Below are 55,859 nucleotides of genomic sequence, written 5' to 3'. Positions count from 1 at the left end.
GTGACACAAAGCGTCCAGCAGCTCGGTCCGAGTTACGCCATCTCGATTGTCATGGTGTCGCAAATCTTGTTCGCCTTGCTGTGGGATACGCTCGGCTGGTTCGGACTTGAGGCGATCCCGTTCACGTGGAAGACGGCGCTTGGCATCGTATTGATCGTCGGCGGGGTGCTGTTGTTCCAGTTGAGTGGGAAGAAAATAACCGCGCGCCAGCAGGTAAAACAAGTAGGGTGATCTTCAGAATGATTTATGGCAATTTGTACAAGTTTGCCCGTGTTCCTGCCGTCTCACAACGGTTTGGCAATGCGGGCATTTTGTCGTGTGCGAGGCGTTCGGTTGAATGAGTGAGCGTTCCTCGAACGATGACGGATATAAAGTATAGGAACGAGTCACAATAAAACCGACGACGCCGAGCAAGACGGCTAAAATGAGGATATCCATCGAAATCCCTCCTAATAATTGGTATGCTAGTTGTATATACGCGTCATGGATGGATTTGGTTTCAAAGGGGGAGATTGGATGATTACACGGAAAGAACGGACTGAAGAACTATATGGATTGGCTGAAAAGCAGTCTAGCATGGGCACGGCGCTTCGAATCGGTCTGATTGGTTTAGCCGCAGGACTATGGTTTTATGGGAATTTTTCGCTAACTCATAGTGCGATGTTTCTGTTTGTCACGACTATTGCGGTGCCGTTTAGCTATATGTCCTCGAGAAAGACGCGCACGCAGCTGTCGTTCAATGACAATCGTGCGTATCAAGGATTGATTCGAGTAAAAGGGATTGGGGACATTGCAATGTTATGGGGCATGTTCGGTTTAATGATAGGACATGAATTAAACTTCTTTGAACTATCGACGCTCAGCAGCGTGGCTGTCAGCATATTGGTCGTCCATTTATTGGCTGCGACGTTGATCGACAAACGATTGCTACGCATCGATGACGAGCACGTCGTCGACAGTCTGTTCGGGTTGACGAAGCGGGAGCAGATGAAACGGAAATGGGACGAGAAGTGATGGTTGCGCATACAAATCGCTTGCTTCAATTGATGCGGTTTGAACAAGTATCGATTCGTTTGTTTGGTCTGCTAGTCTCCGTCATCATCTTAAGCTCCTACTATCTTCATAGTCGGTATACGTTGACGAACGTTCAAGTGTTCGTAGCCTTTGTAGTCATTTACGCAGTACTGGTCTTATAGGGCTGGTTACGGATGAAGCTATTGCTCCGCTTTAGTTCGGATAAGCTGTATCGCCAATATGTTCGAATCAACTTTTTATTCATGTTCATGACGGTAATCGGGCTCGCTATATTTGTTTGGGGCACAGTCATTCAAAACTTTCAAAACGTAACGTATTCATTGCTTGGTACGCTAATCGTTTTACCATTCCTATATTTTGAATGGTGGGTGAATGAGCGACTCAAAAAGATTGACCCAGAGCATGTGACGAATCAAGACATTCGCCAATACAGACGAATGAAGAAAGCAGGAGAACAATGATCATTTGGAACGACATACCGGACGACCCGAACCGGTTGCCCGTATTAACGGACGACGTATTGATTGAAGTGGAAGGGCGCCTCGGGGTGAAACTGCCGGACGATTATCTCCAGGCGATTCGTATCCAAAACGGGGGATATGTCGAACAGCGCGATTTGCCGATTGTATGGAATGGACAAGATGACATCGCCCTCGTCGATTCAATTTCTGGGGTGGGGCGTCACAAAGGGTTAATCGAATCGAAAGCCTTGTTGACGGAATGGGGTGTCGAGGATGACCAGTTAATCGCCTTCGCAGGCGATGGACATTTCTTCCTCGTGTTCGATTACCGTGAAGGAGCAACGCCAAAGATTGCCTATATCGATACGGATACGGAAGAGATTGATGTCTTGTTCGACTCGTTCAGTCAATTTAGCGAAGCGCTCACGACGGTCGACATGGGAGTGTATGCAGAAATGATTCCAGAACCGGTCGCTGAAGTGAAGCAGAGGCAGTCACTCTTAGACGATGCACGACGTCTGCTTTACAGCGAGGAACCGAAAGAAAAATTGCACGGTGCGGTAATTTGGTTCAATGGATTGGACTCGCTCGGAGTGGATGAGCTCGTTCGTGAACTGTTGACATGGATGGATCACGAGCTGTTACGAGATACGGCGACAAGCGTCATTCAAGAAGTCATCATTCGACGGAAGCCTTTAAATCAACAACTGTTCGAAGCATTTTTTGAGACGCTCCACAGGCAAGACGACGACTATAGTAAACAACGCTACGACGAAACGATGTACATTCTTGATAACGATATTAAAGTCGAATGAAACCTTTTGCACTATCGATTCGTAAAAGAAGGAAATGATATTTTATTAGGAGGATTTGATGGTTGACCATGACGTAAGACTTGAACAGATGCTTGAGAACGACCAGAAGCGACAAAAGCAGACGCTTTACCCGACGATGGGGTTCATCGCACTGTTCATCATTTATTTTATGACGACAGAGGTTTTGCTCTTGTTGCCAATCATCTTGGTCGGACAATTCCCGATGCTCTATAAAGGCTGGCACCGCATGAAGTTGTTGCTCACGTTCAACGACGATGCCCGTTATCAACAGAAAGTACGGTCCGAGTTTGGTTTGGCCGTCGGGAATCTCGTGTTTCTCCTGATGTTGATCACGAGTTCAATGCTCGGATGGATCACATTGCTTACATTTATCATCGTCATCGTTGTCGGACTCATCACGTTCATGACGCTCGGTTTCCGGATCGACCGTGAGTTGAAAACGATTGACCCAGAGCATGTGACAGGGACCGAACTCAGTAAAGCGCAAATCGAGCGCCGCACACGAAAGACATCGTAATGGGGGAAAAATTATGATTGAAAAGCAGGAACGATTGAAACAAATGGTCGAGAACGACCGAAACGTGAACCGGACGGCGCTTTTGCTCACGTTCGCGATTTTAGGAATCGCCTTTTACTTCATCTTCACGCAAGAAATCAAAGTGGCGACGTTCGCCGTGATCATCATGGCGACCCAGCTACCAAGTTTATATCGGGCTTGGCACCGGATGAACTTACTGCTCACGTTTAACGACGAGGCGCGCTATCAAAAGTTCGTCCGTATCGAGTTCGGCATCGTGCTCGCCAATGTGATCTTGCTTGGTATCTTCATCGCCATCGCTTGGTCGATTGAAGGCTCGCTTGTCGTCTTCGCAATCATGTTGCTCGCACTCTTCATCCCATTCATTTTCTTGTCGGTCTGGGTGAACCGGAAGCTCGAGCTGATTGATCCAGAACATGTGACGAACCATGAGCTTCGGACGGCGCATCGGGATGCGTCTAAAAATCGGTTCAAGTAAACCAAAGGGACGTGCGGATGGATGAGACGAAGACTAGTCTTCTTTTTAATTGTCGGACTTTTATTTTTAAATACACGTAGCGAAGATAATCATGAACTCATCGTTGAGACGTATGTAGGTGAGAGTATGTCCGTCTTTTCGGGTGAACCGTTCACAGACGAAGCGGAGATTGCACGATTCCTGGAACTGATTGAAACGAGTGCCCTGTCTGAAGCGGAAGTCATGGGCATACCAGACTACGTCATCACCGTGAACAATCTGTCTGAATCGACGATGGAAGCGATGGTGAACGTTTGGGTCGGAGAAGACGATGAAATACTTTTCACTCGAGGAATGGAAGGGACCGACGTGTTTGAAGTCGATTCGATGTACACCTACGATGTGAACGAGATTTTGAATCTAAATAACCTTTAAATGGAGAGGATGAATAGGATGGATATGCGAGTGTTTGACATGCTCTGGTCACTTGGTACCTTTGCTGTCGTGTTAGGTGGAGTCATTTTCGTGCTAAAGTTCATAATTGGAAAAATGAACGAGCAGAGCTGAATATAATTAAAAAGTCATAACGGTACAGTTTATCTCGTCGCTTGAGCTTTTTTGGCTAACGTGAGGTATTCAATTTATCGTATGGTGTAATTTCACAAATTAAGATTCGAAGCTGAATCATCACAGCATAGAATGGAGGTCGTTCAACTGAAAAGATTAGTCGTTTTTCTATGCTGCATCCCCCTATTTCTGTTAGTAGCATGTACTGATGAAGAGCAAGCGGTAGAGTCGAAGCGAAAAGAAGTGGACGTCCCAATCGAAACTGTAGAAATCAACGAAGCGAACGAATTGAAGATTGTGCCACTCTATACACAATATCAACAATATTTGAACGCATCGCTTGAGACCGAAGATATGGAAGAAAACAAGCGATTATTTAAGAAATTTGTTCTGGATTACATAGAAGAAATCGGAGAAGACGAGAAGTTTTCTACAGCCGATTTGAAAGGAAACTTCTTGCTGACCTCAACTTCTTACGAGCAACAACTGTTGAAGCAAATTGAGATATTGATTCAGCGACATGATGAAATTACAGAAATCATTAGAACGACTTACTCGGACTCAAGTCAAGTACTCCCGAAAAAGAAAAGTACGGTGTTCCTTGCACCGTTCAACCCTGAATTCTCCTCTGTGAGTGAATCGATGGCCGGCGTAGGCGGCGCAGCTTATAAAGACGTCTTCGTGTTGTATCTCGATGCAGACTTCGACAAAGAAATCCTGGCTTATTCGACGGCTCATGAGTACCATCATCTGATCCTTTATGACCAACCGGGCTTTAATATTAGTTCGGTCCTGAAGTCGGTCATCGTGGAAGGGAAGGCGGATGCATTTGCCGATCGCATTGTCAAAGACGTATCGCCTCCGTGGAACGTACCGATGGATGATGCGACCGCGAGACATATAGCCAGTCTAGTGAATCACTACGAAACAACATTTAGCGATTTCGTAGTCGGAAACAATCAAAAAGAAATTCCGCGATGGAGCAACTACATGCTCGGGAGGGATATGCTCAACCACTATTTGGCGTCACATCCACATCTTTCGATTCCAGAATGGACGTTCAAAGAAGACCATGACATTTTAGAGGGCTACAAATATGAAGCGCTTCTTAAATGATGACAGACATGGGGGACTAATGTTTTTTCTCGGGCGTATGGTAGCAGTTATAAGGTCATGAGGTGCAAGAGTAAGTATAAAACTTGAAGTGTCTCGTACCCACGCAAGCTTCGAGCACCGCTTCTAAAACTCTGTTTTAATTTATTTTGAACGGATCAGATGTTATACAGCAATTTTGTGACGTCTAATTTCTTCAAAATCATGGTAAAGCCAAAAGACGATTAATATGTACCCTATGTAAGGACATTTAAAAAATTTATGCTACTTCAAGTAGATGAATCCTGTACTGTACAGGATTCATCTTTTTCGTATTCCATTGGTAACAATGATTTTACTTATCCTCTAATAATTGGATTTTAAACACATCTGTACCCGAACGGTTAGTTAACAAGGTGATTAAAATCAAATCACCCTTTGATAAGTCTGATAGAGAAATGATTTGATCTTGCTTGTAAATGGATACTTGTTCATCAAAAATTTCATATTCCATAAGCGTTTGATTCGTTTCATCGTTAAATGAATTACCTTTAATCGTTATCCGATTTTCTTCGATTCCTTGAATTTCGGCGTGAAATGTCTGAATATCAGACGGAGCGAGGATCCACGTATCTTCCTCATATGCTTTGTACGCATTGGTGTATCCCGCAAAATAACTAATCAATACACTAATTAATAAAAGAACGATCGACAGGATGACAGTGATTTTGTAAGGTGGGACCATCGGGGAATGTGTTCTTGAGTTTCCGTGTAGCGCTTGATTGATATGTCGCTTGTAAGCCTGAAAATAAAGCGTGACAGTCACAATAAAGATGAATAGAACTATACATGTTGCGATGATGTAAATGGGGATACTCATGGATTCGTCTCCTTCAGATATGAAAATGATCTTTAAAGATATAGTAATAGCTCCTTGTCACATCAACGCGTTTTCCGTTCGTTAGGGTAAGGATAAATTTTGAAGAAAGAGTGGGTTTGATTTGTTTGATTTGATTTGTTGCAATCACAACAGAGTTACTTATCCGTAAAAAAGACGTCGGATCAAGCAAACTAACGAGCCGGTATAATCGATCAGTGGCGAGATAAACTGATTCTTGCGTTTGAATTTCCACAGTACGGCCAAACGATTCGATACAAATAATATCCGCGACTGGCAATACAATCCGTTCATTCGTGTCCTTTTCTTTCACGGTCAAATGCTGAACAAAAGGAGTGGATGTACTCAGTACTAGGTCGGCTGTATCATCTATTTCAATTCCTCTTTCCTCGAGCATAGACTTAATCTCGTCATAGCGCTCGGTACTAATATCGAGCTTGATTTTCATGCACGAACCGCCTTCCTCTATACCAATCCATATATTTGAAATCAGTGTAGCAACTACCTCCCTGGTCATCAACACAAGATGAACACTTTACAGAAATATCCACATAAGTTGCATCACAGACAATTGAGTCATATCTCGTTACGATAAAAATCCTATGGATGAATACAGATTGGTGAATTCATCTGCTTCTCCATAGGGAATTTTAATAAGTTAGAAGTCGACTCCATTAAGCGAGCATGCCGATTTTATAGAACTTGAAGCGGTGTCTTTCCCAAAACGAGTCATTCACGTTGTCACCGCCACATCATCTTGAATGCCTTCGACCATCTTTACGAACGCCTCGTCGGGGTCGGTCGTCCCGGACGCGCGCAACCAGTCTTGGAAATCTCCTTCATACAGGACACGACCTTCATGGAGGAAGATGACATGGGACTCCAGCTGGGATAAGTCATGCAGTTGATGCGTCGAGATGAGGCACGTACGACCGTCTTTTACGAGTCGCTGTAAATGGCGCATGATGTTGATGCGTGACGCCGGATCGACGCCGCTCGTCGGTTCGTCGAACAAGTAGAGCGATCGTTTGACCGAGGAGAGCAATGTCACGAATAGCCACTTGCGTTCTCCGACCGACATTTTGCCGAGCTTCATCTTCCACAGATGCTCGAACAGCTCTTGTTCCCGGGCGGTCGTGAGTCCGTTGACATAAGTCGCTAGTCGCTTGAAGTCAGGCCGCTTTGTAAGTCGTCCTATGAAGTACGTGAGATCTTTTCCCGTTAATTCGTTGTGATACAAAATCTGTTGCGTTAAATACAGCATGTCAGACGATGGTACGAGCTGTAGCGAGGCCCGGTCGACTGGGAGCGTCCTTGTCATACAGTCAAACAACGTCGTCTTCCCGGCCCCGTTCAGGCCAATCAAGACGTTCAGTTTATTCGGATGAAGCGTGAATGAGACGTCGTCGAGCACGGGACGTGTTGCTTTCGGATAAAAGTAGGTCAAGTTTTGAATGTTCATCATTTCCTCCTAGCGTGTGACGGATGAGACGAGGTTGAAGCGATTCATCGCGAACAGGCCGACGATGACGTAACCGACAAGAGAGAGAATTGTCGTAATCAGGTTAAACGAGACGTCGACTTGCGTGACACCATGAACGACGGCGAGCGACAGTTGAAGTAGGGCATAAAACGGATTGGCATAACCGAACCAGACATCTGGCTGTTTGACGGCTAAAAGGAACAGCGGATAGGTGAGAATGTTCGCAAATTTCATCAAGCTCGATACTTTCACCGGCAGAAGCGTCAAGACGACACTTCCGAGCGCGAACGGAAAGCTGCCGAGCAACAGCAGGATTGGGCTCGCGAGCAAACCGAAAGTGAAATGACCGTGGACGAGCGTGACGACAACTGTGAAGAGTAGGAGACTGATTGCGGCAAACAAGAGCTGGGCCAATAAGATGGCCAACATGTATGTGTATTTGTTGCCGGAGATCATGACGTACGTCTTCATGAGACCGTATTCGCGCATTCGTGCGAGTTCGAGCGCAATCCCGTTCAAATAAGTCGCCAAGATGATGTACACCCAAAAGTACGACAAATACGTGGCGTATTCGGCAGACGTCATCGTACCGATATTTGGTGGACTGTACAGGAGGGCGACACCGAGCGGGAGTCCCATCGTTAAAAGAAATGGCACTTTATCCGTAAGGACGATTTTTGCATACAGAAAGAAATAACTCGTGATTTGATGCATATATACCTCCGAGGTTGATGTGGATTAATTCGATATACGCATTTACTAGCATGATAGTTTCAATTATTTGTAAATTTATCCGTTCACACTTTGTTTATAACTTCTGTTTATCCTTGAGGTACAACCAAAAGGAGGAATTGACAGATGAACAAAAAACTGAAGTGGGGATTAGGTGGCGGTGCCCTGGCCATCGCGTTAGGAGCTGGCATTTTCTTGATGCCGCAATCGGTCGAATATAAGTCAGAGCAAGTGGCGACGGAGACGATTGAGAACGTCTACACGTTTGCCGGTCAGGTGACGACTGTCGGAGAAGATGCGACCGGACGACTGTTGATCGACGAGCGGGATTTAGGGAAAGTCGAGGAAGGTGATGCGCTGACGATCTATGCGAACGCATTGGACACTGAACTCGAAGGAACGGTCGAATCGATTGCGGATGAAGCGGAAGCATTGACGACTCCGGGCTCGTCAGCACGTTATGCGATGAACGTCACGTTGCCTGAAACGGACGGATTACGAAACGGGATGACGCTCGAAGGCTCGATTGTCGTCGAACGTGTCGAAGAAGCAGAGACGCTATCACTCGACAGCATCACGTTTGAAGAAGGCGACGCCTACGTGTACGTCGAGGGCACGGATGGTCCGGTGAAACGGCAAGTCGAGCTCGGCATCAGCGACGGCAGCCGCGTTGAGATTAAAGACGGATTAGACGAAGATAGCGTCCTCTTAATGGATGAGGCGACAGCTGGGGGTATCATGCCACCACAGATCGGAGGCGGACAATGAGCGCACTCATTGAAGTCACCGATTTGACGAAAGCGTACGGGTCGGGTGAAAACGAACAGATCGTGTTGAACGGTATCGATTTGACGGTTCACGACGGCGAGTTCGTCGCCATCCTCGGGCCGTCTGGTTCGGGGAAATCAACGCTCATGAACATTCTCGGTTGTCTGGACGGATACACGAGCGGTCGCTACAGCTTTGGCGACCGTGACGTGACCGGATTATCCGAGACCGAATTGTCGGCGTTCCGCAATCAGCAGATCGGGTTCATCTTTCAACAGTTCAACTTACTGCCGCGATTGACGGCAAGCGAAAACGTCGAGTTACCGCTCATCTATCAACGGCTGTCGAAGTCGGAACGAAAAGACCGGACGCACCAGATGTTGACGCGTGTCGGGCTCGGCGATAAACAGAACCATTACCCGAATCAACTGTCGGGTGGGCAACAACAACGTGTCGCCATCGCGCGGGCGCTCGTGACAAATCCGTCTCTACTGCTCGCCGATGAGCCGACCGGGGCGCTCGATCAGACGAACGGACGTCAAATTCTGAACTTGTTTCATGAATTGCATGCGGAAGGGAAGACGATCATCATGATCACCCATGACCTCGACATCGCCAAAGAAGCGACGCGCATCGTCTACGTTCGGGATGGCCGTATCGAGAAGGAGGAACGACGATGATTCGAGAAAATATACGTATGGCCTGGCTGACGGTGATCAGTCATAAGATGCGCTCTTTCTTGACGATTCTTGGAATTGTCATCGGGACGGCGTCCATCATCACACTCATGACGGTCATCTCGGGTGTCACGTCCTCAATCAATGAAGAAGTCGCGACGTTCGGGGCGGACCGGATGAGTGTCCAAATCGAAGATGCGACGAAGAATGGCATCAGCGTCACCGAAGTGGAACGTCTCGAAGCGATTGACGGCGTCGAGTCGTTATCGCCTACGACAAGTCATCAAGCGGACGTCTATTTGGGCGGTCAAACGACCGAACAGAGCGTCCTTGGGAAGAGTGACGCGTTCTTCTCAGATTCGACACTCGCTTCCGGGCGTGGCATCACGCCAGTGGACGTCTCGGAGCGGACACGCGTCGCCGTAATCGGTGATACGATCGTGAAGGAATCGTTCCCGACCACGTCGCCAATCGGTGAGACGATCACGATCGGCGGGATCCGTTACATCGTCGTCGGCACGCTCGCCCCGTCTTCAGAGTTTTCGATGTCGACGGACGAGACGATCGTCATTCCGGTGACGACCGCGCTTCACCAGTTTCATGTGAATACGATTTCGACGTTTGACCTGTACACGGAATCAGGACAATCTGAGACAGTAAGTGAAGAATTGACGCAGCAGTTGACGACCGCATTTAACGGTCGGGACGCGTTTACCGTCACGAGCTTTGAAGACGCCCTCGCGTCAATCGACCAAATCAACGCCTTGCTCAGCATGCTGCTCATCGGCATCGCGTCCATCTCGCTGCTCGTTGGCGGTATCGGCATCATGAACATGATGCTCGTCTCGGTGACGGAGCGGACGAGTGAGATCGGCTTACGAAAAGCGTTAGGCGCGACACCGGCGAAAATTCGCCAACAGTTCTTGTTTGAATCGGTGCTCTTGTCCGTCCTCGGTGGGTTGGTCGGTGTAGTGGTCGGCGCACTCCTTGCCTTCGGTTTGACCGTCGTCATGGGTGTCCCGTTCACGTTGGCTAGTTCGACCGTCGGCTTGGCACTCGGGTTTTCAGTCGTGATCGGTGTCATCTTTGGATATATCCCGGCCCGTAAGGCGTCCGCCTTGCAGCCGATTGAAGCGTTACGAAACGCATAAAGAAAGAAGGAATCTCGTATGGTCACGCTATTGCTTGTCGAAGATGATCCGGCACTCGGAGGTCTTCTGTTTGAATATTTGACGACAGCGGGCTACCGCGTGCTGTGGGCCGTTGACGGAGAGGAGGCGCTCGATCTGCTCGATCAGCAACCGATCGACGTCATCGTGACCGACATTATGATGCCGCGTCTCGATGGTCGAGCGTTGACCGAGCAACTGCGGGACGCCGGTTACACGCTCCCAATCTTAATGTTGACCGCGCTCGAGACGTTGCCTGATAAGAAGAAAGGATTCCGGGCCGGGGCCGACGACTATCTCGTCAAGCCGGTCGATCTAGAAGAACTCGAGCTCCGCATCGAGGCGATGCTACGACGAGCCAATATATATCGAGACCACCAGATTCAACTGCACGATTGCGTGTTAGACGAAACATCACTGACGGTGATCACCCCGGTCGAGACAATCGAGGTGCCGAAGAAAGAGTTTGAGTTGTTGTATCATTTGGCGACGCATCTCAATCAAGTGTTCACGCGACAACAGTTGCTCGATCGCATATGGGGCTATGAAACGGAAAGTGACGTCCGTACAATCGATGTCCATGTTAACCGTCTCCGGAGCCGCTTGAAGCATGTCGACGCATTTCAAATCAGTACCGTCTGGGGACTTGGGTACCGCTTGGAGTTGAAGTCATGAAGTCCTTCTTCAGCTCGATTTACGGACGTTTCCTGACCATCTTCTTCGGGCTGTTGCTCATCCCGATCTTACTGACGCTGACGCTCTTCTTGACGTTCCAAATGAATGCGTTGACGTCGCAAGTCGAGACGATGCTCGTTGAACGGGCCGAGAGCATGCTGACGGCTTCTGAGCGTTATGAATTAGGAGCCGATGAGGTCATCGACTTGTTTTCCGAACGGACGCTTATTGTCGAGACGGACCGCTACGCGGCCGCAAGTTGGTCGGTCGCGGAGCGCGCGCGTCTTGAACGAGGCGACGTGCTGACCGTAAGCGACGAGCGATTGCCTGCCGTCACGCTTTTAATCGATCGGACTGTCGTGACGTTGTCCCCGAACGCGGACGAGAACCCGGTCACGATTTTCCGCGATCTATCGTTTCAGACGTTGTTGCTCACGGCGCTCGTCTCGAGCGTGCTTGTCTTGTTCGCGGTCCGGCTCATGACGAGACGGATCGACCGGGTGACCGAGGCGGCAAGTAAAGTCGCTTCTGGTGATTTGACGGTACGGGTACATGACGGCGGGGACGATGAGATCGGCAAGTTGGCGAGTCAGTTCAATCAGATGACCGAGACGTTGGCGACGAATGAGTCTAAAAACGAGGAATTGACGGCGATCATGGCGCATGAATTCAAGACGCCGGTCGCCTCGATCCTCGGCTACGCGACGCTACTGAAACGGGCTGACGTGCCGACGGAAAAACGAGTCAACTACGCGACGATGATCGAACAGGAAGGCAAGCGGCTGTCACGGTTGTCACGTGACTTGCTGCGCCTTGCCAAGTTGGATCACTCGGTCGTCGGATTAGACGTCAGCCGCTTCTCGCTCAGTGAACAGATGCGGGAAAGTATCTTATCGTTTGAACGAGAATCGAGTCGCAAACGGTTGAACCTGATCGCTGAGCTTGATGAAGTCGAGATGGTCGGCGATGCCGGACTGCTGCACCAAGTGTGGATCAACCTGATCCAAAACGCGATGACCCATTCTTATGACGGCGGCACGATCCGCATCAAGCTCATGCAAACGGCGGAAGCGATTGTCTGCGAGATCACGGATGACGGGGAGGGCATGACTCCGGAACAAGTGAGCCGTATGTACGAGCGATTCTATCAGGCCGACCCTTCGAGACATCAAGGCGGGTCAGGACTCGGTATGGCGATTGTCCAAAAAATCGTCACGTTGCACGGTGGTCATGTAGACGTCACGAGCGAATTGAAGTCAGGGACGACGGTGCGTGTGACGCTTCCTAATCAAAAAGACAGGTAGCTACCTGTCTTTTTGTCTGTCCGGCTTTAACCCACCCGCGACGAGCGGTCCTTCAAACGTGATCGTATAGATGATGCGTGCGATGTCCTCTACCGTTTCAGTTCGGTCATTATACAGCCACTCATAAATGACGCCCATATGGGCCGACGAGATATAGGATACTAAATAATCGGGTGGGACGAGTGACTGCGTCTCGTCGAACAATACGGTCGGGGAACGGTGAAACAGAGCCGTGTACATGTAGGCGCGGAGTCTCGCCTGGAACTGCGGATCGCCGTTCGGACCGAGAAGCGGTTTCATCAAAATCTTATTTTTCTCGATGAACCGGATGAACGGGACGAGCAACTGATGGGGAGCGGAGCCTTGTTGATTGCCAAAGACGTTCGGCAAATTTTTGATGAGTTTTGTTTCGGCCTCATGAAAGATCGTTTCAATCGATTTTTCCATGAGATCGTACTTATCCACATAGTGGCTATAGAACGTACCCCGGTTGATGCCGGCGCGTTCCGTGAGCGCCTTCACCGTGACCGCTTCAAATCCTTGTTCTTCGATCAATTCGAGCAACGCCTGTTTGATCAACTGCTTCGTTCGGACGACCCGTAAGTCTGTCTGTTCCATATTTTTTCTCCTTTATCCAACACATTGTCGCCGTCTGTTGGAAAACCAACACTGTGACCGAGATTGATGGTTGTTGACCGTTCGAGCGCGGACTATACTGAACGTATAAACCAACACGGTGTCTTTTAGTCCAGTGTACACGAGGCAGACATCGGGAGGGAGTCCAATATGAATATTCAACTGAACGACGTCAGTAAATCGTTCGGTGACCAACTGGCCATCGATCATATCGGCTTCACGATCAACTCGGGCGATATCTGTTGTCTGCTCGGTCCTTCAGGGTCGGGGAAGACGACGCTCATCCGTTTGATGATCGGCGCATTGGCGGCAGACAAAGGATCGATTCGAGTCGGCGAGACGGTGATGCCGAACATGAACATGCTTCATAAGATCGGATTCATGCCGCAAAACGATGGGCTGTACGACGATTTGTCGGGTGAGGCGAACCTCGAGTTTTTCGGCTCGATCTATAAGCTCGGCAAGGCAGGGCTCAAACAACGGATTGATGACGTGCTCGCCCTCGTCGATTTGACGGCCGACCGAAAAAAGCTCGTCCGCAACTATTCGGGCGGGATGAAGAAGCGGCTGTCGCTCGCCATCGCCATCCTCCATCAACCGGACGTCTTGTTTTTAGACGAGCCGACGGTAGGGATCGACCCGATTTTGCGCCGCCAGATTTGGGATCAGTTTCAAACGATTCGAGCCGGTGGGACGACGATCATCGTCTCGACCCACGTCATGGACGAGGTGCTCGAGTGTGACCGGGCCGCGCTCATCTACAACGGGCGCTTGATCGCCTATGACACGGTGACGCACTTGCTCGAACAGACCGAGAACGGACGCGTCGAGGAACTGTTCCTCATTGCCGGACGAGAGGAGGCGAAGCACGATGCGTAACTTGGCGAAACGGGTCATCTTTCAGACGTTGAACGACAAGCGGAGCGTCGCCTTGATTTTGATCGCCCCGCTCCTCATCCTCACACTCGTCTACTTCTTGCTCGGCGACTCGGATTACGTGCCGGTCGTCGTGCTTGATGAGGCCGCCCAGCAGCAGCTTATCGACGCGTTTGAAGCCGAGACGCTCGACGTGCGACTCGATACGGTCGAGGAGCCGGTTGCTTATTTGGAAGACAATAAAGACGTCGATGCCGTCTTCGAAGCGGGACAGGCGGGTACCATGATCACGTTGCGCGAACCGTCGACGAAATCGTCGAAAGCGGTGCGTGAGATCCAAGCGGCGTTGTCGGCGCTCAATCCGACGGCCGATATCGAGATGAATTACGTATACGGAGAAGAAGGACAGTCGACGTTTGATTCGTTCGGCTACGTGTTCTTGTCGCTGTTCTCGTTCTTCTTCGTCTTCATCCTGTCGGCGATGGCGCTCGTCAAAGAGCGGAGCGGGGGTACGCTCGAACGGCTGCTCATGACCCCGATCAAACGCGGACAAGTCATTTTAGGGTATACGCTCGGCTATGGCGTCTTCGCGGTCGTACAGTCTGTCCTCATCGTGCTCTATACGATCTACGTGCTCGGGCTGACGTCGCTCGGGAACATCGGTTGGGTATTTCTTGTGATGATTTTAATGGCCGGGACGGCCGTTTTGTTCGGGGCGACGATTTCGGTGTTCGCCCGCTCGGAGCTCCAAGTCGTCCAAATGATCCCGTTCACGATCATCCCGCAAGTGTTCTTCTCAGGATTGATCCCGCTCGACTTGATTCCGTATGGGCTCGGCAATTTGAGCTACGCCATGCCGATCTTCTATGGGGCGACGGCAATCAAGGAAGTGATGGTGTACGGGAGCGATTTCACCGGGATCTGGGGTTATGTGCTCGGTTTAATCGTTTACGCAGGTGTGCTTTATTTATTGAATATGCGGGCGCTCGGGAAGTATCGCGGGCACTAAAAAAGGATTCGAGCGTGGGCTCGAATCCTTTTTATGATCAGTTTTTAACGCCGTCACGCTTCGCGATCTTGTCGCTCACTTGTTGACCGCTCAATGTCACCATCGGCATGCCACCGCCAGGGTTCACGGTGCCGCCGACGAAATACAGATTGTTGTACAGCTCGCTTTGCTTCTTATGCTTGAAGCCGCCGTTCCGTTTTTTATCCGCGACGGTGCCGTAAATCGCGCCCCGGTCCGATCCATACGTGCGTTCGATGTCATGAGGCGTCCAGACGTCGCGCGTCACCGTGTTGTCTCGTAACCCGTCCAAGCCCATGCGTTCGAGCTTATCGAGGACGCGTTCTTCAAACGCCGCATACTCTTCTGGTGTGAACGGTTCGTCTTGGATGTACGGGATGTGCGGCAGAATTTTAATGTTCTCATGTCCTGCCGGCGCCTGTGTCGGGTCGGTCTTATTGACGTTCACCAAATAGATGGTCGGGTCGTCCGGTAGCTCGTGTTTCTCGAAGATCTTATCCATCTGTTCGTGCAAGTTCTCGGAGAAGAAGAAGTTGTGGTGTCCTAAGGCCGGATACTCTTTTTTGACGCCGAGATGAATCACGAAGCCAGAACTCGCCGGTTCATATTTTTTCACGAGCTTGTCGACATAGTCTTCATCCGCATCGACCATCTTTTGATAGAACGGGATGACTTCCATGTTGGAGACGAAGTAATCGGCTGACCGGAGTCGGCCGTCCTCGAGCTCGATGGCGGTGATCTTCTCGTTGATCGTATGGGCACGGACGACACCTTGCCCCGTATGGATTTGGACGCCGATCTCCTCGGCGAGTTTCGTCAATCCTTCGGCCAATTTGTGCGTACCGCCTTCGACGTACCAGCAACCTTGAGCGTACTGCATATAAATCATCATGTTGAGCACGGCCGGGGCGCTGTAAGGAGACGAACCGACGTATTTGACGTAGTAGGAGAGCATCGTCCGTAAATGCGGGTTGTTGATCCGTTTCGAGATCCCGTCGTACATCGTCGACGTCAAGTCAAATCCGAACAACGTCGAAAACAGGCCGGTTTTCGCCACCGCTTCTAGCGGTGATTCAAACCCTTCCTTCAAGTAACTCTTCTCGGTCGTATGGTAGATGCGCTCGGCATAGTCCAATAGTGCCCGATACTCTTCCATGTCTTTATGTGACAGCGTCGGATTGGCGCGCTCCATCACGTCGAGGTCGTGATATAAATCTAATACCGTGCCGTCCGGGAAGAACGAGCGCCACTCGAGATCGAGGCGTTTGATCGGCACGTAGTCCGCCATCCGCTTGCCGCTGCCCGTGAATAACTTTTCAAAAATTTGCGGCATCGTTAAAATCGACGGACCGAGGTCGAAGCCGAACCCGTTTTGCTCGAGTCGATTCACTTTCCCGCCGATATGGCCGTTCTTTTCATATAAGGAAACCTCATACCCTTGTTGAGCGAGAGAAATGGCCGCTGACAAGCCGCCAAGTCCTCCCCCGATCACAATCACAGACTTGTTCACGTTGTTCATATACCGTGTCGCCTTCCTTCCAACATCTATTTTGCATACATTCAGCTTTTAAGTACTTTGCCGTCGGTCGACAGATTCCCTGCCTTGACGAGGAGGGGAAGATGCAATTCTGCACATTCAACATATAAACCGTTGGCATTCGATTCTTCTCCGTATACATACCCGTTTGGATACGTTTGGAATCTGAATGTATGAAGTGAGTAGCGGCCGTTAAAGGGAAAGAATCCAATCTTTCGTTTGATTAAAAATCGGGACGCGTTCAGCTAACTGAATCACGGTGAACCACGCACCGGTATAACCAAGCGCGGATAAGACGTTATAGAACGTATACGTTCGAAACGACAACGAGGTGAATCCGGCGACATAGTGAATCGGGTGGCGCAAACCGGGAATAAAGTAGGAGACAAGAATGACGCGTGCTCCGTATCGTGCATACAGCGCCTCGGCTCGTTTTAAATAACGTGAATCACGTTTTGAAGTTGGGATGAATCGATTCAATCCGCGGCCAATCAAATAAAACCAACTAAAGGAAAACGTGAAGACCATCCAAGTGGATATGAACACGATCCATTCGGGAACTGTCGTCACGGCTGTAATCGTCAAATGGGTGACCATCAAGACGTCATCGGACAACGGGGTAAACATGATACCGATTGCGAGCACCACGTATTGTGTAAGTATTGTTTCCAATCGAGTCACTCCTTCTAACGTCTAGTATGGAGCGATAAGCGTAAGAAGTGTTTAGCAGAGTCTTAAGAAATGTTAAGAAGTTCAACAGAATGCGTTGTGATGCGCTCGGTACACTTCATATAGGTATATAACTAAAACGTGAATCTGCATGTTTTTGCCGTTTCACAGGCGAAAGTGTATGGGAAATGTAAAAGATGCTACGCTAGTTGAACAAGATGAATTCAAAGTTCGTCTGTCAACACGTAGTGCACGAAGTGAGGGGGAAGAGAATGCGTCCACAACCGACAATTCTGATTGCCGATGACGATGAGGCGATCCGCGAGTTGCTCGCCATTTATTTAAAAAATGAAGGATACGCCTTGCGATTTGCAAAGACGGGTCAAGAAGTGCTTGACGTCGTCGCACACGAAGCCATCGATTTACTCATCCTTGATTGGATGATGCCCGTCATGGACGGCATCGAGGCCTGTATTGAAATTCGCAAGACGCAGTTCATGCCAATCCTCATGCTGACGGCAAAGACGAGCGATTTGGATCTGATGCAAGGCATCTCGATTGGTGCGGACGATTACATGAAGAAGCCATTCAATCCGCTTGAGGTGACACTTCGCGTGAAGTCGCTACTTCGACGCTACCGGGACTACGGTGCTGACCAGTCGGCCCAGTCCGGCGTGCTCATTTTTGATGACGTCACACTCGATATTCAAACAAGACAATGCACGAAAGGGGACACCTCGATTCGGCTGACACCGAAAGAGTTTGATATTCTCGCCTACTTCATGCGCCATCCGAACCAAGTGCTGACGGTCGAACAGATTTATGAGGCGGTTTGGGGAGAAGACGCGTTTGAGGTCGACAATACGGTCATGGTCCATATCACGAAAATTCGCGAGAAGATTGAAGAGACGCCGCGGAAACCTTCGTACATTAAAACGGTATGGGGCGTGGGGTACCGCCTATGAAAAAGCGACAGTGGGACCGGTTACTCGTTAAATTAATCGGGATTATCCTAATCAACGCCCTCATCGCCACGATTGCGTTTCTAATTATGGGCTATTTGATTAGCTTGTATTATATTCAGAACGAGACCACGCCTGATCCGTTGATTTATAATCTTGCTTTCTTAAGCGTGACATTTATTACAATTATCATTTTTGTGATTGGCTTTTCATTGATGACGCGAAAGACGCTGCAAAAAATCACGGATTTATCAAACGAGATTGAACAAATCGCAAACGGAGATCTTGGACGAACCGTTGAAGTGACGGGGCGAGATGAACTCGCTACGCTTGCAGAGAGCGTTAACCAAATGTCGAGGCAGTTGCATCAATTGTTCGAGAAAGAACGGTCGCATGAGGAAGAACGAAATCAACTGTTCTCTAACTTGTCCCATGATTTACGTACCCCGTTGACGAGCGTTCGCGGTTATGTCCAATTGCTACAAACAGAACGGGAATGGACAGATCAAGAGCAAAGTCACTTCAACGTATTACATGAAAAAACGGCACAGCTCGAACATCTTCTCGATCAACTGATGGATGTGAATCGGTTGTATTCCGCACAAGTGACGTTATCGAAACATCGCTTGAATATCAGCTTGTTGACGAGCCAATTGGTGCACGAATTACAACCGTTGTTTGCTGAAAAGGGATACCGTTTAACCGTGAACATCCAACCGGACGTCTACGTGGAAGCTGACCAAGAGCAACTCATCCGTGTCTTTCAGAATTTGATGTCGAATGCGTTAAAATATGCGATGGATGAAAGTCCGATTGAACTGACACTGATCCAACAGGGGTCAGTGGTTGAGTGGCGACTCTGTAACGGGACGTCACAACAGACGATCGATGCGATGGATCAATTGTTCGACCGGACATACCGTGTCGATGCATCACGAGGTGAGACACCAGGAGATGGGCTCGGGTTATCGATCGCACGTCAAATCATGTTGCTTCATGAGGGGACGCTTACGGTGTATTCACCGGAAGCAGAGTGTATTTGTTTTCGGGCGCGCTTTGCGCTTCGTATGTAAACAGTTGTCGATAGACACAAACATCGAATCAGCTTTCGCTTGATTCGATGTTTGTGCGTTTTTGACCGATGTATTGGATGATCGCGGATGTCCCTTGATGAAGTATTCCTTCGTGTCGTTCCACAACACCTTCAAACAAGCGGCACGTGTTGAGTGAGCCGGTGAAGGTAGAGAAATCATGCGCTGTGTATAAGAGCGTCTTTTCTTTTGGTCCGCCTGTCCCATAAGCGAGTTGCTCTTCACTATACACTTCTGTCACGAAGTAGCCTCCTGGCTTCAATGCTCGCTCGATCCCGTTAAAGACGGCCGTTTTCACTTCTTTCGGGAAATGACCGTATATACATAAAACGGCGTCGTAAGCCTGTTCAGGCCAGTTCGCTTCAGCCAAATCGACGAGGCGGGTCTGCAGCGTCACGCCGCGACGTTCGGCCAAACGTGCGGCTTTGTCTAACCCGACTTGCGAATAGTCCCACATTTCTACGTGGAGTCCTTGCTCCGCGAGCCAAACGGCGTTTCTGCCTTCTCCCTCGGCGATTGCGAGAACGGTCATTCCTTTTTTGAACAAGTGCACTTGTTGCTTCACGAACTCATTTGGTTCTTCTCCATAGACATACTCATCCGTATCAAAACGTTGATCCCAAGTTGACATGTGATGTTCCTCCTTATCGACGGTCGAGCCGGCATGCGATCTCGTCTCTTCATTTTACTCGATGAACAAAAAAAGCATCCGAGCAGATGCTCTGAATGCTTGTTAGCGTTTAAGTAGCAAGACGACGCCCGTTACGAGAAGCGTGAGTCCGCTGAATAACCGTACTTGATTGCAAGTCACTATCGTTCACCCCTATAAGTCATGATCGTTCGTTCATTTTTTGGCGACCCGGATTTGGGTCCGTCCCATCTCCCGATAGATCGAGAGGATGTCCGTCCCATAATTTCCCGACGGTTGCATCGCCCATTTGCGATGCAAGGCCGGCCAAGTCGTCGCAGAGCCTCGTTTCACATAATGGAAGCGCGGGTCGACGCGGGTCGAATTTAACGCTTCTTTAGAAGCATATGCTTTCAAATGTTGAATCTGTGCCGTCACGCCTTGGTGCGGGGAGCGGAAGTAATGGCCTTTGACCCCTTTGCCGACTGTACCGATCCCTGAGTAATTGTGCTGCTTCGGAAGGACATCCCCGCCGTAGCGGAAGTAACCTGTCTCTTTCAATGCTTGGGCAAAGGCGACGTCCCCGCGGACGCCTTCTTTTGCGCCGATGATGACGAACAGTTTGGCGAGCTCTTCGACTGTCACACCATGAAGGCGGACGGTTCTAGGATTTTTCGCTTTCACGTAGTCTGCCATCTGTTGAGGAGTTAAAGTCGATGCTCCCATAATAGCACGATTCTCTTTCTTTGGCGCGGCTTCGGCCGATGTTTCGAAGGTGAAGCACGAAGTTAAAATCAAGATCATAGCTAAGCCAAAAGCGAGCACTTTTTTCATCAAGACATCCTCCGATTCGATTGAATAAACTATACAGATAATACCATATTATTCAGAGGCACAATCATTAATTTTAGCTAAAAAGGGAACATAATCCAAATTTGCGTCGTAGATTAGAATTGAGGTGAGGGGAATGGATAAACAAGAACGTGCCATAGCGCTAAAACGGCATCAACAGAAACGAAATCGTTCTCAAATTAGTCTCGCTCTATTACTCGTTTTGACGTTTATACTCGCATATCAAATCGGACAGTTTTATATCGGGCTCGGAATTGGGGTTATCTTGTCTATCGTTGTGACGGGATGGCTCCATTATAAGGAGAGTCAGTTCGCGCGGAGTATGGCGCCTGAGGTGAATGTCAAGCGATTGATTAGTCGTCAGTATATGTGGACATTTTTGTTCATGATGTTACCAAGTTTGATTTTATTTGTCATGGTTCTATTAGGTCGCCCACTCCTCGGCTTATTTTTTATAGTTGCAGTTGCAGCTCAATATATGGTGCAGTGGTATTATGAGCAACAAATTCGGTTACTTGACCCGGAGCAACCGAGACGGGCAGATGTTCGAGAACAATCGATTTAGAGAGGCGGTACCACATGTTTACAGCATATCAATTCCAGATTAAATTGCTGGGGAGTCCGACCCCTGTATGGCGCCGGTTCATCATCCCGGCGGAGACGAATTTCAAACGGCTTCATGACGCGATTCAACTCGTCATGTGGTGGGAAGATTCACATTTAGCAAAATTCGAGGACGATTTACGTAACCCGACGTTCCGCTTCGTGTTAAATCCTGAAGAAGTGTATGAACACAAAGATCGTCTCGCGTATTTAAAGGCTCAGTCAAAGCTGAGCGAATTTGAAACGAACCTATTGGAACGGTTCAAGCAAGTAACGGTCCGGGACATGAAAAACGTGAAGCTCCCAAGTATCATCGAGTCCGATCAAACACTCTACTACACGTACGACTATGGGGACGATTGGCAACATGAACTGATTCTGGAGAAAGTCATCGCCGATTATCCGCACCCGCATCCGATGGTGACGGAGTGGGAGGGCGAGACGCCGTTCGAGGATATCGGTGGCATGGCTGGAAACATACACCTGCAAGAGATTTTAAATGATCCGAACCATCCGCAACATGAAGAAATGATTGAGTTAGGAAAAGAAGTTGAGCCGTATGAAGTCGATCGCATCAACTTTTTGTTGAAAGAGTATGTGACGGTGAAGCGAGTGAAATAGCACGCAAAGAAAGCCGTCCTGTGAGAACAGGGCGGCTTTTCGTATAACTTAATTCGCTTTTTTGAGCTCTTGCTCTTCTTCCTTGAAATCGAGTTTTCGAACATCGACCCGTTTCACGAAAAATGCTAATACAAGCGCAAGTAAGTTCATCGCGAGCGCAACATAAAACGATACTTGAATCCCTGACAGTAGCGCTTGCTGCGTCATCGCACCCATTGCGCTTTCAGTGAGTGTCGACGGATCGACGCCGGTCATAAGTGACTCGGCTTCAGTCCGTGTCACCGAGTTCATGATGGTGACAAGCACTGCCGTCCCGATCGCACCGGATACTTGTTGTGCCGTGTTGTTGATGGCCGTGCCGTGCGGGTTAAGGTGTGTCGGCAACTGGTTGAGACCGTTAGTCATGATGGGCATCATGACCATCGACATCCCGAACATGCGAAGCGTGTACGTCGTGACGATATACGTATACGTCGAGTCGAGTTGAACGTTCGCGAGCATATACGTCGAGATCGCCGTGATGGTGAGACCGGTAATGGAAAGCAACTTCGGTCCGAACTTATCGAACAGTTTCCCCGTGATCGGTGACATGATCCCCATGATGATGGCACCTGGCAACAGCATCAGTCCTGAGTCGAGCGGCGAGATGCCGCGGACGCTTTGGACGTAGGCCGGTGTCAAAATCATCCCGGAGAACATGGCGACCGCGTTGACCATCGCGATGATCGACGCGAGTGCGAACATCGGATATTTATACGCCCGTAAGTCGAGGAGCGGTTTTTCCATATTGAGCTGGCGGACGACGAACGCGATAAGTGCAATGAGGCCAACGATCATCGTCGTCAAGACGATTGGGTTGTCCCAACCGTCCGAACTCGCCGAACTGACGCCGTATAAAATTCCGCCGAAGCCTAGCGTCGATAAGACGAGCGACAAGTAGTCGAGCGATTGGTCTTTGTTTTGGACCATGACGTTCTCGGCTTTCCAAACGGCAAGTGCGAGTCCAATGATCGCCAGTGGGAGAATCATCTCAAACAAGACGCGCCAGTCGTAGTACTCGACGATATAGCCCGACAATGTCGGTCCGATCGCTGGTGCCGTGATCATGACGAGACCGAAGATACCCATTGCCGTTCCGCGTTTCTCACGCGGGAAGCTGACGAGCATGACGTTCATCAAGAGCGGTCCCATCGTCGAGGCACCGACCGCTTGAATCATCCGCCCTGAGAGCAACCAGCCGAACGTTGGAGAGAAGGCGGCAATCGCCGTCCCTAGAGCGAAGATTGCCATTGACGTAATAAAGAGCGCCCGGTTTGAGAAGCGGGTGATCAAGTAGGCCGATGCTGGGACGAGGACGCCCGTAACAAGCATAAAGCCTGTCGCGAGCCATTGGACGGTCGAATAGTCGGCGATCTCCAAATCGACCATGATCGATGGGAGCGCGACGTTAAGTAATGAGTTGTTCAAGAAGGCGATGAACGCCCCGACGAACAAAACCGCAAGCATGAGGTACGGCGGTTTCTTTTGAAATTCTGGTTTCATACGAGTTGCTCCTTTATTTTCTAAATAGTTATATACTAGTAAGTGTCGATGAAATGATTTTATACCCATCGTATAAATAAATCAACAATTTTGTACCGGTAGTTCAAAATGCTATACTTAGGATACAAACCAAACAGAACGGAGTAATCAGTATATGAAAGATAAGAAACGAAAAGTCGCCGATGTTGCCATGACGTTGTTCATCGAAAACGGGGTACAACAGACATCGGTTCAAGAAATCATCGAGCGAGCCAATATTTCAAAAGGCACGTTCTACAACTACTTCGCCTCGAAGACGGACTGCGTCGCCAACATCCTTGAGAATTTGCGTTATGACGCCGGCCAGCGTCGCATCGAGATGCAGATGGGGCGGGACAAGCGCGATAAGGACGTCTTCATCGAGCAGATTTCGATTCTCATTCAGTTAAATGAGGAACGTAATCTGTACGCCTTGTTTGAGTCGATCATGTCGGCGAACGAGCCTGAATTGAAAAAACTCGTCTTGCAGCATCGCGTCTACGAGATCGAGTGGCTCGCGATGCGACTGACGGAAATCATCGGCGAACCGATTCGTCCGTATTCGATCGAATTGACGATTCTATTCAACGGAATGTTGCAACACGTGCTGTTCACGTTACGCATCACGAACACGGCTTACTCGATCCAGAAACTTATCCGTAACTTGTACGAGTACGTCGAGCTGATGGCAGCACGGATGGTCGAGACGGGCGAACATATCTTGAACCCGGTCACGGTCGATCAAATGCGGGGGACGACGGATAAAAACTTGGTCACGAAAGAAGAGTTGGTCGAGATGGCAGAGCGGATCCAAAAGCATGTGGTAATGACGGAAGAACAAAGGGATTTATTTGAGGCGATCACGTATGAATTGCATCAAGAGCGGCTTCGGAAAATTGTAATCGAGCAATTGCTCAAGCCGTTTCAACGCTTGTTCAAAGGTGTCACTGGCGAGACCGAGGTTCAAAAATTTACGAATCTTGTATGGTTGTACACACGGACACATTGACGACAAAAACTTTCCTGTTACTGTTATATAGAAGAAAGACGTCACAAAAATAAATCTCAAAATATTCCACGAAAAAGAATTGATTCCTACAAATTCATGCGCTACAATCAAATTACCGAAAGCGCTTTCGGGAAGAGGAGACTGACATGGGTACGATCTATGATTTAGCAAAGAAAACCGGCTTTTCGATCACGACCGTCTCTAAAGCGTTGAACAACTACAAGGACGTGAGCGACAAGACGAGAGCCAAGATTTTAAAAGCAGCCGCCGAGATGGATTATCTGCCGAACGCACACGCCCAGTCGTTATCGACGAAGAAATCGTGGGCGATCGGAGTCATGTTCTCGGAAGCGAACGAAGTCGGGATGAAACATCCATTCTTTAACGGAATCATTGAAAGTTTTCGTCACGCGACAGAGGAACAAGGCTATGATTTGATCTTTGCCTCAAGAAACCTCCGCAACCGTGACATGAGTTATCTCGAACACTTCAAACACCGCGCCGTTGACGGCATCGTCGTCATCTGTTCGGACCGGATGGATGAGCAAGTCCAAGAACTCATGCAAAGCGACATCCCGATCGTCGTCGTCGATATGGACAGCGCGGATTGTAGCGTCGTCTATTCGGACAATATCGAGGGTGCACGTTTAGCCGTGAACCACTTGTACGAACTCGGTCATCGCAAGATCGCACATATCGCCGGTGACAGAACGATTGACGCCGGTGCGGCCCGAATCAAAGGGTACGAGCTCGCCATGCAGGCACTCGATCTTCCAATTGAGCCAGGTTATCTGATCAACGCCGGATTCTTTTCAGTCGAAGAAGGTAAACAAGCGATGGAGAAGCTTCTAAAGCTCGAAAGCCCTCCGACCGCAGTTTTCGTCGCGGGCGACCAGATGGCGATTGGTGCGATTGAAGCCGTCCATGAGCACGGTCTCCGGGTACCGGAAGACCTCTCAATCATCGGTTACGATGACATCGACATGATCAAGTACATCACGCCGAAGCTGACGACGATTCGTCAAGATACGGACGAGATCGGCGAAGCAGCGGCCGAGTTGTTGATTGAACAGATGACCGCTAAAGAACGACTCACAGAACGTCGAGTTATTCCGGTCAAATTGATCGAACGCTTGTCATGCGCACCGGTCAAAAACTAAAGTAGTCCCGATGATATTTCGAAGTCGCTCTCTCCCCTTTAATCGGATAGAGGGAAGAGCGCGATTTCGAAAGTCATTCCCAAAAAATCGAAATCGCTTTCGATATTTTATTTCGACATTTTCGAAAGCGCTTTCGACAATTTATTCCCTCTTCTTGCAAACGCTTTCTAAAAACTTAAAAGGATGGGTTCACACATGCGTAAAAAATTAGTCAGCTTACTTTCAATCGGAGCACTATCAGTCGGCGTCTTGGGCGCATGCTCAAACGACGAAGAAACTTCAGGTTCTGGGTCAGGTTCTAAAGACGATGTCTTAAAAGTTTGGTCGTTCACGGATGAGCTCAAAGAACCAATCAAAACGTACGAAGAGCGCAACGGCGTCAAAGTCGAATTGACAATTGTTCCAATCGCGGACTATCCGACAAAACTCAAGCCAGCACTTGAAAGCGGCGTTGGGGCACCGGACGTGTTCACTGGGGAGATCGCGTTCCTCAAGCAATGGGTTGACGCAGGCTACTGGGAAAACCTTTCGGAAGAGCCGTACAATGTAAATGAAATCGCGGACGACTACATCCCGTACGTCTTTGACCTCGGTAAAGACAAAGAAGGCGATGTGCGTGCCCTCTCATGGCAAACGACTCCAGGTGGTGTCTACTACAAACGTAGCCTAGCGAAAGAAGTGCTCGGCACGGATGATCCGACTGAAATTGGAAACATGATGAGCTCGATGGACGGCGTCTTCGAAGTTGCCGAGAAGATGAAACAAAAAGGCTATCGCATGTTCCCAGATGAAGGCGCGATCCGTTGGTTCTCACAAGGCGCAAACCCTGAAGCATGGGTAAACGACAAGAACGAACTTGTCTTGACACAAGATAAGATCGACTACATGGACTACGCGAAAGAGCTTCGTGAGAAACAATACACGGCACTCGCTCCAGAATGGTCACCATCTTGGTTCGAAGGTATGTCTAAACCAATCAAAGTTAAAGAAGGCGGCAAAGAAGTCGAAACACAAGTCTTCTCATACGTCCTCCCGACATGGGGTCTCCACAGTGTCTTGAAAGACAGCGCGAAAGATTCAGCCGGTGACTGGGCAGTCACGAACGGTCCAAGCCCGTACTTCTGGGGCGGCACATGGCTCGGAGTTTACGAAGGATCGAAAAACAAAGAAGCAGCATACGACTTCGTTAAACTCATGACGCAAGACGAAGAGTTCTTGACAGGTTGGGCTGAAGAGACTGGTGACGTACTCGCTTACAAACCGGTCACAGATAAGATCAAAGATGATTTCAGCGACGACTTCCTCGGCGGACAGAACAACTATGAGTTCTTCCTCGACCAAGCTGATGAAATCACACCAGGAATCGTAACGAAATACGACCAACAGCTCGACACACTCTACGGCGCGTCTGTCCTCCAATACGTTGAAGGCAAAAAGTCGAAAGACGAAGCAATCGCAGAGTTCAAAAAACAAGCGAAGAACGCTTACCCAGACATTACAGTTGACTGAAGCAAGCTAACCCGTGGGGGGATTTCCCCCCTTAAGGGTTGCTATGGAAGGAGTAACACGACGTGAAAAAACTTGACCGTTACGGCTATGCGTTTATTGCCCCATTTTGGGTCGTCTTTTTGACATTCAGTATCTACCCGGTCTTCTTGACCCTGTACTACAGTTTCACCAACTATACCGGCAGCCCGGGTGAAGAGGTCGTCGGTTTCGCGAACTACGCGCGTTTGTTGACAGACACATACTTCATCGAGGCGTTCGTCAATACGATTAAGATTTGGGGAATAAACTTTGTCTTGCAAATCGGTCTCGCACTGGCTCTCGCGCTCTTGTTCTCAGATCTTCGTTTGAAATTGAAGGGCCTCGCGTTCTTCCGTTCATTCTTCTATCTTCCTAACTTGATCACGATCAGTTCGGTCGCACTCTTGTTTGGAATTTTGCTCGACTGGCAGCACGGATCACTCAACATGATGCTCTTGAAACTCGGCATTATTTCAGACCCGATCAATTGGTTATCGCAACCGGTGACGGCACAACTGTCCGTCTCACTCATTTTGACATGGATGTGGTTCGGTCACTCGTTCATCATCGTCATGGCCGGTGTGTCGGGGATCTCGCAAGACTTCTTCGAAGCTGCCCATATCGATGGCGCGAACCGTTGGCAGATGTTCACGAACGTCACGGTGCCACTGCTTAAACCGATTCTGTTGTATATCATGATCACATCGCTCATCGGTGGCCTTCAACTGTTCGATCTTCCGCTTCTCTTGACAGATGGAGTCGGTGCGCCAGATGGAGCACTGAACACGATGGTGCTTTACTTGTACAACCAAGCATTCAAGTATAACAACTACGGCTACGCATCAGCGGTTGCTTACGGCTTGTTCTTGATCACGCTCGTCTTCTCGGCGGTCGTCTTCAAAGGCATGTTCCGTAAAGAGCGCGCTGCGCAGAAGGGAGCATAACCAATGGAACAAAATGCAGAATCACGGCGTATGCTCGCCGACAGCGAAGTACAGCCGCCGCGCGAGGAGAAACCTCTCCGCGTGGAGCCGCCAAAAAACAAGGTCAAAAAGAAACGGTTTAGCCGTGGCTTGATCTATACAGGCTTGGTCATCTTGACGATTATCTGTTTCATCCCGTTCCTCATGATGCTCGTCAACGCGACACGGACGAACGGAGAAATCATGACCGGTTTCTCGCTCATCCCAGGGACATCACTACTCGATAACTATGCGATCTTGAGCGACTACATCAACATCTGGACCGGATTTAAAAACAGTTTGATTGTTGCAGTGCTCGTGACGTTACTCTCGGGTTACTTCTCAGCCATGACTGCGTTCGGATTTTCGTTCTATGAATTCAAAGGGAAAAATGTGATGTTCATCTTCATGCTCGTCATGATGATGGTCCCGGGACAACTCGGACTTATCGGTTTCTACGAGATCAGCAAGACGCTCGGGATTCTCGATTCGTTCATCCCGCTCATCATCCCGTCGATCGCGAGTCCGTTCGTCGTCTTCTTCATCCGCCAGTACACGCAAGCGACGCTGCACGTCAGTATGATCGAAGCAGCGCGGATCGATGGAGCGAGCGAGCTTCGCATCTTCCATACGATCGCGCTTCCGATGATGATGCCAGCTGTTGCGACGATGTCGATCTTCACGTTCATCGGCTCGTGGAACAACTACTTGATGCCGCTCGTGCTCTTGTTCTCACCAGAGAAGTACACGTTGCCGGTACTCATGGGCTTCTTGAAAGGTTCGCAAGTCGCCGAAAACCTCGGTGCCCTTTACCTCGGTATCGCGATTTCAGTCGTGCCGATCATGATCGCCTTCTTGTTCTTGTCGAAATACATCGTCAGCAGTATCTCGGCTGGTGCGGTCAAAGAATAACTAGACAGAAAAGAGGAATTGACTATGCAGTTTAACAAAGACTTCGTCTTCGGAACGGCAACTTCGTCTTATCAGATTGAAGGCGCACATAACGAAGACGGGCGCACGCCGTCGATTTGGGACATGTTCTGTGACATCGACGGACGTGTGTTCGACAAGCATAACGGTGACGTCGCTTGCGACCACTACCACCGCTATGAAGAAGACATTCAGCACATCAAAAAGCTCGGCGTTGACACGTATCGCTTCTCAATCGCCTGGCCACGCATCTTCCCGGCCAAAGGTGAGTTCAACCCGGCCGGTATGGCATTCTACAAGACGCTCGCGACGCGTCTCCGTGAAGAAGGCATCAAGCCGGCCGTCACGCTCTATCATTGGGACTTGCCAATGTGGGCTCACGAAGAGGGTGGCTGGGTTAACCGTGACTCGGTCGACTGGTTCCTCGAGTACGCGAAAGTTTGTTTCGAGGAGCTCGACGGTATCGTCGACTCATGGATCACGCACAACGAGCCATGGTGTGCCGGCTTCCTCGGCTACCATGCCGGTGTTCACGCACCGGGACATCGTGACATGAACGAAGCGGTCCGCGCCGTGCACCACATGTTGCTGTCACACGGTAAAGCCGTTGAATTGCTCAAGAACGACATGAAGTCGACGACACCGATCGGCATCACGCTCAACTTATCACCGGTCTACGCGAAGACGGACTCGGCGAACGACAAACTCGCTCAGAACAACTCGGACGGGTACTCGAATCGTTGGTTCCTCGATCCGGTCTTCAAAGGCCAGTATCCGGTCGACATGATGAACTTGTTCTCGAAATACGTTCACTCGTACGACTTCATCAAACCAGGTGACATGGAGACAATCTCGACAGAGTGCGATTTCTTTGGCATCAACTTCTACAGTCGTGGACTCGTCGAGTTCAGCGCAGCGAACGACTTCATGACAGTCGCCGCTTACTCCGATTACGACAAGACGGGCATGGGCTGGGATATCGCCCCGAACGAATTCAAAGACCTGATCCGTCGCTTACGTAACGAGTACACAGATCTTCCAATCATCATCACAGAGAACGGCGCAGCGTATGACGACGTGCTTGAGAACGGCGAAGTCCATGACGATAATCGCATCGACTACGTCCAAAAGCACCTCGAGGCCGTATCTGACTTGAACGACGAAGGCATGAACATCGCCGGATATTACCTCTGGTCGCTCATGGACAACTTCGAATGGAGCTTCGGTTACGAGAAACGCTTCGGCATTCTCTACATCGACTTCGACACACAAGAGCGCGTCTGGAAAGACAGCGCGAAATGGTACGCAGGCGTCATCGCGGACCATAAAGCCAAACACGCAGATAGCATCGAGGCGTAAGACGAATCCATCCCTGCCGCTACAGGGATGGATTTTTTGTGTGGAAGCGATTCAAGCGGGGAACGTATAGAAGAGGACAACGAATGAAAGGGGCGGTTCAGATGAAACGCGAGTATGCGACATACGAAGTGACAGGTTACGACGATAAAGGGAAAATCAAGTTCATTCACTTGAAGGAAGGCGAGTTCGTCTTACCGGTCGAGATTAAAGGCGACGACTTGACGAAAATCAAGAAGATGATGGAGCTCAATCCGGGGGTGACGGTCATCGTGCATGCGGCCGTCGATCAGAAACGGATGCGTCTACAGGAGATTGACGGCTATTCACTGCGAAAGGACGGATAACGATGCCGATTGCGAAATTGATGTCGCGTGACGAGACGATGGATGTGACAATCGAGAGTTACGCGTACGCCTATTCAGACGCCGACAACATGCATGACGCGTCGTGGCATCGGAATTGGGTTGGGCTCCATACGCCTGACCATCGCATCACATTCGACGACATTATGCTCGACAGTTTGCTCGTGGCGCACTACATATCTGTGTTCGAGTCGTTTGTAGCGGGCGACGTGCAGGAAGTCGTGTTCGCGCCGACAGAACCGTTCATCAGCGTGACGTTGACGAGACGGGACGCGGATGGGGATGAAGTGAGCGTACGAGGTATCTTGGAACATCCGCTCGAGGACGAGGCAGAGGAGATTGATTTTGAATTTGAGACGTCCATAACGAATGTGGACAACTTCTTAAAAGGATTACGGGACATCGCAACTGATTTTCCAGTACGGGGGCCAATCAAGTAAAATCCATCTGTCTAGACGACAGATGGATATTTTTATGCGTTCGTTTTTTAATCGTTAAAATAAAATTTAAACGATTAAAAAAGTTTGTAAACAACAAATGGCTCGATTTAGCGGCTAATACGACGAACCCGACGCAAAATCTCGAGTTTCGATACGTTTGGATACTGTTGTTGGATGGTCTCGACACAGTCGGGTACGGTCGCGGTCCGTAACATCTGAACAATTTGATGATCGAGGGAATCGTTCGGTGCAGTTCCCGCTTTGCCCGGTGAATCGTTCCGAAGCCAAAGATGTGCCCCAAGCCAATGCACGAAAACAATCACGCTCATCGTCAGTGGTGACAACGCGACATTCGGGAATAACCAGGTCACGCTATATAAACTACCGGCACTTGTCGCAAGATGACCGACGGCGCGTAGGAACGGCAATGCTCGAGTGTAACGAAGTGACGCGAGGACAGCGCCGAAACCGTCGATGAGGAGTCCGAAGCCAAAAGATATGCTATAAAAGCAACATAATGCGATCAAAAGGGAGAGCGGTGCGGACAAGCTCCTTTCGAGCAGCCAGATGAGTCCGATATCAAGTAAAAGCAAAGGAAGGACGAGGAGGACAAGAAGTCCTCCGACGATCCCTCCTGACTGTAAGAATGATTTCATGATTGCGACTGATATCGGCCAAGTGCAATGAACGCGCATACGATACAGACCATATGCAACGCAATTCCGATGAGCATGGCGTATGGGACGATGGATTTAAAGCCGAGACCGAATGCGAGTGCGGCGCTCGATAAGATCATGAAGCTCGGCGTATAATTGCGTGTTTCCGCTTGCTTCTTTTTAGAGACTGTAAAGTATCCCGCGACGAGTAAACAGACAGGTACTAACAAGATGGGATAGACAGACTGTAGTGCTAACCCGACTAATCCGGACACGCCAGCGAGAACAGCAAATAGGGCAGGATAGTACACTTCCACTTTTTCAACCCCTTTACTTTTTTCCCTAAATATAACAGCCCTTCTCTGTGATGAGAAGGGCTGTCGTTTTTGTTACAGGTCGATACTTGGTTTAAGTATATAAAGCGGACTTATTAAAGCAAGAAATTATGTTTCTCAATTTACGTATTATGTAGAAAAGAAATTAAGTATTTAATTTATACTCATGAGTTAAAAAGAAGGAGAATAAGGAAAAAAGATGTAGGAAAGTAAGATTACCTCCCTACAACGGAAGTTAGCTAAAAATTTTACAAGCTGCTTTTTTACTACCATATTTTTCGACAAGCGTTTGGAAAACGTATCTGCAGGCAAGAGCAGCTGCGCCTGCTCCAAATGGACCAGCCACTCCGAATCCTATTGTACCGGCCGCTGCTGCACAAGCAACATAGCTAGAGAAAATACAGGCCCATTTGTAAGCTGTATTACTATTACTTTTTGCATTTATTTGATGTGAGACCTTGCCAGTCTCGTTTGCAACTTGCGAAGTGAATTCATGGTGAGAATTATTAAATGAGTCGATAGAATATAGTTCGAATTTCGCATCTTTTGAATCATGACTCACATAATATTGAATACTGTAGTAAGTGATGTGATCTTTTTCAACGTACAAGTTATAATATTTATTTTCTGATGAATTGAATATGTTAATTACACCAGATTTGACACTTTCATCTAACCAATAAGAAGAGATAATGTCATTGGGATCTTGATGAATCAACTCAAAAATTTGTTCATGATTCTTGATGTCATTCAAGTTTAAATGCTGTTTTGTAGCCCCAGAATGTTCAGCGGCATTAACTGAAAGTGAAAAAGAACCAAACAAAAGTAATAGAGTACTCATTACAAGTGTAAATTGCTTATAAAACTTTTTCATAAGTTTACGTTACCCCCTTTTAGTGTTAAATTAAGTATATAATAAATATTAAATGGAATAAAGGAGGGATTTAAGTGAAAATGTACCACAAACTCACTTATACACAAAAATTTAAGAGAACATTGTATGCAGGGTTACCTATTCTTATCTTTCTTACTTTGTTCATTTTTTTGACAGTAACCTCGCCTCTTGAAAAAATATTAGTACCGCTTTTATTATTAATTATGTTTTTGGCTCAGTTGCTATATACTTATAAAAAATCTCAATCTGAACACCAAAAATGGGATTAATCAAATTTGTTAAAAGAATATTTACTGCGAATGACTTTCAATAAGAATAGAATATGGGCTTATATTGAGATTTATAACCTATTCTGATTTTGTTTTAATGAACTATAAATTAAGTAGAACACTCCGAAGTGAATACAAAACGCTAATAGCGATAGCCTGGTGTAGAATGAAATTACTAAATTGGTATTCGATTCGTAGATGACCATTGACGAAACGGAGGAGCTTGATTTTGAGTTCGAGACGTTGCAAGGACGCTCAACGTTCATAGACATTTTCCTAAATATAACAGCCCTTCTCATCGCTGAGAAGGGCTGTCGTTTTTTGCTTAGGCTGAAGCTTTGTCTGCTTCTTCTTGTGCTTTCAACTCTTCACCGTACGAGACGCGATCTTGCATGCGGACGAACGGGAGGTAGACAGCTACGGCCATTGCGATCGTGACGATCTGCAAGAGCGCTGCACGCCATCCGCCGATTAAGAAACCAGAGATGATCGGTGGTGTTGTCCACGGCACTTGAAGTGCGTTGAACGGATCGACCCAGCCCCAAAGGATTGAGAAGTACACCATGAACGATGCGATTGCAGGTACGATGACGAACGGTACGAACATGATCGGGTTGAACACGATCGGCATCCCGAAGATGACCGGCTCGTTAATGTTGAACAAACTTGGTGCAAGCGAGAGCTTACCGAGCTGTTTCAAGTGAGCCGAACGGGCGACCATAAGCGTAGCGATGATGAATCCGATCGTGATTCCTGAACCACCGAGCTTCGTGAAGACGTCGAGGAACTGGATTGTAACGATTTTTGCGTTCTCACCGGCAACAAGTGTTTGGCCTGAGTCGATGAGCGCTTGGTTTTGAAGCGCGTTTGCTGTAAGGAGTGGCCCCATGATACCCATGATGATTGCGGCACCGTGAATTCCACACCACCACATGACGGACATGAGCACCATGATGATGACGGCTCCTGCGAGTGTGTCGGTCAAGTTTTGGAGTGGAGCTTGAAGCACGTCATAGACGACTTCTGTGAACGTACGCTCTGCAACCGCTTGGAAGACAGCGAATGTCGCAGCAGCAAGTGCGATGATCGCAAGACCAGGAACGAGTGCCGAGAATGAGTTCGAAACACCAGGTGGGACACCGTCAGGCATTTTAATGCTGATCCCGCGTTTGATGAATTGCGAATAAATGAATCCGACGACTAAACCGACGACGATGGCAGCGAGGACACCTTGTCCACCTGTCCATACTTTCGGGATGACTCCGTTGACTGCTTCTCCTGATTCAGAGAGGACAGATGCTTGTGTGATGATCAAGAACGAGATGATTCCGAGGATACCAGCTGGTACGCCTTCGATTTTTTCGTTTTTGACGTACGAGTAGGCGATTCCGAATACCCCGATCAAAGCGAGGATGTCAAACGTCGCACCGACGACTTGCGTGAGTGGGAGCGTCCAATCGGCTCCGAACAATCCTGACATGAACTCGGCCCAACCTGGAATCGGTAACGCCAAGATCAGTAGGAACAGCGAACCGATGATCGTCATCGGCATTGTCAGGATGAACCCGTCCTTAATTGCAAGGACGGGCTTTGCGTTCGCAAATCGAACGAAACCTGGTGTGAACTTTTCAAATACTCTTTCTAAGCGGCTCATGGGGAACCTCCTTATAGGTTTTCAGCGCGCGTGGCGATGATGTCTTTGTACCAGTGGAACGATTTTTTCTTCTTGCGAGCGAGTCCGTTCGCGTGGTCAACGTAGATGAAGCCATACTGCTTCTTATATCCGTTGAGCCAGCTGAGAAGGTCGATTGCCGACCAAGCGTAGTAACCTGCGACGTTGATGCCTTGTTCAACGGCGTGTTTCACAGCGCGCAAGTGGCCTTCGATGTATTCGATGCGTGGGTCGTCGAGGATCTCGCCGTCAACGATTGGATCGACGTCGCCGAGACCGTTCTCGGTGATGTAGATTTTCACGTTGCCGTAACGCTCCTTCAACATGTGCATGCCGTCAAGGAACGCTTCCGGTGAGATTTCCCATGCCCATTTCGTATATACCTTGTCATCCATCATGACTGTCTTGTAGACGCCGTCGAAAGATGGGTTACCTGGGCGACCTGTCGAGTTCTCACGACCACCGGCCATAACGAGCGCCGAGTCATTTTTCATGACGCGTTGCGGACTGTAGTAGTTGAGACCGATGAAGTCGTTCATCGGAGCTGTACGCTTGAGAAGCTCGAGCTCTTCAGCTGTCATTTCAGGGAGAAGACCTTGCTCTTCAAGTCCTTTCACGACGTATTCTGGATATTCGCCTTTCAAGATCGGGTCATAGAACCAGTGCGTCGCATAAGCGTTCGCGTGCATTTCCGCAAATTTGTTCTCCTTGGCTTCATCGATGCTGAAGGCCGGGTTGAATACGTGCGTGATGCCGATTTCACCTTCGTAACCGTTTTGTTTGAACAACTCGACGGCACGGGCGTGTGCGACGAAAACGTGGTGTGTCGTTTGGAAGTAACCTTTGACATCGCCTTCGATACCTGGTGGGTGTGCCCCAGTCAAGTAGCCGAGCGAGCAGAAGATGACCGCTTCATTAAACGTGATCCAGTGACGGACGCGGTCGCCGAACGATTGGAAACAAGTATCGGCGAAACGTACGAACGCGTCAACCGTAGCTGGATTTTTCCAGCCGCCTGTTTCTTCAAGCGCTTGCGGGAGGTCCCAGTGGTAGAGTGTCACGAACGGGACGATGTTGTGCTTCAAGCACTCGTCGATCAAGTTGTTGTAAAACTCAAGTCCTTTTTCGTTTACTTCCCCTGTGCCGTTCGGGAAGATACGCGGCCATGAGATTGAGAAGCGATATGATTCGAGTCCCATTTCGGCCATGAGCGCGATGTCTTCTTTATAACGATGGTAATGGTCGACTGCGACGTCGCCGTTCGTATCTTCAAATGTTTTTCCAGGAATTTTCGAGAAGACGTCCCAGTTTGAGAGTCCTTTCCCGTCCTCGTTCCATGCGCCTTCGACTTGGTAAGAAGCCGAAGCAGCGCCGAACAAGAAATCTTTTGGCATTTTCAAAGTGGTCACCTCAGTTTATTTATTTACAAGCTTCAATGCGTGGTCTAATACTTTCGTTCCGTTCATCATGCCGTAGTCGACTGTGTTGATGACGTCGATTGGAACGCCTTTTGGCTCACAGATCTGTTTGCCTTTTGAAAGCAAGTACTTCACTTGTGGTCCGAGAAGAGCGACGTCGAGGTCGTTCACGTACGTTTCCATTTCTGATTCTGGGTAGGCTGCGATTTCTGCCTCGAGGCCACGTTCAGCGGCAACCGCTTTCATTTTTTCTACTAACATACTTGTTGACATACCTGCTGCGCAGAAGAGTCCGATTTTCATCATTTTTGATCCATTCCTTTCAATTGGTTGATTTCGTTTTGCATGTTCATCATGTAGCCGAGCATCTCTTTTACGAGGATCGTGTTCATCAAGTGGTCTTGCGCGTGCACCATGAGGACGCCGACTGTCGCCGTTTTCCCTTGTGCTTCGAGCGTGACGAATTTTGTTTGGATAGCGTGTGCTTCTTTCAACGTCGCGTCGCCAGCTTTAACCGCTTCAGCCGCTTCCTCTGCTTTGCCTTCTTGCATGAGGAGCATTGCGTGGTGGTAACTTGCTTTCGCGTCACCCGAGAGGGCGATTAGACCGAAGATGTCTTCGGGTGTAATTTCGATTGTTTCAGAAACCATATTATCTCTCCTTTTTGTATGGATAACTAAGATTCATAGGTACAAATTCTATAGTTTGATACTAGCACGACACCGCTTACATGTAAACCCTTTCTTTTTGGATAAAATGTGAACGAAAAAAACGCACGCGAGATCAACCTCTCGAGTGCGTTTAAGACTTGATGTTAGAGACTTTCAGCATCTTAACATGGCGGAAATGATGTGTCGAGCGCGATACGTCAAAGATTTGACCGTTCGTTAAATAGACGGTGTTGTCGACGAGAAGGGCCGGATCGTTCTCGTTCAACCCGAGTAAAACGGCATCATCGGCGTTCAAGAAATCGGCGTAAATGACGCGGTCGGCAAAACCGATGGCGAGCTTTTGGTCGTTACGGAAGTAGTTATAGATCGACTTCTCGGTGATGTTTCGGTCGAGATACACGACGAGACTTTTGCGGAAGTACGAATCTTCGAGCGAGAACGGGTGGTCGTCGACGAGACGCAGCCGCTTGACGTAATAGACAGGCGTCCCGACCGGACATTTCATCCGTTCCGCCACTTCTTCGTTCGCCGTCGTCTCCTCAAAGGCGAGGACATGCGTCTCGACTTTCCGTCCACTGAAGTCGCTCGTGAGACCTTGGAGTTTTTCGAGGTTCACATAATCGCTGTTGTAATGGTCACGTACGAAGACGCCGCTCCCTTGGACTTGATAGGCGTAGCCTTTATTGACGAGAATCTCGATCGCTTTCCGGACCGTGTTGCGGCTGACACCGTATTTCGTCGCATACTCGTCTTCCGTGAGGAGCTTGTTCGTATGTTGATAGACGTGATTGACGATATCCGTCTCAATCTGTTCAGCGACTTGTTTATACTTTGGGGCCATGACTGTTTGCACCTTTCACATTAATTTATAGGAATGAATACGCTATCAGTATAGCAGAAATTATTTACAACGGTCGTAAATCATTCGCCAATTGTTGAAAAACGTCGAACGATTCATTGCGAGAATATTTGGAAAATATGAAACGATTGAGTGAAAGAGCACGTATGAGTAAGGTGAGCATTGTAAAGAAAGGGTGTGCTTTAAGTGAATGAGACACGTTGGTATATGGAGGAGGATACGTGGGGGAATTTACCTCTTCGGATAAGCTATACCTCCCTTGCGTTCGCATTAATGGCGCTTGCTATATCCTACTTCGGAAGTTACTTATGGTTGACCATTCCGTTTGTCGTGATCGGAATCGGCATGTTTGTGTTGGACGTGAAAAAATATCGGATGCGTCGTGCACATATAAGTGAACGAGATATAGTGCGATCACTTAAGTGGAATCTCACATATGATTTGGTGAACTCGACGATTCTCATGTCAATAACTGTAGCGCTCCTCCTCTTGAAATATGACAGTTTGACGGTATTCATTGTACTTCTCCTATGGGTAGTGTTCGGCCGCTCATTCCAGAAGCAGTTAAATGAACGTGTCCCATTGGTAGAGCAATCAGAGGAGGGACGACAAATACGATGAGTGAACGAATGACGCAAGAGAAAGCGTGGGCCCGACTTTTCGACCAATGGGTTTTTGGTCTTTTTGGAACATTTCTTGTACTGATGCTACCGATCAGTTTATGGACGGATGAACTCAAGTGGGGCGCCCTGTACATCGCGTGTACACTCATTCCACTCAATATTTTATATATGAAACGCTATCGCATGCGCCTAACATTCCACCCAGAATTGAAGGGATTGTATCGTCGCCAACTTGCTCGAGACGGCATAAACAGTGTCGCATTTTTTCTTGTATTCAATTATGGAATTTTGTTCACATCAAACGTAGCGTACGTATGCGTGATGATATTCATCGGAGGTGCCTTACTATGGACGTGGAACGTTGAAACGCAAACGAAACACCATGATATAGAGTATAAGAATTTAGATAAGGAAGCGATCTAAGATGGAGCGTAACGTGAGATGGGTTCAACGGATGCGACGTTATGGTGCACCCGTTCTCATTCTGTATGTCACAGCTTTCATCGTCGCCCTCTTGCTAGAAAAAATGTGGCTCATTCCCATCATAGGTTCGCTCTCTTTCATAATCATCGTGACAGGCTATAAAGAAATGCGCATCATGTGGAGGATGACGGAGCAGCCTAAGGCTCATCGGATCCTCATGATCCAATACGTTTTTGAATGGGTGGACGCGATTTTGTTGACGACACTCATGGTGACGCTGTTGACAGCGGAAGAACTAGGTCTCTTAATCGGTCTCTTTTTTGGGATATGGGGAGTGTTGAGTCCGCTTCGGCAGAAGTGGTTTGTCAAAAAACTCAAACAAGTTGAGCCAGAGCTACCGACGTATGAGGAAGTGATTGAAGGGAGGGTTCCAAATGGATCGTCAATTTGATATCTCTTTAGAACGTGCCAAACAATTCGAACGGCTTTTTGGCTGGCCGATCCTATTCATTTTCTTAATCTCATTCATCGTTATGTTATGGACAAAGGCGATGTGGGTCATCCCAGTCATGTTGGTCGTATCTATGGGAATGGCCTATAAAGGATACGTGGAATATCAAGTAGTACGTGCCTTTGCAGAGCATGCAGCTGTCGTGCAGGTGTTACGTTACCGACTCGTTGACTGCTGGATTAGGGCCGCTTCATTATTTGCGCTGTTCATTCCACTGTACCTAAACGAGGGTGCCTTTATTTTAACTGGCGGCGTAGTCGCCCTTTGGAGTTTAACAGGATCTTATCGGGAGAAAAAATGGAAACAACGAATCGATATGCATCAACCGCAGTTGCTAACATATTCAGATATATTGGAAAAAGAGAAAGACGCATGGGACTATCACCAAAAATGAAATTACAAATCAATACGATTTTAAAAGTAGACCGCTGGACCGGATGCGATGTTGGAATGATCAGATTCGGTCTTGTCGTTAGCTTTTTGATTTTATGGTTCGTGTTGGACGCTCTCTGATAGCGTTGTGACGGGAGGTTTGTATACGGTGCTCGCCATACTTTTGACGAGTGAATCGACGGGCTCACAATCGTTCTATATGTTCCTCGATTCCCAACTTACTTTTCCGGCGGTCGAGGATTTGGCAAAAAAGTTCGAATGTGTCATTTAACAAAAAAATCACGGTTTGTGATTCGACGATGCCGACTTATGATGAAGTGATTGAAAGGATGAAATCATAATGGAACTTTCACCGCAAACAAAACAACAGATTGATACGGTGCTACGCATGGATAAATGGACAAGCTGGGTCGTTGGGATCTTTGTTGTCGCAGCAATCATCGGCATGCTGACTTATGCGTCGTATTGGGAGATGCCGGATTCGTTTTTCCTGATATTTATATTTTCAATATTTAGTCTCGTCATCACTACGGAGATGATGCGTTTCCGGATGTGGCGCCGCTTTGTGAAAAATGAGAAGGCGCGAAACCTGCTGACGCTACGGTATACAGCTTCGTTATTTGGACTTGCTGCTCTTGGTTTTTATGGCATCGTCGCGTTCAATCAAACACAGCAACCACAATCGTTCCAAGCGTTTCTTTTATCACAAGCCTTTTTCTGGGGCGCGACGTTCTTCGGGAAATGGCTCGACCGTATCATTCAAAAACATGATGGGAACTATTTGACGGATCAAGATATCAAAGCAATTAAAGAAGCGCGGGAAATTGAAAAGGAAGAACGATATGGATAAGCGCACTCAAATGCGGGAACTGATGGCGATTGACGATTCAGGAAAATGGCGAGTTGCCTTTATGACGGCGACATTGACGTTCATGTTACAATTTGCTTCGGAAAATGAATGGATTCCGTCGATTCTACTTGTTGTTGTCGCAGTGCTGACAAGTATTCCAGCACTCAAAAAAGACTGGGAACGTGAAAATGTGAAAAAGCGTTATTTGACGTCAGATGACGCAAAACGACTCGTGCACGCCCATACGTATATCGGGATTATGTCCTATCCGTTGATTATCGTACTTTTATACGGTTTCACAATGGAAATGGTGACTTATAGAATGTTTCTCATAATCTGCTTAGTTGGTGGAATCTTGTCGTGGGGGGGACATCGTTTATACGAACGCCACATGGTCACTCTCGACAACAACTACGTCACCGAAGCCGAATTGCGAGAAGAACGAAAATGGGGGAGCGCTTGAGCGCTTCCTCTTAAATGTTGAGGGGGAACAGTTTGATGAAGCAGAAGGTATGGATTATCTCGGGACCTGCCGGTGTCGGGAAATCGACAACCGCAAAACAGCTCGCTCGACAGATGAAGAAAAGTGCATACATTTCAGGCGATGACATTAGTCATATGGCAGTCTCGGGTCGTGAAAAACCTTGGGAGTCCGAGCAGGCGAATGAACTTGTTTGGAAAAACATCGTTGCCTTGAGCGATAACTTTCTTGAAGCGGATTATGACGTCGTCGTAGATTGGGTCGTATTTTGGAAAGATGTACAGACATATACATCACATTGGATTGAACAAGGGATTGAAGTGCATTACGTCATCTTATGGGCAGAGCAAGACGTTCATGTCCAACGCGATCAGCACAGGCCGGCGGATTCAAAGATGGGGGAGCGGGTCATCATATTACGGAACGAGTTTCTAAGCTCGGGCGCACCGGACCGTTACTACTTAGATAACACGGTCGGTGAGTTGAGCCGGATGATTCAGCAGATTCAAGAAACCGAGCGATTTGTACTAACAGACATGCACCAAAGTGGGGCCAGCATATGAGGGTTGCAAGCTTTAACATTTGGAACAATCCAACGTTATGGCACGAGCGAATCGGGGCCATCTGTGAGGAAGTAAAACGTGTTGCCCCTGACATGCTTGCGCTTCAGGAAGTGAAAACATACATAGACGGCGAAACAGGGATCGATGTCGCAACATATATCGCGAATCAGACGGGATATCCGTTTTGTGTGTTTCATCCTTATCCCGATTCACCGGATGAAGGACTCGCCGTTTTAAGTAAAGTTCCGTTCGATACGAATGATGCGATTTGGCACTACGAGGTAGAAGAAGCAAACTACTGTGCGATGAGGGTAACGTTCCAAGTAGGAGGCCACGTGTTCGGATTGACGAACGTCCATTTAAATTGGAGGTCGTCGGACATACGGGAAGCACAAATGAAGGCGGTCCACGAATGGATCGGCGAGGGGGAACGGTACGAAATTTTATGCGGGGACTTCAATGATGACCCGCAGTCAGAGAACCATCACTATTTGACCGAACACCGGTGGGTCGATGTCGCCAAGTATGATGAAGGAGGAGCGCAACCGACATTGGACTATACACATAATCCATATTTGCAACAGGATTCCTTATCGAAACAATCCTCGCGCTATGATTGGATTTTATTGCGTCACGTTGAAGTGAACTCTCTAGTTATTAAAAGCGTAGACGTGTTCGGAAATGCACCCGTTAGCAAAACTAATATTCTACCGAGTGATCATTATGGGGTTCTATTCGACCTCGACATTCCCTAAAAACGGTGAGACACATGATGAGCGCTTCACCGTTTTCATTTGAACGTACGGATAATGAAGTAAAGGCAAGTGAGGAAAGGGAGCAAGAACAGTGCACCGAGCCACTGATCTTGTCCGAAGACGAGCCAGGCGAACAGCTGGAACGATAGAATGCCACCGGCCGCGAGCCCGGCGAAGCGGAGCGCTTTCGGTCGCTTTGATGGTTCCTCCCACCACTCTTTAAAGAACGGCAAGCTGAACAACAGCGCCAAACCGAGAAAGAATGCAGCCGGAAATACGAGCATATCTCCGCGCGCATCCTGTCCGTTAAACTGCAGCCACTTCGAGAGAATCGATAAGGTGATGCCGATGACGAGAAAGAGTCCGCTCATATCCGTTCCTCCGTTTCATCTCTATATACTATTATCATGCACGAACCGCGTCAGGCGGACAAGCCTCCAAAAAAATGGCTTTTTAGTGAAAGTGGTGACTTTTACGTGAACGGTAAAAAAGTACTGAACGATGATGTGATGAAAATACTATCCGTGGATTATGTTGAACGACTAGCATGAAAGGGTATCTGGAGAAACGGCCAGCTATGAAGGAAAAGCGCCAGAACTCTACGGAGTTGACGAGGACGAGGGTGATCGAGGTTTCGGCGGATACCCTCTAGTCGCCTGTCACGACTAAAAGTGTTCTTTTAAAACGTTCGGGTGACCGGACGGCCAAAGGGGAGCGCGTTGACAGCACTCTAAAAAGTCCGTTTCCTTTTTCGAGAAATCGAATACAGAGGAGATTTTTGTATGTGTGGAATTGTAGGGATGATCGGTCGAGTCGGAACGAAAGAGATTTTATTGAAGGGACTCGAGAAGCTTGAGTATCGTGGCTACGATTCAGCGGGAATCGCGCTTGTCGGTGACGATGTCCATGTGTTCAAGGAAGTCGGACGGATTGCCGCGTTACGTGACATCGTACCGGTCGAAGCGGAAGGCTTCATTGGCATCGGTCACACGCGTTGGGCGACACACGGGGTACCGAGCGTACCGAACGCCCACCCACACCAAAGCACGACGGGCCGCTTTACGCTCGTCCACAACGGCGTCATCGAGAACGACGAGCAGATCAAGGCTACGATCGACGCACCGTTCCTGTCAAAGACGGATACGGAAGTCATCGTCCAGTTGATGGAGAAGAACTTCGTCGTGCTAAATGACGTCGAGGCGGCGTTCCGTAAGACGCTCTCAGAGCTCCACGGCTCGTACGCGATCGCGATGATCGACTCAGAGGACAGTGAGCGCCTCTATATCGGGAAGAACAAGTCGCCGCTCCTCGTCGGACTTGGTGATGGCACGTTCAACGTCGTCGCGTCGGACGCGATGGCGATGCTCCAAGTGACGGACCAGTACCTCGAGCTCCATGACGGCGAGATCGTCATCTTGACGCGTGAGTCGGCGACGATCAAGACGCTCGATGGCGAAATCCTTGAACGTGCGCCGTACACGGCCGAGATCGATGCGTCAGACATCGAGAAGGGAACGTACGCGCACTACATGTTGAAGGAGATGGACGAGCAACCGGCCGTCATCCGCAACATCATCCGACACTACCAGAACGAGAACGGCGACATCGAGCTGACAGAAGGCGTCCGTTCGCTCGTCTCGGAAGCGGACCGCATCTACATCGTCGCCTGTGGCACGAGCTACAACGCCGGACTCGTCGGGAAAGACATTTTAGAACGGATTGCCGGTATCCCGACCGAGGTGCACGTCTCGTCTGAATTTGGCTACAATATGCCGCTCTTAAGCAACCGTCCGCTGTTCGTCTTCTTGTCACAGTCTGGAGAGACAGCCGACAGCCGTGCCGTCCTCGTCGAAGTGAAAAAGCGCGGCTACAAAGCACTCACGATGACGAACGTGCCAGGATCAACGCTCTCCCGTGAAGCAAACGAGACGATGCTCCTCCACGCCGGCCCCGAGATTGCGGTCGCGTCGACGAAAGCGTACACGGCGCAAATCGCGGTGCTCGCGATCCTCGCTTATGACATCGCTCGTGCGAACGGGAAAGAGCTGCCGTTCGATTTGATGCCGGAACTCGCACGTGTCGCGACGATCATGGACTCGGTCATGTCACAAAAAGAGCTGTTCGAAGACTTGGCGGAACGTTACTTAAAGACAACACCGAATACGTTCTTTATCGGTCGCGGACTCGACGCCTCGGTCTGTATCGAAGGTGCACTCAAAGTAAAAGAGATCTCGTACATTCAAGCGGAAGGCTACCCGGGTGGAGAACTCAAGCACGGGTCGATTGCCTTGATTGAAGACGGGACGCCAGTCATCGCGCTCATCTCGCAACCGAAGACGAACTTGAACATCCGCGGCAACGTCAAAGAAGTCGTCGCCCGTGGTGCCAATGCGTGTATCATCTCGATGCAAGGCGTCGAGCACGAGAATGATGAGTTCATCTTACCGCACGTGGAACCGATTCTCGCGCCACTCATCACCGTGCTCCCTGTCCAACTGATGGCGTATTACACCGCGCTCGCCCGAGGTTGTGACGTCGACAAACCGCGTAACTTGGCAAAATCGGTGACGGTAGAATAAAAATAAAAAATAATGCTTACGAAGCTAGTCTCCGATTTGCTACACTATGAAAATCAGTTTGTAGAGATATCGGTTTCGTACCGAAAATATATGTCGCAAGATACGTCTACCATCTGAAATCATATGTGTACGGAGGCTTTATTATGCACTTGGAAGACCGGTTACCTCAAAACCCAAAAGAAGGCGTTTTGTTCATGTTGATTATCTCGATTTTATCTGTGAACACGATTGCCCCGATCATCGTCGGCATGGAGCGTGGCTTTAGTGTCGCTCATTACGTCGATACGCTCAAAATCATCCCGTTCGCTTGGATTGCGCTCATCGTGTTGATCCGTTTCATCGTGAAGCCGCTAGCCGGCATACTGTTTAACCGGTTTGCCGGTCAGACGGACGGCTTCAACGCACGGATCTTGTTGAACATCGTCCTAAACGTCTCGATGATCTCGTTCGTCATGACCATCATCGGACCATGGATCGGTATGGGCGAGATCAACTTCGGTACGCTCGAACACTTTTTCCCGACGTGGTTCCGTAATTTCGGCATCGCGTTTTGGATCGAGCTGTTGTTCGCCCAACCGATTGCACGTGCCGTCATGAAGTCGATTCATACACGAAAACGCCTGAAGACCGCTTAACTTTAGATAAAGCATCTTTCCGATTGAGGAGAGATGCTTTTTACTGCTTGCCGATAATTTTGACAAAGAGCAAAATAGTAGGTGAAGTAAGCGGTTCCATCGTATGGTTAGATAAAGATAAGCGACGAAAGAAGGTTGGACATGAACGTATACATTGCCTGTCCATGTGGGTTCGTGACGAGTGCGATGGCAGCAAAGTTGTTTGCTCAGGCGTCTTCGGGGCGTATGACGTGTCACGTCACACATGGAACTTATGAAGATGTGCCTGCGGCGGTTGATTTAATCATCTATCAACAAGGTACAGAAGTGATGACACATCCGACGGCATACGTTCGTTCGGTCAACCATATGCTGTCGCTCGAGGAATACCGACAAGTCGTCGAGGAATGGGTGAATGAATATGAAGCATGAGTGGAGCGCCCGGGAGCGCTCGATTTTACTACATCTATTAGCAACTGAAACATCGACACCGCTCGCGGAGATCGCGCAAGCGGTTCATTTGTCTGAGCGGACGATTCAGCGTGAGCGTCAATTACTCGAAGGCGTCTTAAAAGAATTCGAGTTGGAGCTGGCGTGGCAACGAGGTCACGGACTCAGTCTAATCGGCCGCTCGGATGCAAAACAACAACTACGGGAAGATTTGATTCTCTCGGCCGAGGCAATCCCAACAGCCGAGGACCGAATCTTTGAACTGGCGTGGCGACTGTTGTTTGAGAAAGACATGCTCAAACTGCAGGCGGTCGCGAAACAGATGCACGTGTCACCAAGCACGCTGACGCAAGACTTAGAAAAACTCGATCGTTGGTTTGACGAGTACCATCTCGAAGTCGAACGCAAGAAAGGCGTCGGTGCGAAAGTGCTCGGGCTTGAAGCGGAAAAGCGGAAGCTGATGATCAATGCGCTCCTCGCTCATTGGGACACGCTCGCGTTCTATCGGTTCGTCCGTGGTGAGGACGACTATATTCCGGCATTTTTGAAGACGGTCCCGTGTGAAGCGATGCTCGAAGCACTCCGCGACGGCTATGATTATTTGAAGGAACATCCGTATGAGCGGATGGACGACCGCACCATCATGCGTGTCACGTTCGCCTACGGGGTACAGCAAGCCCGGCTGGATGCCGGTTTCTTCTTAGAGATGTATACGAAAGGACGCTCGGACGACTACTTGAAAGTCGCCCACGCCATGGAGACGGCACTCGGGACGCCGTTCTCGATGGCGGAACGGGTCTGGTTCGCCGAAGAGGCCAACCGGTTGCGCTCGTTGAAGGAACAGATGAAAGAAGATGAGGAAGAGCGCTGGGTCATGCAAATTCGAGTCCACAAGCTGATTCATCACGTCTCACTCATCCACGGTTTCGCGTTCGCAGACGATGCCGCCCTCGAGAAAGGGCTAATTGCCCACATCTTGTCGAGCATGAATACGCAAGCACTCCCGGATACGGATACGGTCCGTCCGCACATCGACCGCGATTATCCGAACTTACGGTCTGCTATCCAACAAGCGGCCGACATCGTCTTTGGGACGAATACGTTCACAGAAGACGAAACGGTGTTTTGGGCAATGCACTTCGCGGCCGCTCTTGTCAAACCGGTGCGGCGCCGCGAATACCGGGCGCTCGTCGTCTGTTCGGCCGGACTCGGCTCATCGAAGATGCTCGTCAATCGGGTCAAGCAGGAGTTTCCTGAGATGCAAGACGTCGTCAACTCGTCGTTGTTCGGGCTCGAGCAGCACCGGCTCGACGATTATGACGTCATCTTGTCGACGATTCCACTCCCACCGCTCGCGGTGCCCACACTTATTGTTAACCCGCTCTTGACGAACGAGGAAGTCCAGCGCGTCCGTCACTTGCTTTTGTCACTCCCACAGTCGTTTCAAACGAAAGAAAAACATCATTCAACGATGCTCGACTTCACGGAGCTCGGAGAACTCGTCGAGACGTTCGAACGGATGGATGAACAATTCGATCTCGTCACGCTCGACAATAGCGAACGGCTCGAGGACATCTTGCTCGACATCGGCACGCGGTTAGAAGAACGTGATCTCGTCCAAAGCGGCATCCAACTGTCCGCGCAATTGCTGCGACGTCACGAAGTCGCGGGGCTTGGTATCCCGGGGACGAAGCTCGCCTTGTTCCATGGTCGCCATTCGTCAATCGAGCGTGCGAGCGTATTCGCCTTCGATTTGAAGCAGTCGATCCCGCTCCTCATGATGGACCAGTCGACCGAACCGGTGTCCCGTCTACTCGTCCTGCTGGCGCCGGAAGAAGCGAGCGACGTCGAACTGCAGTTTCTCAGTGCCGTTAGCGGGTCGCTGATTGAGAGCGAAGACCATATGAACTTATATAGTACCGGTTCACAGAAACAACTGCGTCTCTTGCTTCATGAATGTATGAAGAAACTGATTCAAGACACGCTATATGAAAAATGACCCACTCGCGGTCATTTTTTTGTTTGGCATGAAACGTTGCCAAAGAACGAACTGGATTGAATTGAGTAAGCGCTTACCTCGAGTCTACAATACAGGTGTAGAGCACAAACCGGTTAGCTACACAACACGATTACGCATTCACAATTTACGACTGGAGGTTTTATCCATGGCGAATACGCAAGCTGGCTCGGGCGGAGTCCGAGTCAAAGTACAACGGTTCGGGAGTTTCCTGAGCGGGATGGTCATGCCGAACATTGGCGCCTTCATCGCTTGGGGGATTATCACAGCCCTGTTCATTCCAACGGGCTGGTGGCCGAACGAAAAATTAGCTGAGCTCGTCGGTCCGACGATCACGTATCTGTTACCGCTCTTAATCGGGTTCACAGGCGGGAAGTTGATTCACGACGTCCGAGGTGGAGTCGTTGGGGTGCTCGCCACGATGGGAGTCATCGTCGGGACGGACATTCCGATGTTCCTCGGGGCGATGATCATGGGCCCACTCGGTGGCTATGTTATCAAACAGTTTGATCGCCTCATCGAAGGCAAAGTCAAAGCTGGATTTGAAATGCTCGTCAACAACTTCTCGGTCGGGATCATCGGTGGTCTCCTTATGATCGGTGGCTTCGAAGTGTTCGGTCCAATTATGAGCGGGCTCGATAAAGTCATGGCTGCAGGTGTTGACTGGATCGTCGGCGCAAAATTGCTGCCAATCGCTAGCTTGTTCATCGAACCTGCGAAAATTTTGTTCTTGAACAACGCAATCAATCACGGGATCTTAAGCCCGCTCGGTGTCGATCAAGTCGCTGACGCCGGGAAATCGGTGCTTTTCTTACTAGAAGCGAACCCAGGACCAGGTCTCGGTCTGTTGCTTGCCTATATGGTATTCGCGAAAGGTGCAGCCAAACGGACAGCGCCAGGGGCGGCCATCATTCACTTCCTTGGTGGGATCCACGAAATCTACTTCCCTTACGTCTTGATGAAGCCAATTTTGATCCTTGCGATGATCGCAGGGGGCGCAACAGGCGTGTTCACGTTCGTCCTGTTCGATGTCGGTCTTGTCGCACCAGCGTCGCCAGGTAGTATCTTCGCGATTCTCGCGATGGCGTCACGCGGTTCGTACGTCGGACTTGTCGCTGGGATTCTCTTGTCAGCAGCCGTCACGTTTGCCGTGGCAAGTGTCATCTTGAAATCAAGTGCGACCGAAGAAGTGTCACTCGAAGAAGCGACACAAAATGTCAGCGCGATGAAAGGGAAGCAGACTTATGCATCTGCTCTCGTGAACACGGAGAGCCTCGACAAAATCGACCACATCATCTTCGCATGTGACGCCGGTATGGGCTCGAGTGCGATGGGAGCGTCGGTTCTTCGCAATAAAGTGAACAAGTCGAACTTGCCAATCAAAGTGACGAACACGTCAGTCAGCCAATTGCCAAAAGATGCTCAATTCGTCATCACCCATCAGGATTTGACGGACCGGGCCGAAGCGCAAGTGCCGAATGCGATTCACCGTTCGGTCACGAACTTCTTGAACGCAGAATACTACGATCAATTGATTGAAGAAATCAAAGCAGAACGCAGCAAAATTTCATAAAACAGTAGATAGAGAACAGATTTGAGCTATAGGAGGAACTAAAATGCCATTCATTCAGACAGAGATGATTCGACTTAATCAATCGTTTAACACGACGGCCGACGCGATAAATGCGGCAGGCTCGGTATTACAAGCAGCCGGCTGTGTGTCACCGGCCTACGTAGAAGCGATGCATGAACGCCAAGCGCTCTCAAACGTCTATATCGGGAATCAAGTCGCGATTCCACACGGGACGGAATCAGCGAAATCCGCCGTTCAGAAGACGGGAATCTCTTTTTTACAAGTACCGGAAGGAGTCGACTTTGGCGGACAAACTGCGAAGCTCGTCATCGGGATCGCTGGGGTGGATGATGAACATTTAGAACTCCTATCTCAAATCGCGGTCATCTGTTCGGATGAGGATAACGTTGAGCGTTTAGTACAAGCGAAAACGAAAGAAGAGATCTTGTCGCTATTTATGGAAGAGGTGGCGTCATGAAAGCTGTACATTTCGGGGCCGGGAACATCGGTCGTGGATTTATCGGATTACTATTAAATCAGAGCGGATACGAGGTCACGTTCGTCGACATTAACGATACCGTCATCCAAGCGCTTGAAGACAAACGGTATTACGAGGTCGGTTTTGCTGAAGACGGCGTCGATAACGTCTTCGTCGACCGGGTACGCGGCGTCAACAGCTTGACCGATCCGGAACGCGTCAAATCACTCATCGCCGATGCGGATTTAGTCACGACAGCGATCGGACCGACACTGTTACCAAAAGTCGCTCCACTTATCAGTGAAGGATTGCGTGACCGGGACACGGAATCACCGGTCTATGTGATTGCTTGTGAGAACATGATCGGGGGCAGTGCGTCGTTGCAACAAGCGATTGAAGTATCAGGCGGTGTCGGTACGGCGAACGTCTCGTTCCCGAATGCGGCTGTCGACCGGATTGTCCCGCTCCAACAGCACGAAGATTCGCTCTACGTCGAAGTCGAGACGTTCTATGAATGGGTCATTGAGACGCACGGATTGGCCGAGCGGCCCCCGCTTAATGGTGTGACGTGGGTCGACGAGATTGGACCTTATATCGAGCGGAAGCTGTTCACGGTCAACACTGGTCACGCCGTCGCGTCATACATCGGCTCTTTGTTTGAGAAAGGTACAATCGACGAGGCGTTAAAAGATCGCCGCGTCCGTCAAGTCGTCCAAGGCGCCCTTTACGAGACAGGCTGGCTGCTCTTAGAGAAATACGGTTTCGAAGCGAAAGAGCACAGCCAATACATTCAAAAAATCATCAAACGTTTCGAGAATCCGAAGCTGAAAGATGAAATCTCGCGTGTCGCCCGTTCGCCAATTCGTAAGCTTGGGCCGAGTGACCGTCTCGTCAAACCGGCACGAGAACTCATCGCCAACGGTATCGAGCCGAACGAACTTGCCTACGGGATCGCCGCCGCCTTGAATTATTACAACCCTGAGGATTCAGAATCTTCTGAACTTTATTTATCGATCGCAGAAGACGGTATCTTGTCGACAGTGGAAAAGTACCTTCAGTTGCATGAAGATGACACGTTGACGAAACTCATTCTCGAGCAGTACCATTTGATCCGCGAGCAAGAAAAAGCACGCGTATCGTAAAGTTGATCTCCTATGTCTCCTTGGCATAGGAGATTTTTGCATACAAAAAGACTGCAGCGAACTGCAGTCTTTTTAAGCCCGGGTCTTTCCGAACTCGATATAGGTCGTGACCGATTTGACGTGCTTCACGACGTCTTTCTCGCGAAGCGGACGGCTGAAGTAAAAGCCTTGGACGTAGTCGCACTGCTCATTGAGCAACCATTCGAGTTGGTCAGACGTTTCGACGCCTTCCATCAACACTTTCATGTTGAGGTTATGACCGAGTTGGATCATCGAGCGGACGATTGCTTCTTGGTTGCGGTCTGTGAACAAGTTGACGATGAACGAGCGATCAATCTTGAGCACTTGGACCGGAAGTTCGCGCAGTTGGCGGAACGACGAGTAACCAGTCCCGAAATCATCGAGCGAGATCAAAATCCCGTACTGATGAAGTTGGGTGAGCTTATCGCGCGTCGATGCCTCGTACGACAGCATCGATGATTCCGTCACTTCGAGTTCGAGGAACATCGGGTCCATGCCGGTCTCTTGTAAGATGGTTTGCAGCGTCTCGACGAAGTCTTCACGCGCGAACTGGAGCGGTGACACGTTGACTGAGAGCGTGAACGGCTTGACGCCGGACTTGTTCCACCGTACCCAAGCGAGACACGACTCGCGCATGACCCAGTTGCCGATCTGGTGGATCAGTCCGGTGTTTTCTGCGATTGGGATGAATTCGGTCGGTGTGACATCGCCGAGTTCGAAATGATTCCAACGCAAGAGCGCCTCGACGCCTTCGAGTCGATTTTTCGTGAGCGATACTTTCGGTTGATAGACGAGCGTGAACTCGTGACGATCCAGTGCGTGGATGAGCGCTTTCTCGATCTCAACCGTGCGTAAAATTTGATGCTTCGATTCGTCTTCGAACTCTTTGATTTGGTTTTTCCCGATCCGTTTCGATTCGTGGACGGTGAGTCGCGCGTATTGGACGAGTTCGTCCGCGGACGTCGTGTCTTTCGGATAATGGCTAACGCCGGCGCTCATCGTGAGTTCGACGGTCGTCCCGTCGATATTGAACGGTTGTGAGATCGCTTTAATACACTTCTCCGCTTTTTGTTTGGCGAGTGTGCTGCGCTTATCGAACAGTAAGATAATGAATTCCGAAGCACCGACTCGTGTCAAAATGTCATCTGGATGAATCGTGACGCGAAGACGTTCGGCGATTTGCATCGTCAATTCGTCCGTACCGTGATGTCCGAGCATATCACTCAAGAAACGCCAGCGGTCGATGTCGATGTAAAGACAAGCGACCGGGTCCTCGATTTGAATATGTTCCGCAAGGATGCGTTCGAGCTTGTGGCGGTTCGGCAAATCGGTGAGCGTATCGTGATACGCCATATGTTCGACGAGACGTTGTGAGGCGATCGCCTCCGAGACGTCCCGTAAAAACCAGAGCACTTGGTCCATCGCTTCACCTTTGAGCGGGTAACTCGTCACTTCAATCGTCTTATCGTCGATTTCGACCCGTCTTGGGTCATAGAACTGTTGATTGATCGTCAAGGACGAGTGGTAGTCTTGGAAAAAAGTATCGTCCGTTTTGTCGAACAAACGATAAAACGCGGTGTTGGCGTACTGGATCATACCATCTTTCGTCGTCGTGACGACCGCATCCGTCGTCGAATCGAGAATCGTCGCTTGGATGAGTTCTCGTTTTTTGAGGTGACGGTCGAGCGTGAGCGACAAGAAGAAGATGGCAAACAAGATGACCGTGATCGCCGTGACGAGCCAGGCGAGAAGCGACGGTTCGACGGCATTAGCGAACGGGCTGTTCGCTTCGATGAACGCGAACGATGACGCGGCCATGCCGACGAAATGCATCCCGAAGATGGCGACGCCCATGAGCAGTGAAAAGAACACTTTCAGCTCGAGGTCGATTTTTTGTTTGGCATACTTTGAGTAGAAGCCGATCCATAAGGCGATAAGTGAGGCCGCGATGGCGATAATGATCGACAACATGGCCAACCATGGATCATACGAAATCGCGACGCCTTGAATCGCGGCCATGCCGACGTAATGCATGCTGGCGATACTGGTTCCCATCAACAGTCCTGCACCGATCAATACGGGATGAGTCGTCCGGCGCGAGACGATCAAGAAGCCGAAGATACAGCCGGCCATCGCAATGATGACAGACAGTAAAACGAGCGGGATCGAATACGTGACGGGGCGCAACGCCTCGTGAGCGAGCATGGCGATGAAATGCATCGACCAAATCCCGAGTCCGAGGGTGGCGCCCCCCGCCAAAATCCACATATTTTGAGTGGAGCGATTCGTCGCGTTCACGCGGCGTGCCAGTTCGATGGCAGCATAAGCGGAAACAGCGGCGATAATATAAGAAAGAATCACGAGAAAGTAATTGTGATTCATCGAGTGTTCGACTACTGGTTCCATGTGTACCTCGCTAGTAAATGTGATTTTGTTGTAACTCTGATTATACCTCGGTAAATAGTAGCCGACCTATCATTTTGCTTCATATGGTAAAAATATTTTGCCGGTGAAGTAGGCAAGTCGCTTCTAGAGTGGGTAAACTACATATAAAAGGAGGCGGAGCGCATGATTCCGACACGAAAAGAAGTCATAACGTTTATCGTCATCGCGTTCGCGTTCTCATGGTTAAGCTGGTGGGGGCTCTATACGTGGACAAGTTTGCCGATTCTAGCGACCGTCTTGATCGGTTCGTTCGGACCGAGCGTGGCCGGCAGTTATATGGCGTTTCGAGAAAACGGATGGAGCGGGGTGCAGACACTGTTGAAGCGAGGCTTCGAGTGGCGGATGGCCGGTAAGTACTATGCGTTCGGGCTGTTGCTCATCCCGTTCTTGTTTGTACTCTCGTACTGGCTGACCGATGCGAGCGGTGCGTTACTGCTGAACGAACCTTGGCTCGTCATCCCGTACTTCCTCTACATGTTATTTATCGGGGGAACGGTTCAACAAGAGTATGGTTGGCGCGGGTATTTGCTCGACGCGCTGCAACTCAACAAGACGCCGCTCCAGGCGAGCCTGTTCGTCGGCGTGGTGTGGGCGGTTTGGCATATTCCGCTCTTCTTGATGACAGGCACCGGACAGGCATCCCTCCCATTTTGGGCTTATGCCGTCGCCATTCTATCGTTTACGTTAATCATCTCGTGGTTATATAACGTCACGACGATGAACTTATGGGCGGCCTTTTTACTGCATACGACGTTTAACGTCTCGTTTGCCCTCGTCCCCTTGATCGAGCCGGGGCAGGTCTCAATCGGTTTTCTTTATTTGACGCTTTTGTTGTTCACGACGGCAATCGTGCTCGTCTGGAAGACGCACGGGCATCTCGGGTATGACCATCTCGAACAGCTCGAGGCGGTGGAAGGGTCGCATCAACCGAACGTTACGTTAGGCAGAGACACGGGTAAAGAAGGAAACGTATGATTATGGATAGAGGGAAGTGGAAATATTGAACTTTCGTCCGCTTGAACGAGATGATGTCAAACCGCTCCAGCGTTTGTTTATGGAGAGTCTGAGCGATTTGATCCGCCGGGAACAGTTTGAAGACGCTGATTTGTTGGACGAGGAAGTGGCGCGCTTGAATACGACCGTTCAAGATAGTTTGGATGATGAGACTGTCCAATTGTTTGTCGTGCTAAAAGACGACGTCATTGTTGGAACAGCGGCTATCCTTCCTCCGAACGAGATTATCACGGCACATCTCGATGTCGAGCCGGACGTACCGGAAGTCGGATGCATCTATGTGACGCCGAGTGAGCAGCGGCAAGGGGTCGGTCATTTCTTGCTTAAAAACATGATGGACGAGCTGTTGAGCAGGGGACAGCCGATTTTTTATCTCGATGCGGGATTTCCGACCGCGCAAACGTACTGGGAAAAACGGATGGGTCCACCTGTACTCACGATCGACCATTACTGGGGACTCGGTGCCCCTCATAAAATCTGGCGGTGCGATGTGACGCAATACAAATAGAGACCTGGCTGAACTGAACTGCTCCCCGTCAAGTAGACAGGGTAAATAATGAAAACCAGCCTAGGCGGCTTGAGCCCTGTATTCGACAGGGCTCAAGCCGTTTAGTCGTTTCTGGAGACGATCATGGTTGTAGAACGATAT

General features: G+C 49.3%; 65 protein-coding genes (1 of these 65 running past the window's edge). 43 read left to right on the top strand and 22 right to left on the bottom strand.

Translation table 11 applies throughout. The annotated features are described in order from the left end of the window. On the top strand, positions 1–231 hold the 3' end of the coding sequence (locus tag EVJ22_RS11330; RefSeq protein ID WP_071398979.1) for a DMT family transporter. 243 nt of this gene lie to the left of the window's left edge; 231 of the gene's 474 nt are visible here — the last part of the coding sequence; its start codon lies off the left edge, out of view; the stop codon is at positions 229–231. 3 nt (positions 232–234) lie between these two features. Here EVJ22_RS11330 and EVJ22_RS11325 read toward each other — a convergent pair whose 3' ends face one another. After that, positions 235–438, bottom strand: a complete 204-nt coding sequence (locus tag EVJ22_RS11325) for a hypothetical protein (protein WP_131443941.1) — start codon at positions 436–438, stop codon at positions 235–237. A 78-nt stretch (positions 439–516) separates the two neighbouring features. Here EVJ22_RS11325 and EVJ22_RS11320 point away from each other — a divergent pair, with 78 nt between their 5' ends. The 7 genes from EVJ22_RS11320 (at position 517) to EVJ22_RS11290 (ending at position 5,010) form a co-directional block, all read left to right on the top strand. Beyond that, positions 517–1,014 carry a hypothetical protein gene (locus EVJ22_RS11320; protein ID WP_131443940.1) on the top strand — a complete coding sequence of 166 codons (498 nt, stop codon included), beginning with the start codon at positions 517–519 and terminating at the stop codon, positions 1,012–1,014. 194 nt (positions 1,015–1,208) lie between these two features. Beyond that, positions 1,209–1,496, top strand: a complete 288-nt coding sequence (locus EVJ22_RS11315) for a hypothetical protein (protein ID WP_131443939.1) — start codon at positions 1,209–1,211, stop codon at positions 1,494–1,496. Continuing rightward, positions 1,493–2,311 (top strand): SMI1/KNR4 family protein, encoded by an 819-nt coding sequence (locus tag EVJ22_RS11310; RefSeq protein WP_131443938.1) that lies wholly within the window; start codon positions 1,493–1,495, stop codon positions 2,309–2,311. Before EVJ22_RS11315 ends, EVJ22_RS11310 begins: the two co-directional genes overlap by 4 nt. Positions 2,312–2,369: 58 nt before the next feature. Beyond that, positions 2,370–2,849 carry a hypothetical protein gene (locus tag EVJ22_RS11305; protein ID WP_071398974.1) on the top strand — a complete coding sequence of 160 codons (480 nt, stop codon included), beginning with the start codon at positions 2,370–2,372 and terminating at the stop codon, positions 2,847–2,849. Between the two features lie 13 nt (positions 2,850–2,862). Then, positions 2,863–3,348, top strand: coding sequence for a hypothetical protein (locus EVJ22_RS11300; protein ID WP_071398973.1), 486 nt, complete (start codon positions 2,863–2,865; stop codon positions 3,346–3,348). A gap of 21 nt (positions 3,349–3,369) precedes the next feature. Beyond that, positions 3,370–3,762 carry a hypothetical protein gene (locus tag EVJ22_RS11295; RefSeq protein WP_071398972.1) on the top strand — a complete coding sequence of 131 codons (393 nt, stop codon included), beginning with the start codon at positions 3,370–3,372 and terminating at the stop codon, positions 3,760–3,762. A gap of 375 nt (positions 3,763–4,137) precedes the next feature. Continuing rightward, positions 4,138–5,010: a DUF2268 domain-containing putative Zn-dependent protease gene (locus EVJ22_RS11290; protein ID WP_233589697.1), complete on the top strand. Its 873-nt coding sequence runs from the start codon at positions 4,138–4,140 to the stop codon at positions 5,008–5,010. Positions 5,011–5,341: 331 nt separating this feature from the next. On the opposite strand, the gene EVJ22_RS11285 is transcribed toward EVJ22_RS11290, so the two are convergent. The 4 genes from EVJ22_RS11285 to EVJ22_RS11270 all read right to left on the bottom strand — a co-directional run bounded on the left by EVJ22_RS11285 (position 5,342) and on the right by EVJ22_RS11270 (position 8,081). Then, positions 5,342–5,866, bottom strand: a complete 525-nt coding sequence (locus EVJ22_RS11285; protein WP_233589696.1) for a hypothetical protein — start codon at positions 5,864–5,866, stop codon at positions 5,342–5,344. A gap of 13 nt (positions 5,867–5,879) precedes the next feature. Then, positions 5,880–6,332, bottom strand: a complete 453-nt coding sequence (locus EVJ22_RS11280) for a LytTR family DNA-binding domain-containing protein (RefSeq protein ID WP_131443937.1) — start codon at positions 6,330–6,332, stop codon at positions 5,880–5,882. A 285-nt stretch (positions 6,333–6,617) separates the two neighbouring features. Next, positions 6,618–7,346: an ATP-binding cassette domain-containing protein gene (locus EVJ22_RS11275; protein WP_084813037.1), complete on the bottom strand. Its 729-nt coding sequence runs from the start codon at positions 7,344–7,346 to the stop codon at positions 6,618–6,620. Positions 7,347–7,355: 9 nt separating this feature from the next. Then, positions 7,356–8,081, bottom strand: coding sequence for a hypothetical protein (locus EVJ22_RS11270; protein WP_131441509.1), 726 nt, complete (start codon positions 8,079–8,081; stop codon positions 7,356–7,358). Positions 8,082–8,225: 144 nt separating this feature from the next. On the opposite strand from EVJ22_RS11270, the gene EVJ22_RS11265 reads away from it, so the two are divergent. The 5 genes from EVJ22_RS11265 to EVJ22_RS11245 are packed head-to-tail and all read left to right on the top strand — an operon-like array spanning position 8,226 to position 12,692. Beyond that, positions 8,226–8,867 carry an efflux RND transporter periplasmic adaptor subunit gene (locus tag EVJ22_RS11265; RefSeq protein WP_071398966.1) on the top strand — a complete coding sequence of 214 codons (642 nt, stop codon included), beginning with the start codon at positions 8,226–8,228 and terminating at the stop codon, positions 8,865–8,867. After that, a complete protein-coding gene (locus EVJ22_RS11260) occupies positions 8,864–9,547 on the top strand; it encodes an ABC transporter ATP-binding protein (protein WP_070329059.1) in 684 nt (227 codons plus the stop codon). The genes EVJ22_RS11265 and EVJ22_RS11260 overlap by 4 nt, the downstream gene beginning before the upstream one ends. Continuing rightward, positions 9,544–10,695 carry an ABC transporter permease gene (locus tag EVJ22_RS11255; protein ID WP_233589695.1) on the top strand — a complete coding sequence of 384 codons (1,152 nt, stop codon included), beginning with the start codon at positions 9,544–9,546 and terminating at the stop codon, positions 10,693–10,695. Before EVJ22_RS11260 ends, EVJ22_RS11255 begins: the two co-directional genes overlap by 4 nt. 18 nt (positions 10,696–10,713) lie before the next feature. Next, complete coding sequence (locus tag EVJ22_RS11250; protein ID WP_070329061.1) at positions 10,714–11,388, top strand: response regulator transcription factor; 675 nt, start codon at positions 10,714–10,716, stop codon at positions 11,386–11,388. Further along, positions 11,385–12,692 (top strand): HAMP domain-containing sensor histidine kinase, encoded by a 1,308-nt coding sequence (locus EVJ22_RS11245; protein ID WP_131443936.1) that lies wholly within the window; start codon positions 11,385–11,387, stop codon positions 12,690–12,692. Before EVJ22_RS11250 ends, EVJ22_RS11245 begins: the two co-directional genes overlap by 4 nt. On the opposite strand, the gene EVJ22_RS11240 is transcribed toward EVJ22_RS11245, so the two are convergent. Next, entirely contained in the window at positions 12,693–13,310 is a 618-nt protein-coding gene (locus tag EVJ22_RS11240; protein ID WP_131443935.1) for a TetR/AcrR family transcriptional regulator, read from the bottom strand. A gap of 168 nt (positions 13,311–13,478) precedes the next feature. Here EVJ22_RS11240 and EVJ22_RS11235 point away from each other — a divergent pair, with 168 nt between their 5' ends. Then, positions 13,479–14,207, top strand: coding sequence for an ABC transporter ATP-binding protein (locus EVJ22_RS11235; protein WP_131443934.1), 729 nt, complete (start codon positions 13,479–13,481; stop codon positions 14,205–14,207). Beyond that, positions 14,200–15,213 (top strand): ABC transporter permease, encoded by a 1,014-nt coding sequence (locus tag EVJ22_RS11230; RefSeq protein ID WP_131443933.1) that lies wholly within the window; start codon positions 14,200–14,202, stop codon positions 15,211–15,213. Before EVJ22_RS11235 ends, EVJ22_RS11230 begins: the two co-directional genes overlap by 8 nt. Positions 15,214–15,250: 37 nt before the next feature. On the opposite strand, the gene EVJ22_RS11225 is transcribed toward EVJ22_RS11230, so the two are convergent. After that, the gene (locus EVJ22_RS11225) at positions 15,251–16,750 is read right to left on the bottom strand and encodes a phytoene desaturase family protein (protein ID WP_071398961.1); all 1,500 of its coding nucleotides are present in this window, start codon (positions 16,748–16,750) and stop codon (positions 15,251–15,253) included. Positions 16,751–16,960: 210 nt separating this feature from the next. After that, on the bottom strand, positions 16,961–17,440 hold the full coding sequence (locus EVJ22_RS11220) for a DedA family protein (protein ID WP_131443932.1): 480 nt from the start codon (positions 17,438–17,440) through the stop codon (positions 16,961–16,963). Between the two features lie 269 nt (positions 17,441–17,709). Here EVJ22_RS11220 and EVJ22_RS11215 point away from each other — a divergent pair, with 269 nt between their 5' ends. Further along, positions 17,710–18,402 carry a response regulator transcription factor gene (locus tag EVJ22_RS11215; protein WP_071398959.1) on the top strand — a complete coding sequence of 231 codons (693 nt, stop codon included), beginning with the start codon at positions 17,710–17,712 and terminating at the stop codon, positions 18,400–18,402. After that, positions 18,399–19,472 carry a HAMP domain-containing sensor histidine kinase gene (locus tag EVJ22_RS11210; protein ID WP_071398958.1) on the top strand — a complete coding sequence of 358 codons (1,074 nt, stop codon included), beginning with the start codon at positions 18,399–18,401 and terminating at the stop codon, positions 19,470–19,472. Before EVJ22_RS11215 ends, EVJ22_RS11210 begins: the two co-directional genes overlap by 4 nt. Positions 19,473–19,500: 28 nt before the next feature. Here EVJ22_RS11210 and EVJ22_RS11205 read toward each other — a convergent pair whose 3' ends face one another. After that, positions 19,501–20,121 (bottom strand): SAM-dependent methyltransferase, encoded by a 621-nt coding sequence (locus EVJ22_RS11205; protein WP_071398957.1) that lies wholly within the window; start codon positions 20,119–20,121, stop codon positions 19,501–19,503. A 213-nt stretch (positions 20,122–20,334) separates the two neighbouring features. Then, positions 20,335–20,844 (bottom strand): glucosaminidase domain-containing protein, encoded by a 510-nt coding sequence (locus tag EVJ22_RS11200; RefSeq protein ID WP_233589694.1) that lies wholly within the window; start codon positions 20,842–20,844, stop codon positions 20,335–20,337. 241 nt (positions 20,845–21,085) lie between these two features. Between EVJ22_RS11200 and EVJ22_RS11195 the strand changes: the two genes are divergently transcribed. After that, on the top strand, positions 21,086–21,535 hold the full coding sequence (locus EVJ22_RS11195; RefSeq protein WP_131443931.1) for a hypothetical protein: 450 nt from the start codon (positions 21,086–21,088) through the stop codon (positions 21,533–21,535). A gap of 14 nt (positions 21,536–21,549) precedes the next feature. Beyond that, positions 21,550–22,194 (top strand): plasmid pRiA4b ORF-3 family protein, encoded by a 645-nt coding sequence (locus EVJ22_RS11190; RefSeq protein ID WP_071398954.1) that lies wholly within the window; start codon positions 21,550–21,552, stop codon positions 22,192–22,194. Between the two features lie 48 nt (positions 22,195–22,242). Here EVJ22_RS11190 and EVJ22_RS11185 read toward each other — a convergent pair whose 3' ends face one another. Further along, complete coding sequence (locus EVJ22_RS11185; RefSeq protein WP_131443930.1) at positions 22,243–23,736, bottom strand: DHA2 family efflux MFS transporter permease subunit; 1,494 nt, start codon at positions 23,734–23,736, stop codon at positions 22,243–22,245. Positions 23,737–23,890: 154 nt separating this feature from the next. Here EVJ22_RS11185 and EVJ22_RS11180 point away from each other — a divergent pair, with 154 nt between their 5' ends. From EVJ22_RS11180 to EVJ22_RS11145, 8 genes are all read left to right on the top strand, one after another. Continuing rightward, positions 23,891–24,763 (top strand): TetR/AcrR family transcriptional regulator, encoded by an 873-nt coding sequence (locus EVJ22_RS11180; RefSeq protein WP_071398946.1) that lies wholly within the window; start codon positions 23,891–23,893, stop codon positions 24,761–24,763. A gap of 146 nt (positions 24,764–24,909) precedes the next feature. Beyond that, a complete protein-coding gene (locus EVJ22_RS11175; RefSeq protein WP_131443929.1) occupies positions 24,910–25,923 on the top strand; it encodes a LacI family DNA-binding transcriptional regulator in 1,014 nt (337 codons plus the stop codon). Positions 25,924–26,118: 195 nt separating this feature from the next. Next, positions 26,119–27,432, top strand: coding sequence for an ABC transporter substrate-binding protein (locus tag EVJ22_RS11170; RefSeq protein ID WP_233589693.1), 1,314 nt, complete (start codon positions 26,119–26,121; stop codon positions 27,430–27,432). A gap of 62 nt (positions 27,433–27,494) precedes the next feature. After that, positions 27,495–28,394, top strand: a complete 900-nt coding sequence (locus EVJ22_RS11165; RefSeq protein ID WP_071398943.1) for a carbohydrate ABC transporter permease — start codon at positions 27,495–27,497, stop codon at positions 28,392–28,394. 3 nt (positions 28,395–28,397) lie between these two features. Continuing rightward, a complete protein-coding gene (locus EVJ22_RS11160) occupies positions 28,398–29,324 on the top strand; it encodes a carbohydrate ABC transporter permease (RefSeq protein WP_173647386.1) in 927 nt (308 codons plus the stop codon). Between the two features lie 24 nt (positions 29,325–29,348). Continuing rightward, positions 29,349–30,701, top strand: a complete 1,353-nt coding sequence (locus EVJ22_RS11155; protein WP_071398942.1) for a GH1 family beta-glucosidase — start codon at positions 29,349–29,351, stop codon at positions 30,699–30,701. Positions 30,702–30,802: 101 nt separating this feature from the next. Beyond that, positions 30,803–31,045, top strand: coding sequence for a hypothetical protein (locus EVJ22_RS11150; RefSeq protein WP_131441496.1), 243 nt, complete (start codon positions 30,803–30,805; stop codon positions 31,043–31,045). Positions 31,046–31,047: 2 nt separating this feature from the next. Further along, a complete protein-coding gene (locus tag EVJ22_RS11145; protein ID WP_071398940.1) occupies positions 31,048–31,503 on the top strand; it encodes a WapI family immunity protein in 456 nt (151 codons plus the stop codon). Between the two features lie 107 nt (positions 31,504–31,610). Here EVJ22_RS11145 and EVJ22_RS11140 read toward each other — a convergent pair whose 3' ends face one another. From EVJ22_RS11140 to EVJ22_RS11105, 8 genes are all read right to left on the bottom strand, one after another. After that, positions 31,611–32,159, bottom strand: a complete 549-nt coding sequence (locus tag EVJ22_RS11140) for a hypothetical protein (RefSeq protein WP_131441494.1) — start codon at positions 32,157–32,159, stop codon at positions 31,611–31,613. Then, a complete protein-coding gene (locus EVJ22_RS11135; protein WP_071398938.1) occupies positions 32,156–32,476 on the bottom strand; it encodes a hypothetical protein in 321 nt (106 codons plus the stop codon). Before EVJ22_RS11135 ends, EVJ22_RS11140 begins: the two co-directional genes overlap by 4 nt. Positions 32,477–32,729: 253 nt before the next feature. Then, the gene (locus EVJ22_RS11130) at positions 32,730–33,368 is read right to left on the bottom strand and encodes a hypothetical protein (protein ID WP_131441493.1); all 639 of its coding nucleotides are present in this window, start codon (positions 33,366–33,368) and stop codon (positions 32,730–32,732) included. A 615-nt stretch (positions 33,369–33,983) separates the two neighbouring features. Further along, a complete protein-coding gene (locus EVJ22_RS11125; RefSeq protein ID WP_131443927.1) occupies positions 33,984–35,312 on the bottom strand; it encodes a PTS sugar transporter subunit IIC in 1,329 nt (442 codons plus the stop codon). Positions 35,313–35,323: 11 nt separating this feature from the next. Then, positions 35,324–36,730, bottom strand: a complete 1,407-nt coding sequence (locus EVJ22_RS11120; protein ID WP_131443926.1) for a GH1 family beta-glucosidase — start codon at positions 36,728–36,730, stop codon at positions 35,324–35,326. Between the two features lie 15 nt (positions 36,731–36,745). Then, positions 36,746–37,054 carry a PTS sugar transporter subunit IIB gene (locus EVJ22_RS11115; protein ID WP_070329088.1) on the bottom strand — a complete coding sequence of 103 codons (309 nt, stop codon included), beginning with the start codon at positions 37,052–37,054 and terminating at the stop codon, positions 36,746–36,748. Continuing rightward, on the bottom strand, positions 37,051–37,398 hold the full coding sequence (locus EVJ22_RS11110) for a PTS lactose/cellobiose transporter subunit IIA (RefSeq protein WP_021065301.1): 348 nt from the start codon (positions 37,396–37,398) through the stop codon (positions 37,051–37,053). The genes EVJ22_RS11115 and EVJ22_RS11110 overlap by 4 nt, the downstream gene beginning before the upstream one ends. Before the next feature lie 151 nt (positions 37,399–37,549). Then, complete coding sequence (locus tag EVJ22_RS11105; protein WP_071398934.1) at positions 37,550–38,260, bottom strand: GntR family transcriptional regulator; 711 nt, start codon at positions 38,258–38,260, stop codon at positions 37,550–37,552. Between the two features lie 635 nt (positions 38,261–38,895). Here EVJ22_RS11105 and EVJ22_RS11100 point away from each other — a divergent pair. The 7 genes from EVJ22_RS11100 to EVJ22_RS11070 all read left to right on the top strand — a co-directional run bounded on the left by EVJ22_RS11100 (position 38,896) and on the right by EVJ22_RS11070 (position 42,877). Next, the gene (locus EVJ22_RS11100; RefSeq protein ID WP_071398932.1) at positions 38,896–39,324 is read left to right on the top strand and encodes a hypothetical protein; all 429 of its coding nucleotides are present in this window, start codon (positions 38,896–38,898) and stop codon (positions 39,322–39,324) included. Positions 39,325–39,355: 31 nt separating this feature from the next. Continuing rightward, complete coding sequence (locus EVJ22_RS11095; protein WP_158625527.1) at positions 39,356–39,775, top strand: hypothetical protein; 420 nt, start codon at positions 39,356–39,358, stop codon at positions 39,773–39,775. Next, the gene (locus EVJ22_RS11090; protein ID WP_071398930.1) at positions 39,759–40,229 is read left to right on the top strand and encodes a hypothetical protein; all 471 of its coding nucleotides are present in this window, start codon (positions 39,759–39,761) and stop codon (positions 40,227–40,229) included. The genes EVJ22_RS11095 and EVJ22_RS11090 overlap by 17 nt, the downstream gene beginning before the upstream one ends. A gap of 339 nt (positions 40,230–40,568) precedes the next feature. After that, positions 40,569–41,078 (top strand): hypothetical protein, encoded by a 510-nt coding sequence (locus EVJ22_RS11085; RefSeq protein WP_071398929.1) that lies wholly within the window; start codon positions 40,569–40,571, stop codon positions 41,076–41,078. Further along, positions 41,071–41,541, top strand: coding sequence for a hypothetical protein (locus tag EVJ22_RS11080; RefSeq protein ID WP_131443925.1), 471 nt, complete (start codon positions 41,071–41,073; stop codon positions 41,539–41,541). The genes EVJ22_RS11085 and EVJ22_RS11080 overlap by 8 nt, the downstream gene beginning before the upstream one ends. 35 nt (positions 41,542–41,576) lie before the next feature. After that, positions 41,577–42,122, top strand: coding sequence for an AAA family ATPase (locus EVJ22_RS11075; RefSeq protein ID WP_071398927.1), 546 nt, complete (start codon positions 41,577–41,579; stop codon positions 42,120–42,122). Beyond that, a complete protein-coding gene (locus EVJ22_RS11070) occupies positions 42,119–42,877 on the top strand; it encodes an endonuclease/exonuclease/phosphatase family protein (RefSeq protein ID WP_071398926.1) in 759 nt (252 codons plus the stop codon). The genes EVJ22_RS11075 and EVJ22_RS11070 overlap by 4 nt, the downstream gene beginning before the upstream one ends. Before the next feature lie 35 nt (positions 42,878–42,912). Here EVJ22_RS11070 and EVJ22_RS11065 read toward each other — a convergent pair whose 3' ends face one another. Then, the gene (locus EVJ22_RS11065) at positions 42,913–43,248 is read right to left on the bottom strand and encodes a hypothetical protein (protein ID WP_071398925.1); all 336 of its coding nucleotides are present in this window, start codon (positions 43,246–43,248) and stop codon (positions 42,913–42,915) included. A 411-nt stretch (positions 43,249–43,659) separates the two neighbouring features. On the opposite strand from EVJ22_RS11065, the gene glmS reads away from it, so the two are divergent. The 7 genes from glmS to EVJ22_RS11030 all read left to right on the top strand — a co-directional run bounded on the left by glmS (position 43,660) and on the right by EVJ22_RS11030 (position 51,730). Then, positions 43,660–45,456: a glutamine--fructose-6-phosphate transaminase (isomerizing) gene (glmS, locus tag EVJ22_RS11060; RefSeq protein WP_131443924.1), complete on the top strand. Its 1,797-nt coding sequence runs from the start codon at positions 43,660–43,662 to the stop codon at positions 45,454–45,456. A gap of 143 nt (positions 45,457–45,599) precedes the next feature. Then, a complete protein-coding gene (locus EVJ22_RS11055) occupies positions 45,600–46,091 on the top strand; it encodes a DUF2798 domain-containing protein (protein WP_071398923.1) in 492 nt (163 codons plus the stop codon). 141 nt (positions 46,092–46,232) lie between these two features. Next, positions 46,233–46,502 carry a PTS sugar transporter subunit IIB gene (locus EVJ22_RS11050; protein ID WP_071398922.1) on the top strand — a complete coding sequence of 90 codons (270 nt, stop codon included), beginning with the start codon at positions 46,233–46,235 and terminating at the stop codon, positions 46,500–46,502. Beyond that, positions 46,492–48,519 (top strand): BglG family transcription antiterminator, encoded by a 2,028-nt coding sequence (locus EVJ22_RS11045; protein ID WP_158625526.1) that lies wholly within the window; start codon positions 46,492–46,494, stop codon positions 48,517–48,519. The genes EVJ22_RS11050 and EVJ22_RS11045 overlap by 11 nt, the downstream gene beginning before the upstream one ends. A 166-nt stretch (positions 48,520–48,685) precedes the next feature. Beyond that, positions 48,686–50,110 (top strand): PTS mannitol transporter subunit IIBC, encoded by a 1,425-nt coding sequence (locus EVJ22_RS11040; RefSeq protein WP_131443923.1) that lies wholly within the window; start codon positions 48,686–48,688, stop codon positions 50,108–50,110. Between the two features lie 43 nt (positions 50,111–50,153). Further along, positions 50,154–50,588 carry a PTS mannitol transporter subunit IIA gene (locus EVJ22_RS11035; protein ID WP_071398919.1) on the top strand — a complete coding sequence of 145 codons (435 nt, stop codon included), beginning with the start codon at positions 50,154–50,156 and terminating at the stop codon, positions 50,586–50,588. Next, complete coding sequence (locus EVJ22_RS11030) at positions 50,585–51,730, top strand: mannitol-1-phosphate 5-dehydrogenase (RefSeq protein WP_071398918.1); 1,146 nt, start codon at positions 50,585–50,587, stop codon at positions 51,728–51,730. Before EVJ22_RS11035 ends, EVJ22_RS11030 begins: the two co-directional genes overlap by 4 nt. Positions 51,731–51,802: 72 nt before the next feature. Here the strand turns inward: EVJ22_RS11030 and EVJ22_RS11025 are convergent, their stop codons facing one another. Next, positions 51,803–54,157, bottom strand: coding sequence for a bifunctional diguanylate cyclase/phosphodiesterase (locus EVJ22_RS11025; protein ID WP_233589692.1), 2,355 nt, complete (start codon positions 54,155–54,157; stop codon positions 51,803–51,805). Positions 54,158–54,319: 162 nt separating this feature from the next. Between EVJ22_RS11025 and EVJ22_RS11020 the strand changes: the two genes are divergently transcribed. Together EVJ22_RS11020 and EVJ22_RS11015 are read left to right on the top strand one after the other, a co-directional pair. Then, complete coding sequence (locus EVJ22_RS11020; RefSeq protein ID WP_071398916.1) at positions 54,320–55,171, top strand: CPBP family intramembrane glutamic endopeptidase; 852 nt, start codon at positions 54,320–54,322, stop codon at positions 55,169–55,171. Between the two features lie 16 nt (positions 55,172–55,187). Continuing rightward, on the top strand, positions 55,188–55,718 hold the full coding sequence (locus tag EVJ22_RS11015) for a GNAT family N-acetyltransferase (protein ID WP_233589691.1): 531 nt from the start codon (positions 55,188–55,190) through the stop codon (positions 55,716–55,718). A gap of 60 nt (positions 55,719–55,778) precedes the next feature. Here the strand turns inward: EVJ22_RS11015 and EVJ22_RS15720 are convergent. Continuing rightward, on the bottom strand, positions 55,779–55,859 hold an 81-nt coding region (locus EVJ22_RS15720; RefSeq protein ID WP_131440828.1), incomplete at its 5' end, for an IS3 family transposase.

It is taken from the genome of Exiguobacterium sp. SH0S7 (assembly GCF_004337195.1).
Classification (GTDB): Bacteria; Bacillota; Bacilli; order Exiguobacteriales; family Exiguobacteriaceae; genus Exiguobacterium; species Exiguobacterium aurantiacum_A.
Note: the sequence above shows the minus strand (reverse complement) of the source record. Positions and strands in the feature narration are given on the sequence as shown.

Bases quoted from the DNA above. Each gene is read 5' to 3' on its own strand.
- EVJ22_RS11325 (WP_131443941.1), bottom strand. From the start codon at position 438: ATGGATATCCTCATTTTAGCCGTCTTGCTCGGCGTCGTCGGTTTTATT.
- EVJ22_RS11095 (WP_158625527.1), top strand. From the start codon at position 39,356: ATGCGACGTTATGGTGCACCCGTTCTCATTCTGTATGTCACAGCTTTC.
- EVJ22_RS11200 (WP_233589694.1), bottom strand. From the start codon at position 20,844: ATGGGAGCATCGACTTTAACTCCTCAACAGATGGCAGACTACGTGAAA.
- EVJ22_RS11175 (WP_131443929.1), top strand. From the start codon at position 24,910: ATGGGTACGATCTATGATTTAGCAAAGAAAACCGGCTTTTCGATCACG.
- EVJ22_RS11295 (WP_071398972.1), top strand. From the start codon at position 3,370: ATGAGACGAAGACTAGTCTTCTTTTTAATTGTCGGACTTTTATTTTTA.
- EVJ22_RS11150 (WP_131441496.1), top strand. From the start codon at position 30,803: ATGAAACGCGAGTATGCGACATACGAAGTGACAGGTTACGACGATAAA.
- EVJ22_RS11185 (WP_131443930.1), bottom strand. From the start codon at position 23,736: ATGAAACCAGAATTTCAAAAGAAACCGCCGTACCTCATGCTTGCGGTT.
- EVJ22_RS11030 (WP_071398918.1), top strand. From the start codon at position 50,585: ATGAAAGCTGTACATTTCGGGGCCGGGAACATCGGTCGTGGATTTATC.
- EVJ22_RS11315 (WP_131443939.1), top strand. From the start codon at position 1,209: ATGAAGCTATTGCTCCGCTTTAGTTCGGATAAGCTGTATCGCCAATAT.
- EVJ22_RS11240 (WP_131443935.1), bottom strand. From the start codon at position 13,310: ATGGAACAGACAGACTTACGGGTCGTCCGAACGAAGCAGTTGATCAAA.
- EVJ22_RS11280 (WP_131443937.1), bottom strand. From the start codon at position 6,332: ATGAAAATCAAGCTCGATATTAGTACCGAGCGCTATGACGAGATTAAG.
- EVJ22_RS11035 (WP_071398919.1), top strand. From the start codon at position 50,154: ATGCCATTCATTCAGACAGAGATGATTCGACTTAATCAATCGTTTAAC.
- EVJ22_RS11270 (WP_131441509.1), bottom strand. From the start codon at position 8,081: ATGCATCAAATCACGAGTTATTTCTTTCTGTATGCAAAAATCGTCCTT.
- EVJ22_RS11300 (WP_071398973.1), top strand. From the start codon at position 2,863: ATGATTGAAAAGCAGGAACGATTGAAACAAATGGTCGAGAACGACCGA.
- EVJ22_RS11050 (WP_071398922.1), top strand. From the start codon at position 46,233: ATGAACGTATACATTGCCTGTCCATGTGGGTTCGTGACGAGTGCGATG.
- EVJ22_RS11100 (WP_071398932.1), top strand. From the start codon at position 38,896: ATGAGTGAACGAATGACGCAAGAGAAAGCGTGGGCCCGACTTTTCGAC.
- EVJ22_RS11090 (WP_071398930.1), top strand. From the start codon at position 39,759: ATGGATCGTCAATTTGATATCTCTTTAGAACGTGCCAAACAATTCGAA.
- EVJ22_RS11320 (WP_131443940.1), top strand. From the start codon at position 517: ATGATTACACGGAAAGAACGGACTGAAGAACTATATGGATTGGCTGAA.
- EVJ22_RS11205 (WP_071398957.1), bottom strand. From the start codon at position 20,121: ATGTCAACTTGGGATCAACGTTTTGATACGGATGAGTATGTCTATGGA.
- EVJ22_RS11155 (WP_071398942.1), top strand. From the start codon at position 29,349: ATGCAGTTTAACAAAGACTTCGTCTTCGGAACGGCAACTTCGTCTTAT.
- EVJ22_RS11235 (WP_131443934.1), top strand. From the start codon at position 13,479: ATGAATATTCAACTGAACGACGTCAGTAAATCGTTCGGTGACCAACTG.
- EVJ22_RS11265 (WP_071398966.1), top strand. From the start codon at position 8,226: ATGAACAAAAAACTGAAGTGGGGATTAGGTGGCGGTGCCCTGGCCATC.
- EVJ22_RS11210 (WP_071398958.1), top strand. From the start codon at position 18,399: ATGAAAAAGCGACAGTGGGACCGGTTACTCGTTAAATTAATCGGGATT.
- EVJ22_RS11045 (WP_158625526.1), top strand. From the start codon at position 46,492: ATGAAGCATGAGTGGAGCGCCCGGGAGCGCTCGATTTTACTACATCTA.
- EVJ22_RS11145 (WP_071398940.1), top strand. From the start codon at position 31,048: ATGCCGATTGCGAAATTGATGTCGCGTGACGAGACGATGGATGTGACA.
- EVJ22_RS11170 (WP_233589693.1), top strand. From the start codon at position 26,119: ATGCGTAAAAAATTAGTCAGCTTACTTTCAATCGGAGCACTATCAGTC.
- EVJ22_RS11140 (WP_131441494.1), bottom strand. From the start codon at position 32,159: ATGAAATCATTCTTACAGTCAGGAGGGATCGTCGGAGGACTTCTTGTC.
- EVJ22_RS11105 (WP_071398934.1), bottom strand. From the start codon at position 38,260: ATGGCCCCAAAGTATAAACAAGTCGCTGAACAGATTGAGACGGATATC.
- EVJ22_RS11040 (WP_131443923.1), top strand. From the start codon at position 48,686: ATGGCGAATACGCAAGCTGGCTCGGGCGGAGTCCGAGTCAAAGTACAA.
- EVJ22_RS11130 (WP_131441493.1), bottom strand. From the start codon at position 33,368: ATGAAAAAGTTTTATAAGCAATTTACACTTGTAATGAGTACTCTATTA.
- EVJ22_RS11075 (WP_071398927.1), top strand. From the start codon at position 41,577: ATGAAGCAGAAGGTATGGATTATCTCGGGACCTGCCGGTGTCGGGAAA.
- EVJ22_RS11250 (WP_070329061.1), top strand. From the start codon at position 10,714: ATGGTCACGCTATTGCTTGTCGAAGATGATCCGGCACTCGGAGGTCTT.
- EVJ22_RS11305 (WP_071398974.1), top strand. From the start codon at position 2,370: ATGGTTGACCATGACGTAAGACTTGAACAGATGCTTGAGAACGACCAG.
- EVJ22_RS11110 (WP_021065301.1), bottom strand. From the start codon at position 37,398: ATGGTTTCTGAAACAATCGAAATTACACCCGAAGACATCTTCGGTCTA.
- EVJ22_RS11025 (WP_233589692.1), bottom strand. From the start codon at position 54,157: ATGGAACCAGTAGTCGAACACTCGATGAATCACAATTACTTTCTCGTG.
- EVJ22_RS11125 (WP_131443927.1), bottom strand. From the start codon at position 35,312: ATGAGCCGCTTAGAAAGAGTATTTGAAAAGTTCACACCAGGTTTCGTT.
- EVJ22_RS11160 (WP_173647386.1), top strand. From the start codon at position 28,398: ATGGAACAAAATGCAGAATCACGGCGTATGCTCGCCGACAGCGAAGTA.
- EVJ22_RS11230 (WP_131443933.1), top strand. From the start codon at position 14,200: ATGCGTAACTTGGCGAAACGGGTCATCTTTCAGACGTTGAACGACAAG.
- EVJ22_RS11065 (WP_071398925.1), bottom strand. From the start codon at position 43,248: ATGAGCGGACTCTTTCTCGTCATCGGCATCACCTTATCGATTCTCTCG.
- EVJ22_RS11310 (WP_131443938.1), top strand. From the start codon at position 1,493: ATGATCATTTGGAACGACATACCGGACGACCCGAACCGGTTGCCCGTA.
- EVJ22_RS11245 (WP_131443936.1), top strand. From the start codon at position 11,385: ATGAAGTCCTTCTTCAGCTCGATTTACGGACGTTTCCTGACCATCTTC.
- EVJ22_RS11195 (WP_131443931.1), top strand. From the start codon at position 21,086: ATGGATAAACAAGAACGTGCCATAGCGCTAAAACGGCATCAACAGAAA.
- EVJ22_RS11070 (WP_071398926.1), top strand. From the start codon at position 42,119: ATGAGGGTTGCAAGCTTTAACATTTGGAACAATCCAACGTTATGGCAC.
- EVJ22_RS11285 (WP_233589696.1), bottom strand. From the start codon at position 5,866: ATGAGTATCCCCATTTACATCATCGCAACATGTATAGTTCTATTCATC.
- EVJ22_RS11080 (WP_131443925.1), top strand. From the start codon at position 41,071: ATGGATAAGCGCACTCAAATGCGGGAACTGATGGCGATTGACGATTCA.
- EVJ22_RS11260 (WP_070329059.1), top strand. From the start codon at position 8,864: ATGAGCGCACTCATTGAAGTCACCGATTTGACGAAAGCGTACGGGTCG.
- EVJ22_RS11190 (WP_071398954.1), top strand. From the start codon at position 21,550: ATGTTTACAGCATATCAATTCCAGATTAAATTGCTGGGGAGTCCGACC.
- EVJ22_RS11255 (WP_233589695.1), top strand. From the start codon at position 9,544: ATGATTCGAGAAAATATACGTATGGCCTGGCTGACGGTGATCAGTCAT.
- glmS (WP_131443924.1), top strand. From the start codon at position 43,660: ATGTGTGGAATTGTAGGGATGATCGGTCGAGTCGGAACGAAAGAGATT.
- EVJ22_RS11085 (WP_071398929.1), top strand. From the start codon at position 40,569: ATGGAACTTTCACCGCAAACAAAACAACAGATTGATACGGTGCTACGC.
- EVJ22_RS11055 (WP_071398923.1), top strand. From the start codon at position 45,600: ATGCACTTGGAAGACCGGTTACCTCAAAACCCAAAAGAAGGCGTTTTG.
- EVJ22_RS11115 (WP_070329088.1), bottom strand. From the start codon at position 37,054: ATGATGAAAATCGGACTCTTCTGCGCAGCAGGTATGTCAACAAGTATG.
- EVJ22_RS11225 (WP_071398961.1), bottom strand. From the start codon at position 16,750: ATGAACAACGTGAACAAGTCTGTGATTGTGATCGGGGGAGGACTTGGC.
- EVJ22_RS11275 (WP_084813037.1), bottom strand. From the start codon at position 7,346: ATGAACATTCAAAACTTGACCTACTTTTATCCGAAAGCAACACGTCCC.
- EVJ22_RS11215 (WP_071398959.1), top strand. From the start codon at position 17,710: ATGCGTCCACAACCGACAATTCTGATTGCCGATGACGATGAGGCGATC.
- EVJ22_RS11020 (WP_071398916.1), top strand. From the start codon at position 54,320: ATGATTCCGACACGAAAAGAAGTCATAACGTTTATCGTCATCGCGTTC.
- EVJ22_RS11180 (WP_071398946.1), top strand. From the start codon at position 23,891: ATGAAAGATAAGAAACGAAAAGTCGCCGATGTTGCCATGACGTTGTTC.